Source organism: Burkholderia sp. WSM2230, assembly GCF_000472445.1.
Taxonomy (GTDB): domain Bacteria; phylum Pseudomonadota; class Gammaproteobacteria; order Burkholderiales; family Burkholderiaceae; genus Paraburkholderia.
Window position 1 is genome coordinate 346030 of record NZ_AXAJ01000003.1, and the last position, 57156, is coordinate 403185.

Annotated in this window: 51 protein-coding genes and 1 pseudogene (1 of these 52 only partly in view); 27 read left to right on the forward strand and 25 right to left on the reverse strand. The window is 64.3% G+C overall.

Going from position 1 to position 57156, the window contains the following annotated elements; translation table 11 throughout:
• Positions 1–1976 carry the 5' portion of an efflux RND transporter permease subunit gene (locus A3AC_RS0109910; protein WP_025598651.1) on the reverse strand. Its footprint begins 1153 nt before the window's first position, so the window shows 1976 of its 3129 coding nt (coding positions 1–1976); it begins with the start codon at positions 1974–1976; the stop codon falls past the left edge of the window.
• A complete protein-coding gene (locus A3AC_RS0109915) occupies positions 1973–3136 on the reverse strand; it encodes an efflux RND transporter periplasmic adaptor subunit (protein WP_025598652.1) in 1164 nt (387 codons plus the stop codon). Before A3AC_RS0109915 ends, A3AC_RS0109910 begins: the two co-directional genes overlap by 4 nt.
• A 216-nt stretch (positions 3137–3352) precedes the next feature.
• Between A3AC_RS0109915 and A3AC_RS0109920 the strand changes: the two genes are divergently transcribed.
• The gene (locus A3AC_RS0109920; protein ID WP_025598654.1) at positions 3353–3970 is read left to right on the forward strand and encodes a TetR/AcrR family transcriptional regulator; all 618 of its coding nucleotides are present in this window, start codon (positions 3353–3355) and stop codon (positions 3968–3970) included.
• Between the two features lie 112 nt (positions 3971–4082).
• Here A3AC_RS0109920 and A3AC_RS0109925 read toward each other — a convergent pair whose 3' ends face one another.
• Entirely contained in the window at positions 4083–4295 is a 213-nt protein-coding gene (locus A3AC_RS0109925; RefSeq protein WP_025598656.1) for a hypothetical protein, read from the reverse strand.
• A gap of 273 nt (positions 4296–4568) precedes the next feature.
• On the opposite strand from A3AC_RS0109925, the gene A3AC_RS0109930 reads away from it, so the two are divergent.
• Entirely contained in the window at positions 4569–5576 is a 1008-nt protein-coding gene (locus tag A3AC_RS0109930) for a LysR family transcriptional regulator (RefSeq protein ID WP_025598657.1), read from the forward strand.
• A 13-nt stretch (positions 5577–5589) separates the two neighbouring features.
• Here the strand turns inward: A3AC_RS0109930 and A3AC_RS0109935 are convergent, their stop codons facing one another.
• The 8 genes from A3AC_RS0109935 to A3AC_RS0109975 all read right to left on the reverse strand — a co-directional run bounded on the left by A3AC_RS0109935 (position 5590) and on the right by A3AC_RS0109975 (position 13413).
• Complete coding sequence (locus tag A3AC_RS0109935; RefSeq protein ID WP_025598658.1) at positions 5590–5979, reverse strand: cupin domain-containing protein; 390 nt, start codon at positions 5977–5979, stop codon at positions 5590–5592.
• Between the two features lie 178 nt (positions 5980–6157).
• Positions 6158–7063, reverse strand: coding sequence for an AraC family transcriptional regulator (locus A3AC_RS0109940; RefSeq protein WP_084515432.1), 906 nt, complete (start codon positions 7061–7063; stop codon positions 6158–6160).
• Positions 7064–7077: 14 nt separating this feature from the next.
• Positions 7078–7308: a DUF2795 domain-containing protein gene (locus tag A3AC_RS0109945; protein WP_025598660.1), complete on the reverse strand. Its 231-nt coding sequence runs from the start codon at positions 7306–7308 to the stop codon at positions 7078–7080.
• A gap of 172 nt (positions 7309–7480) precedes the next feature.
• A complete protein-coding gene (locus tag A3AC_RS0109950; RefSeq protein WP_025598661.1) occupies positions 7481–7735 on the reverse strand; it encodes a hypothetical protein in 255 nt (84 codons plus the stop codon).
• 285 nt (positions 7736–8020) lie between these two features.
• Positions 8021–9358, reverse strand: coding sequence for a C45 family autoproteolytic acyltransferase/hydolase (locus tag A3AC_RS0109960; protein WP_025598662.1), 1338 nt, complete (start codon positions 9356–9358; stop codon positions 8021–8023).
• Positions 9359–9518: 160 nt separating this feature from the next.
• Positions 9519–11252: a ClcB-like voltage-gated chloride channel protein gene (locus A3AC_RS0109965; RefSeq protein ID WP_025598663.1), complete on the reverse strand. Its 1734-nt coding sequence runs from the start codon at positions 11250–11252 to the stop codon at positions 9519–9521.
• Positions 11253–11364: 112 nt separating this feature from the next.
• A complete protein-coding gene (locus tag A3AC_RS0109970) occupies positions 11365–12102 on the reverse strand; it encodes a glutathione S-transferase (RefSeq protein WP_025598664.1) in 738 nt (245 codons plus the stop codon).
• A 204-nt stretch (positions 12103–12306) separates the two neighbouring features.
• Positions 12307–13413, reverse strand: a complete 1107-nt coding sequence (locus A3AC_RS0109975) for a YeiH family protein (protein WP_025598665.1) — start codon at positions 13411–13413, stop codon at positions 12307–12309.
• 116 nt (positions 13414–13529) lie between these two features.
• Here A3AC_RS0109975 and A3AC_RS0109980 point away from each other — a divergent pair, with 116 nt between their 5' ends.
• The 8 genes from A3AC_RS0109980 to A3AC_RS0110025 all read left to right on the forward strand — a co-directional run bounded on the left by A3AC_RS0109980 (position 13530) and on the right by A3AC_RS0110025 (position 22322).
• Positions 13530–14507, forward strand: a complete 978-nt coding sequence (locus A3AC_RS0109980; protein ID WP_025598666.1) for a LysR family transcriptional regulator — start codon at positions 13530–13532, stop codon at positions 14505–14507.
• A gap of 549 nt (positions 14508–15056) precedes the next feature.
• The gene (locus A3AC_RS0109985; RefSeq protein WP_025598667.1) at positions 15057–15830 is read left to right on the forward strand and encodes a sugar phosphate isomerase/epimerase family protein; all 774 of its coding nucleotides are present in this window, start codon (positions 15057–15059) and stop codon (positions 15828–15830) included.
• A gap of 64 nt (positions 15831–15894) precedes the next feature.
• Positions 15895–16878 (forward strand): sugar kinase, encoded by a 984-nt coding sequence (locus tag A3AC_RS0109990; RefSeq protein ID WP_025598669.1) that lies wholly within the window; start codon positions 15895–15897, stop codon positions 16876–16878.
• Between the two features lie 180 nt (positions 16879–17058).
• Positions 17059–18348, forward strand: a complete 1290-nt coding sequence (locus tag A3AC_RS0110000) for an MFS transporter (protein WP_025598670.1) — start codon at positions 17059–17061, stop codon at positions 18346–18348.
• 4 nt (positions 18349–18352) lie between these two features.
• Entirely contained in the window at positions 18353–19318 is a 966-nt protein-coding gene (locus tag A3AC_RS0110005) for a 2-hydroxyacid dehydrogenase (RefSeq protein ID WP_025598671.1), read from the forward strand.
• Between the two features lie 73 nt (positions 19319–19391).
• Entirely contained in the window at positions 19392–20525 is a 1134-nt protein-coding gene (locus A3AC_RS0110010; RefSeq protein WP_025598672.1) for a LacI family DNA-binding transcriptional regulator, read from the forward strand.
• A gap of 271 nt (positions 20526–20796) precedes the next feature.
• Positions 20797–21669, forward strand: coding sequence for a YhfC family intramembrane metalloprotease (locus A3AC_RS0110015; protein WP_025598673.1), 873 nt, complete (start codon positions 20797–20799; stop codon positions 21667–21669).
• Positions 21670–21956: 287 nt separating this feature from the next.
• Complete coding sequence (locus A3AC_RS0110025) at positions 21957–22322, forward strand: DUF3022 domain-containing protein (RefSeq protein WP_025598674.1); 366 nt, start codon at positions 21957–21959, stop codon at positions 22320–22322.
• 7 nt (positions 22323–22329) lie between these two features.
• On the opposite strand, the gene A3AC_RS0110030 is transcribed toward A3AC_RS0110025, so the two are convergent.
• Both A3AC_RS0110030 and A3AC_RS0110035 read right to left on the reverse strand, forming a co-directional pair.
• On the reverse strand, positions 22330–22767 hold the full coding sequence (locus tag A3AC_RS0110030) for a PGDYG domain-containing protein (protein ID WP_025598675.1): 438 nt from the start codon (positions 22765–22767) through the stop codon (positions 22330–22332).
• A gap of 285 nt (positions 22768–23052) precedes the next feature.
• Positions 23053–23574, reverse strand: a complete 522-nt coding sequence (locus A3AC_RS0110035) for a Spy/CpxP family protein refolding chaperone (protein WP_025598676.1) — start codon at positions 23572–23574, stop codon at positions 23053–23055.
• 333 nt (positions 23575–23907) lie between these two features.
• Here A3AC_RS0110035 and A3AC_RS0110040 point away from each other — a divergent pair, with 333 nt between their 5' ends.
• Together A3AC_RS0110040 and A3AC_RS0110045 are read left to right on the forward strand one after the other, a co-directional pair.
• Complete coding sequence (locus A3AC_RS0110040; RefSeq protein WP_025598678.1) at positions 23908–24366, forward strand: Lrp/AsnC family transcriptional regulator; 459 nt, start codon at positions 23908–23910, stop codon at positions 24364–24366.
• A gap of 243 nt (positions 24367–24609) precedes the next feature.
• Positions 24610–25716, forward strand: a complete 1107-nt coding sequence (locus A3AC_RS0110045; protein ID WP_025598679.1) for a saccharopine dehydrogenase family protein — start codon at positions 24610–24612, stop codon at positions 25714–25716.
• 100 nt (positions 25717–25816) lie between these two features.
• Here A3AC_RS0110045 and A3AC_RS0110050 read toward each other — a convergent pair whose 3' ends face one another.
• Both A3AC_RS0110050 and A3AC_RS0110055 read right to left on the reverse strand, forming a co-directional pair.
• Positions 25817–26437 (reverse strand): AAA family ATPase, encoded by a 621-nt coding sequence (locus A3AC_RS0110050; RefSeq protein WP_025598681.1) that lies wholly within the window; start codon positions 26435–26437, stop codon positions 25817–25819.
• Complete coding sequence (locus tag A3AC_RS0110055; RefSeq protein WP_156924593.1) at positions 26434–26610, reverse strand: cytochrome bd-I oxidase subunit CydX; 177 nt, start codon at positions 26608–26610, stop codon at positions 26434–26436. The genes A3AC_RS0110050 and A3AC_RS0110055 overlap by 4 nt, the downstream gene beginning before the upstream one ends.
• 189 nt (positions 26611–26799) lie before the next feature.
• On the opposite strand from A3AC_RS0110055, the gene corA reads away from it, so the two are divergent.
• The 11 genes from corA to A3AC_RS0110115 all read left to right on the forward strand — a co-directional run bounded on the left by corA (position 26800) and on the right by A3AC_RS0110115 (position 43867).
• Complete coding sequence (gene corA / locus A3AC_RS0110060; RefSeq protein ID WP_025598685.1) at positions 26800–27777, forward strand: magnesium/cobalt transporter CorA; 978 nt, start codon at positions 26800–26802, stop codon at positions 27775–27777.
• Positions 27778–28207: 430 nt separating this feature from the next.
• Entirely contained in the window at positions 28208–29170 is a 963-nt protein-coding gene (locus A3AC_RS0110065) for a sugar ABC transporter substrate-binding protein (RefSeq protein ID WP_025598686.1), read from the forward strand.
• Positions 29171–29515: 345 nt separating this feature from the next.
• Positions 29516–31108, forward strand: a complete 1593-nt coding sequence (locus A3AC_RS0110070) for a sugar ABC transporter ATP-binding protein (RefSeq protein WP_025598688.1) — start codon at positions 29516–29518, stop codon at positions 31106–31108.
• Positions 31105–32172: an ABC transporter permease gene (locus A3AC_RS0110075; protein WP_025598689.1), complete on the forward strand. Its 1068-nt coding sequence runs from the start codon at positions 31105–31107 to the stop codon at positions 32170–32172. Before A3AC_RS0110070 ends, A3AC_RS0110075 begins: the two co-directional genes overlap by 4 nt.
• Positions 32173–32319: 147 nt before the next feature.
• The gene (locus A3AC_RS0110080) at positions 32320–33360 is read left to right on the forward strand and encodes a LacI family DNA-binding transcriptional regulator (protein WP_025598690.1); all 1041 of its coding nucleotides are present in this window, start codon (positions 32320–32322) and stop codon (positions 33358–33360) included.
• A gap of 109 nt (positions 33361–33469) precedes the next feature.
• Positions 33470–34393: a ribokinase gene (rbsK, locus tag A3AC_RS0110085; protein WP_025598691.1), complete on the forward strand. Its 924-nt coding sequence runs from the start codon at positions 33470–33472 to the stop codon at positions 34391–34393.
• Positions 34394–34900: 507 nt separating this feature from the next.
• Positions 34901–36733, forward strand: a complete 1833-nt coding sequence (locus A3AC_RS0110090) for a methyl-accepting chemotaxis protein (protein ID WP_025598692.1) — start codon at positions 34901–34903, stop codon at positions 36731–36733.
• Between the two features lie 457 nt (positions 36734–37190).
• Positions 37191–37952, forward strand: a complete 762-nt coding sequence (locus A3AC_RS0110095) for a 2-keto-4-pentenoate hydratase (protein ID WP_025598693.1) — start codon at positions 37191–37193, stop codon at positions 37950–37952.
• 794 nt (positions 37953–38746) lie between these two features.
• Positions 38747–40669, forward strand: coding sequence for a PrkA family serine protein kinase (locus tag A3AC_RS0110105; RefSeq protein ID WP_013339422.1), 1923 nt, complete (start codon positions 38747–38749; stop codon positions 40667–40669).
• 223 nt (positions 40670–40892) lie between these two features.
• Entirely contained in the window at positions 40893–42164 is a 1272-nt protein-coding gene (locus A3AC_RS0110110; RefSeq protein ID WP_025598694.1) for a YeaH/YhbH family protein, read from the forward strand.
• Positions 42161–43867 carry a SpoVR family protein gene (locus A3AC_RS0110115; protein WP_025598695.1) on the forward strand — a complete coding sequence of 569 codons (1707 nt, stop codon included), beginning with the start codon at positions 42161–42163 and terminating at the stop codon, positions 43865–43867. Before A3AC_RS0110110 ends, A3AC_RS0110115 begins: the two co-directional genes overlap by 4 nt.
• Before the next feature lie 56 nt (positions 43868–43923).
• Here the strand turns inward: A3AC_RS0110115 and A3AC_RS0110120 are convergent, their stop codons facing one another.
• Positions 43924–44961, reverse strand: a complete 1038-nt coding sequence (locus A3AC_RS0110120; protein WP_025598696.1) for a GSU2403 family nucleotidyltransferase fold protein — start codon at positions 44959–44961, stop codon at positions 43924–43926.
• A gap of 337 nt (positions 44962–45298) precedes the next feature.
• Here A3AC_RS0110120 and A3AC_RS0110125 point away from each other — a divergent pair, with 337 nt between their 5' ends.
• Entirely contained in the window at positions 45299–46603 is a 1305-nt protein-coding gene (locus A3AC_RS0110125; protein ID WP_025598697.1) for an MFS family transporter, read from the forward strand.
• A gap of 191 nt (positions 46604–46794) precedes the next feature.
• On the opposite strand, the gene A3AC_RS0110130 is transcribed toward A3AC_RS0110125, so the two are convergent.
• From A3AC_RS0110130 to A3AC_RS0110155, 6 genes and pseudogenes are all read right to left on the reverse strand, one after another.
• The gene (locus A3AC_RS0110130) at positions 46795–47016 is read right to left on the reverse strand and encodes a hypothetical protein (RefSeq protein ID WP_025598698.1); all 222 of its coding nucleotides are present in this window, start codon (positions 47014–47016) and stop codon (positions 46795–46797) included.
• Between the two features lie 420 nt (positions 47017–47436).
• Positions 47437–48501 (reverse strand): annotated as a pseudogene (locus A3AC_RS0110135) (glycosyltransferase family 2 protein); the annotation flags it as partial.
• Positions 48502–48712: 211 nt separating this feature from the next.
• A complete protein-coding gene (locus tag A3AC_RS0110140) occupies positions 48713–48892 on the reverse strand; it encodes a hypothetical protein (RefSeq protein ID WP_025598701.1) in 180 nt (59 codons plus the stop codon).
• 57 nt (positions 48893–48949) lie between these two features.
• Positions 48950–49870 carry a LysR family transcriptional regulator gene (locus A3AC_RS0110145; RefSeq protein WP_025598702.1) on the reverse strand — a complete coding sequence of 307 codons (921 nt, stop codon included), beginning with the start codon at positions 49868–49870 and terminating at the stop codon, positions 48950–48952.
• A gap of 189 nt (positions 49871–50059) precedes the next feature.
• Positions 50060–51451, reverse strand: coding sequence for a DHA2 family efflux MFS transporter permease subunit (locus A3AC_RS0110150; RefSeq protein ID WP_025598703.1), 1392 nt, complete (start codon positions 51449–51451; stop codon positions 50060–50062).
• Positions 51452–51556: 105 nt separating this feature from the next.
• Positions 51557–51994, reverse strand: a complete 438-nt coding sequence (locus A3AC_RS0110155; RefSeq protein ID WP_025598704.1) for a carboxymuconolactone decarboxylase family protein — start codon at positions 51992–51994, stop codon at positions 51557–51559.
• Positions 51995–52224: 230 nt separating this feature from the next.
• Between A3AC_RS0110155 and A3AC_RS0110160 the strand changes: the two genes are divergently transcribed.
• On the forward strand, positions 52225–53310 hold the full coding sequence (locus A3AC_RS0110160; RefSeq protein ID WP_025598705.1) for an NAD(P)/FAD-dependent oxidoreductase: 1086 nt from the start codon (positions 52225–52227) through the stop codon (positions 53308–53310).
• Between the two features lie 73 nt (positions 53311–53383).
• Here the strand turns inward: A3AC_RS0110160 and A3AC_RS0110165 are convergent, their stop codons facing one another.
• Positions 53384–53599: a hypothetical protein gene (locus A3AC_RS0110165; protein WP_051361605.1), complete on the reverse strand. Its 216-nt coding sequence runs from the start codon at positions 53597–53599 to the stop codon at positions 53384–53386.
• Positions 53600–53954: 355 nt separating this feature from the next.
• Here A3AC_RS0110165 and A3AC_RS0110170 point away from each other — a divergent pair, with 355 nt between their 5' ends.
• Positions 53955–54449 carry a DUF421 domain-containing protein gene (locus A3AC_RS0110170; RefSeq protein WP_025598708.1) on the forward strand — a complete coding sequence of 165 codons (495 nt, stop codon included), beginning with the start codon at positions 53955–53957 and terminating at the stop codon, positions 54447–54449.
• A 165-nt stretch (positions 54450–54614) separates the two neighbouring features.
• On the opposite strand, the gene A3AC_RS0110175 is transcribed toward A3AC_RS0110170, so the two are convergent.
• Positions 54615–56012: an MFS transporter gene (locus A3AC_RS0110175; RefSeq protein ID WP_025598709.1), complete on the reverse strand. Its 1398-nt coding sequence runs from the start codon at positions 56010–56012 to the stop codon at positions 54615–54617.
• Positions 56013–56245: 233 nt separating this feature from the next.
• On the opposite strand from A3AC_RS0110175, the gene A3AC_RS30650 reads away from it, so the two are divergent.
• Positions 56246–56398: a hypothetical protein gene (locus A3AC_RS30650; protein ID WP_198017982.1), complete on the forward strand. Its 153-nt coding sequence runs from the start codon at positions 56246–56248 to the stop codon at positions 56396–56398.
• Between the two features lie 234 nt (positions 56399–56632).
• Here A3AC_RS30650 and A3AC_RS29140 read toward each other — a convergent pair whose 3' ends face one another.
• Positions 56633–56773 (reverse strand): hypothetical protein, encoded by a 141-nt coding sequence (locus A3AC_RS29140; protein WP_198017983.1) that lies wholly within the window; start codon positions 56771–56773, stop codon positions 56633–56635.
• Between the last annotated feature and the right edge of the window lie 383 nt (positions 56774–57156).

The window sequence follows — 57156 nt, forward strand, 5'->3', positions numbered from 1 at the left end:
ATCGCGGGGAAGTGGTTGCGCAACTCGGGCTCGAGCCATTGCGCCAGTTTCTCGCGGTCTTTCACGGACTTTGCGGTGATGACGAACTGCGCAAAGTTCGGCTGCGTCAGTTGCTGATCCAGCGGCAGATAAAAACGCGGCGCGCCGCTGCCGACGAAGTCAACGGAGTGATCGATCTCAGGGCGGCCCACCAGCGCCTTTTCAAGCCGCTTCGCCTCGCGCAGCGTGGCGTCGAACGAGGCGCCCTCGGGCAAGCGCACGTCTACCAGCAGTTCGGGCCGGTCGGAGCTCGGAAAGAACTGCTGCGGCACGAGCGAAAAGCCCGCCATGGCCAGCACGAACAGCACCACCGTGATGGCGAGCACGATGAAGCGCCGCTCGATACACCAGCCGATCCAGCCGCGCAGACGCGTGTAAAAGCGCGTGTCGTAGATATCGTGCTCGTGGTCGTGCGCCTCATGCGCCGCGCGCTTGCGCTCGGGCAGCAGGTGATAACCGAGCAGCGGAATCAGCACAACCGCCGCGAGCCACGACGCAATCAACGCGATGGCCGAGACTTCGAAAATGGAGCGGGTGTATTCGCCGGTGCTCGACTTGGCCAACGCGATGGGCAGGAAACCGGACACGGTGACGAGCGTGCCCGTCAGCATCGGAAACGCCGTGCTGGTGTACGCGAACGCCGCGGCGCGCGTGCGGTTCCAGCCTTGCTCGAGCTTCACCGCCATCATTTCCACGGCGATGATCGCGTCGTCGACCAGCAGGCCGAGCGCGAGCACCAGCGTGCCGAGCGAGACCTTATGCAGCCCGATGTCGAAGAGATACATGCACAGCGCAGTGACGGCGAGCACGACCGGAATCGAGATGACCACTACCATGCCGGTGCGCACGCCGAGCGAGATCAGGCTCACGACCAGCACGATCGCGACGGCTTCGGCCACGGCCTCCAGGAAGTCGTCGACGGAATGCGCGACTGCGTGCGGCATGCTCGACACCTCGGTCAGCTGCAAGCCGGCGGGCAGTGCTTTGCGCAGGTTCAGCATTTCCGCGTCGAGCGCCTTGCCGAGACGGATCACGTCGCCGCCTGGCTGCATCGTCACGCCGATGCCGAGCACCGGCTTGCCGCCGGCGCGCATTTGCGTGACGGCCGGATCGTCGTAGCCGCGCTTGATCGTGGCGATCTCGCCCAGGCGAAATGAGCGGCCGTTGATGCGGATCAGCATGTCGGCAAGCGCGTCGACGTTCGCGAACTGACCGGTGGGACGCACGAACACGCGGTCGTCGGTGGTGGTCAGCGTGCCTGCTTGCGACACCGCGTTCTGCGCGTTGATCGCCTGGCCGAGCTGCTGCGGCGAAATGCCGAGACGCGTGAGCTGCGTATTGGCGATCTCGACGTAGATGTGCTGGTCCGGGTCGCCGAAATAGTCGACCTTGGCGACGCCGGGCACGCGCAGCAGCACGGTGCGCAACTGGTCTGCGTAATCGTGCAGTTGCGCGGGCGAAAAGCCGTCGCCTTCGAGCGTGTAGATGTTGGTGTAGACGTCGCCGAATTCGTCGTTGAAGAACGGGCCTTGCACACCTTGTGGCAAGGTCGCCGCAATGTCGCCGACTTTCTTGCGCACCTGATACCAGGTTTCCTGTACCTGGCTGACCGGCGCCGAGTCTTTCATCGTGAAGAACATCAGCGACTCGCCAGGGCGCGAGTAACTGCGCAGGAAGTCGATGGCGGGCGTCTCCTGCAACTTGCGGCCGATGCGGTCCGTCACCTGTTCCTGCACCTGCCGCGCCGTTGCGCCGGGCCAGAAGGTGCGGATCACCATCACGCGGAACGTGAACGGCGGGTCTTCGGATTGCGCCAGACGCGTGTACGCAAGGATGCCGAATGCGGTGGCGAGCGCGATCAGAAAGACGACCAGCGCCTGATGGCGCAGCGCCCACGCGGACAGGTTGAAGCGTCCCTCTTCATGCGTCGTGCTCATGAAGCGAAGTCCTCAGGATGCAGCGGCGCGACGGCGCGCACTTTCTCGCCGGCGCTCACCGTGTGCACCCCTTGCAGCACGACGTGCTCGCCGTCCTTCAGGCCCTGACTGACGACGATCGTCCGCTCGTTATAGCGCGCGACCGTGACGCGACGCAGTTCCAGCGCGCTGTCCGCCGCCCGCACGACCCAGACGGCCGGCTGCGGGCCGTCGTGAAAGAGCGCGGTGGCCGGCAACACGAAAAAGCCGTGCTGGCCTTCGGCGCTGCTTCCCGTTGACGGCGAACGCGCGGACAGCGCGATGTCCGCGGTCATGCCGAGGCGCACGTCGGGGCCAGGGTTGTCGAGCGTGAGTTTCGCGCGGTAGGTGCGGCTTTGCGGATCCGCGGCGGGCGAAAGCTCGCGAACGCGCGCCGTGAACGTATGGCCCGGCAGCGCGCCGAGCGTGACCTTCGCTGTCTGTCCGGGTGCGAGTCCGGCGAGTGCGCTTTCGGGCACGTCGCAGACCACGTCGACTTCGCCGCTCCATGCGAGGTTGTACACGGCCTGGCCCGCCGACACGTTTTGTCCAGTGTCGGCCTGCTCGGCAGTGACTACGCCGTCGTGATCGGCCACGAGCGTGGTGTATTGCAGCTGGTCTTTTGCCAACGCCGCCTGCTGCGCCGCCTGGTCGCGTTGCGCCGCGGCCGACGCATACGCGTTGGTGGTCTGCTCGAGTTGCGCGGGTGCGATCAGGTTTTCTTTGGCTTGTGCCTGATCGCGATCGAGCTGCTGTTTTGCGTACCGATAGCTGTGCTCGGCAGCGGCGAGCTGGGCCTGCGCGCTGGCCGCGTTCTTTTGCGCGTCTGCCGGATCGAGGCGCGCGACGATCTGGCCGTTTTTCACTACGTCGCCGAGGCGCACGCGCCGCTCGATTATCTTGCCCCCGACGCGAAACGACAGCGGCGTCGAGTAGCGCGCCTGCACTTCGCCGGGCAGCGACGTGACGGGCGCGGTGTTGCCGTCCGCGTGAACCGCGATGGCCACGACCGGTCTCGGCTCGGGCGCGGCCGCCTCCTTCCTCGAACATGCATTCAACGCGAGCACAGCGGCGAAAACGAGCGCCAGCGCGGCATGCCGCGGCTGCCCGTGCCGCGCGGCGTGGCCAGACTGCTGACGCATCGCGGACGATGCGTATAAATCGGGACGCTTCACAATGACCCCACCACGAAACGGCGAATGAACAGGCAAGCCCCAGCGGCCGCCGGCGAACAGCGCAGGCCCGTTCATGCAACTGGCATACGCTTCTGATTTTCAATGATGCCTCGCATTCTAATACACACCTGTATTTGAATGTCGATATGAATTGCAATTCTTTTCAGTGCTAGACTTGCGCCCATGAAACGGCAACGACTGACACGCGAACAAAGCAAGGACCAGACACGGCAGCGTCTGCTCGATGCTGCGCAAGCGATATTTATGAAGAAGGGCTTTGTCGCGGCAAGTGTCGAAGACATAGCCGGGGCGGCGGGCTATACGCGCGGCGCGTTCTATTCGAATTTCCGCAGCAAGAACGAGTTGTTCCTTGAACTGCTGCGGCGCGATCACGAGACCATGCAGGCTGGCTTGCGGGCCATTTTCGAGGACGCGGCCACGCGCGAGCAGATGGAAGAGCGCGTGATGCACTACTACAGCAACCTGCATCGCGAGAACAAATGCTTTTTGCTGTGGGTGGAGGCGAAGTTGCTCGCGGCGCGCGACGGCCGTTTCCGGCTGCGCTTCAACGCATTCCTGCACGAGAAGCTTGAGCAGCTGGCCGCTTACGTGCGCGAGTTTTCAGAGCGGGCCGGCACGCCGCTGCCGCTGCCGGCGGAGATGCTGGCCATGGGCCTGATGGGTTTGTGCGACGGCGTGCAGTTTTTCTACACAGTCGATCCGCAGAATGTGCCGAGCGAAATGGCGCAAGCGGTGCTGGCGGGATTCTTCTCCCGCGTGGTGTTCGGGCGCAGCGCTTGAGCGGGCGCGAGCGCGTAAAGGGCGCGAGGGGCTGTAAAAGCGCGAGGAGCGCGGGGAACGTGAGCGGCGTGAGGCGAGAAGCGCCTCACGCGGTTTGGCACAAGTGCCGCAATCAGTTCGTTGTGACTTGCGTGCAGGTATCGGCAACCGGGCTCGCGCACACGAACGCATATTCGCCGCTGTAACGCAGCACTTGCTCGCCCGCATGAAGGACGACCTTGATATCCGGGCAGCGCTCATAAGCGATGAAGGCCGAGCAGGCTGCGGCGGACCAGCAGACCAGAGAAAACGCGATTTTTTCGAGAAGCTGGAAACGATGTGGCATGGCAATCAGCTAGCGGTGTAGCGGTCGATTTCGTCGAGGCGCTATCTTACCAGCATCTAAGGGTTTCTACCTAGTCAAATTCCGCAATAATGCGTGGAACAGTTGCGTGCGCGCGTCGCTCAAGCTGACGCGATTGCCATGCACGGGTCAGGGTTGGGACAGGTCGGATCGATACAATCGATTTGTTGGGCAAATCCGCGCGAGCCTTGCCGCGCGGGGCGATACAGGCGGCAGCGTCGCGCCGGCCCGGCATCTCGAGGCAGGAGTCGTCCCATGAATCAATTGCAGTCCATGCGCGTGTTCGTGAAAGTGGCGGACCTCGGCAGCTTCGTGCGCGCGGCAAGTTCGCTGGATCTTTCCACCGCTGTAGTCACCCGCCATGTGGCGGATCTCGAGGCGCGTCTCGGCACGCGTCTGCTTAATCGCACCACGCGCCGTCTTTCGCTGACGGAATCGGGCGCAACGTATCTGGAGCGCGTGCGCCCCATACTCGACGACCTCGAAGGCGTCGAGCAGATGCTGGCGGCGCGCCATCATGAGCCGGTCGGCACCTTGCGGATCGTCGCGCCAATGGTGTTCGGGCTGCAAAGCCTGGCGGCGGCAGTGCAGTCGTACGCCGCGCGCTACCCCGACGTGGTGCCCGACGTGACGCTCGCGGACCGGCAGGCGGATCTCGTCGACGAAGGCTTCGACGTCGGCATTCTGATTGGGCGCCCGGCGCGCAGCGCGAGCATCGTCACGCGGCGGCTGACTACCTGTCAGCTGACCGTCTGCGCGACGCCGGCTTACCTCGCCCGGCATGGCACGCCGGCGCGGCCCGAAGATCTGCTGGATCATCCGTGCCTGAGCCGGCCGCCGGAGCAGGGCGGCGAAGAGCGCGTGTTCAGCGGGCCGCAAGGGCTTGTCCGCGTGAGAACCGCGAACACGATTGCCGCGAACAACAGCGAAATGCTGCGGCAGTTCGCACTGCTCGGCATGGGCGTCGCGATCCTGCCGAGCTATCTGATCGGCCGCGATCTGGCGTCGGGGCGGCTCGTCGAACTGCTCGGCGATTACTCTCTGCCCGAGATCGAAATCACGATCGCTTATCCGAGCCGCCTTCACTTGCCGGCGAAGGTGCGGACTTTCGTCGATCACCTAGTCGAGCATTTCGAGTCGGACGCCATCGCGCCGGCTCGCGCCGGGCGGCACGCGAAGCATGCGCATCCGCTGCCCGGCTCCGCGGGCCGGGCCGTGCGGCCACGCGCCGCCTCGGCCGCGGCAGCGTCTTTGCCAGCCTGAAAGCGGCGGCCGGTCAGATCCAGAGATCGTTGATGGCGGTGCGTTCGCTGGTTTGCTCGCCGGTGTTGCGCACGCCGCGCGGCTCGATCAGCAGCAGCTTGACCTCGCGTTCGGCGAACGGCTTGTGTTCCGTGCCCTTCGGCACGACGAACATTTCCCCCGCCGAGAGCATCACGAAGCCGTCGCGCATGTCGATGCGCAACTGGCCGTCGAGCACGATGAAGGTTTCGTCGGTATCCGCGTGCTCGTGCCACACGAAATCGCCTTCGATTCGCACGATCTTGAACTGGTAGTCGTTCATTTCCGCGATGACGCGCGGTTGCCACTGGTCGTTGAACAGCGCGAGCTTTTCGGCGAAATTGATCGCGCGGTAGGTCTGCTGGTTTGTGTGAGTGTCGGACATGCGGTGCTCCTTCAAATGATGGTGGCTGTCTCGGGAAGGAGCGTAGCGCGTGCCGCCGGGACGGGTCTTGAACGTTTGTGGGCGCGCGATTGGGGAGAGACGGGGCATTTTTGCGCTGGTTTCGGGGGGGCGTCCTGGCGCTGTGTCTTTGCGTCGGTTTTCCCACTGGTCCATTCGCTTAGGGATTGCCCCGCGACGAAATCCCGAGCATTCCGAGCCACTGCGCGGGCGCTACGCCCCACGCGCGCTTGAAGTGCCGCGTCATGTGGCTCTGGTCGGCAAAGCCGCTGGCGGCGGAGGCATCGGCGAGCGGCATGCCGGCGAGCGCGAGTTGACGCACGCGATCGAGCCGCCGCATCGTCAGATAGCGGTGCGGGCTCGTGCCGAAGAGCGCGCGAAAGTCGTGCGACAGACTCCATCGGTCGCGCCCGGCGGCGGTCGCGAGTTCGTCGAGCGTCACCGCGCGCTCGAGCGACGCCAGCAGATATTCACGGGCCCGCCGCGCGGCGGCGTAATCCACCGGACGGCGCGTCGGGCGCGCGCCGGCCGCCGCGTGCAGCGCCATCGCCAGTTCGTAGAGGCCGTCGTCCAGTTCCAGCGGATTCATCGCGCGATCCATGCTGCGCAGCACGTTGTGCGTGGCGGCGAAGAGACGCGGGTCGTTCGACAAACCGCCTTTCACGAACGGCAGCGGCTGGCCTCCGAGCGCCTGCTGGAACAGCGCCGGGTCGACATAGATCATGCGATAGCGGAAACCTTCGCCGGTGCCGGCCTGGCCGTCGTGCGGCTCGTCGGGATGGAGGACCATCGTGCCGCCGGGCAGGCTGTGGCGCATGCTGCCGCGATAGCGAAAGCTCTGCACGCCGGCGAGCGTGCGCCCGATCGCGTAGGTGTCGTGGCGGTGCATCGCGTAGCCGGCGCCGTGGAAAAACGCTTCGATCCGCTCGATGCCGCCCGTGGCGGCCATGGCCGCCGACTGCGGCGAGCGGTAGATCCAGTCCACCCCGTGTTTTTCCATCGGCGCCGACGCCAGGACTGCCGCTGACGCCGCGCGGTGCGGCGCCGCGTCCGCTGGCCCGCTCACGCGCTCGGACCCGCTCACGCGCTCAGGCCCGGCCCGAAATTGCCGCCGATCAAACGCGTGACGGAATCGACGTCCGCATAGTCCTGTTCTGGCAGGCCGTCGAGCATCGACAACACCTCGTTGCTCGCGCCCGCCTCGCGCGCCGCGTCGACGAGCGTGTCCTTGTTGGCGGGGAAGCGGACTTCGCTGAGCACGTCGGAGATCTGCAAGTCGATAGATTCCCCGGGGATGGACGATGTCGTCATGCAAGCGCTCCTGCGGATACGGTTGAAATGAATTGTGGCGGCCAATTGTGGCGGCCGCGCGCGGTCTTTGATCCCATAGTTCAGGACCGGGTCCTGCAAGCTAAGCGAGCTCGCCGCACTCGGCCCCTCGATCGCGGCCGATCGAGACAAGCCCACGCCGCAAGCGTCGCTCTCAGGTCTGCAGGCGCTCATTGCGCGCCGCGAACCCGCGCTCGGGATGTCGCGACTTCGGCAAGACGATATGCTGCCATTGCTGTGGACGATTCTCGTCCGTGACCGCCACGTCAGGCGCCGCGGGGGCGACGGGCGCGGCGTTCGCGCGGGCGGCAAGGGCGTTCGCCGGTGTGCTTTCCTGCGCTGTGTGAACCGGCGCGGCAAAGCACGAAGCGGACAGCGTCACCATGGTCAACAGCGTCGAGGTTTTCATGCCCGACCTCCTAAGCTCATGCGGCGCTATGCATTCAGCAAGGGCTGTGCCGTCCCCGCGTCGAAAGGAAAGCGCAAGCCGCGCGAAGCCGGGCTGCGGGGCCGCGCGCTTTCGTCGCGGGCGGCGCGCAATTCCTGGAACGCACGTCGTCAAGACTACTCATTGTAGATCGCCAATGATGGCGCGGGAATGGCAGCAAAAGGGCAGCAAAAGGGCAGCAAAAGGGCAGCAAAAGGGCAGCAATGTTCAGGCGTTTGCCTGTGCGTTTCCTTGATGCCGTGACGGCTAGCGCAGCGCTTCGAAGCGCGTCCACGGCCATGAAGGCCGGTCCCGCATATAGCCGTTCAGCCAGTTCCACTGCGGATGCCGTTTCATGAACGCCTGCGCGTCGAACGGCCGGCCGCACGGATGACCCCAGCGCGCGCTGAACGCCAGATCGCGCGCCATCTCGCTGTCGGCCACCTTGCCGTCGTTCGCACCCCACGGATTGAACGGCCCATGATCTGAACCGCCGAAGCGCGCGTCGTCCAGTTCCAGATGCCCACAGATCGTGCGCGAGCACGGGTTGTCGTTGCGGTCGAGATAGACGTCGTGGTGATCGGCGATCATCGCCTTCGCTAGCTCGACGTCGATCTTGCCGCGGTGCATCTCTTCGAGCTGCATGAAGCGCAGCCGCCGCGCGCCGTTCTTGCGCACGTCGGTATAGTCCTCGCCTTCGCCGATGCATTCCTGATTGCGGATCTTCAGATCGGTCGCCGTGTTGTAGCCGCTGTAAAAGCCGTCCTTGGTGCTTTCGAAGCCGGAATAGTGCAGACCCAATTCATAGCGCGCGATTTCCCCGGTCTTGGTGTCGCCGAGCAGCCAGCTGTTCGCATAGCCGCCGTTGTTCGCGATCGCGAACATTTCGCACCATTCGCCGATGCTGTTCGCGTATTGCGACGCCCGCCGCGAGCGGTAGAACTCGGGCGCGCCGGCCGCGTTGTAGCCGACGAAGTTCGAGATGGTGGTCTCCGTCACCATCAAGCCGGCGGCCGTGATCCAGAAATCGGTGAGACTGGAAATGCAGCCCGGCAGGCCTTGCATCAGGATCCGGTTGCCTTGATCCGGGACGATGTCGAACACGACGTTGAAGGCGTCGCCGGCGGCATAGCGGTCCCACGAGTTGTGCGCCATCACGATGCGGCCGTCGTGCGTCGCATGGCCGGTCGCGATGAACGCGCTGCAATGATGGCCGCGCCTGCCGCGCCAGGGTTTGAGCCCGAGGCCGGGCTTCATCTGCGCCACGTGCGCCGGCCACCAGCTTTGCAGCAGATCCATGTAGCCGTTCCACGCCAGCACTTCGGCGAAAGGCAGCTTCGCGCCGTCGGCGATGCCCTGGATTTCGTCGGCGAATTCGGTGTCGAGCTTGCTGCCGAACTGGGCGACGGCGGCCTCGACGAACGTGTCGAAGTCTTCGCCGGTGTCCCACCTGGCGAGGTAGCGGGCGGTGCGGATCGCGTTGCGGATTTCCGCCGCGAGCAACTGGCCGTGCTGTTCGCCGCGGTCGTACGGCTCGCCTTCGATATGCAGGAAAATCCAGCCGGCCTGGTCGCGGCGCACGGCGTCAAGGGACGGTTCGCTCATCTTCGCTCCGGTCGAATGGCGGACGCCGCCGCACCCCGGCGCGCCCGTCAGGGCGTAACCCGCGCGGCCCGCGTGCGGCCGCAGCGTCACTTCATTGTAGAGAATTTGCAATGCTTTGCACGGGCGCGCCAGGCTCGCCGCGAGCCGCGCCACGCAGCCGTCAGCGCGTCGGATTCATGCGGAAATACGCATCGAGCAGCGACGTTTTATAGACCACGCCCGCGAGCCGCGGATGCGCGGCGCTTTCGACAACCGGCAGGCGCTCGCCCTGAAACGCCATGAAGCGCTGCAACGCGACGCCAAGAGGCATGTCGGGCGTGAGCACGTCGAAATGCGGCTGCAGATAGTCCGCGGCGGTTCGTGTCGAGGTATCGCGTTTTTCGAGCAGATCGGACGTGATGTCCTTGAGCGCGACCACGCCGAGAAACGCGCCCGATTCGTTCGCGACATACAGATACTTCACCGGATATTCGAGGAACACGCGCGTCATGTCGTGTACGGTCGCATTGGGCGGCACGACCGTTTGCGCCGGGCGGATCAGCTCGCGCATCTGCGTCGCGCGCAGGCGCGTGCGCTCGAGCTCCTCCTGATTACGGCGCAGCGTGATCTCGTACATCGACGTCTTGCCGATCGCGCGCGCCACGAAGTACGCGACCACGCACGACAGCATCAGCGGCAGCACGACCTGGTAGCTGAGCGTCATCTCGAAGATCATCAGAATCGCCATCAGCGGCGCCTGCGTCGCGCCTGCCAGAAACGCGCCCATGCCGACCATCGCATACGCGAACGGCGCCGAGGTTCCGTGCGGCCACAGCGCCTGCATGCCCTGGCCAAACAGTGAGCCCACCACCGCGCCGACAAACAGCGTCGGTGTGAACACACCGCCCACGGCGCCGGAACCCGCGGTCGCCGCCGTGGCCACCAGCTTGAACACCAACACGAAGACGAGCGCGGTCCACGTCCACGGCGAATGAAGGACGGAATTGACGACGCTGTAGCCGTTGCCCCACACCTCGGGCGTCCAGACCGACAGCACGCCGACCACCAGTCCGCCGAGCGCGAGCCGCGCCGGCAGCGGCAAGGGCAGCTTGCGAAACAGGGCCTTCGAGCCGTCGAGCAGCCGCAGGAATTGCGGCGCAGCCGCGCCGCACAGCAGGCCGAGCGCGACGAAGAGCAGCACCTCGATGCCCGCCACCGGCGGAAACACCGGCATCTCGTACGGCGGCTTGTAGCCGGCGAACTCGCGCATCGTGATGTTGGCGACCACCGCCGCGACCAGCACTGGCCCGAAGCTTTCCATCGCGATGGAGCCCAGTACGATCTCCGTGACGAAGAACGCGCCGGCAATCGGCGCGTTATACGCGGACGTGATACCGGCCGCCGCGCCGCAGGCGACCAGCAGGCGCAGGCGCGGCGGATCGAAATGCACCCATCGTCCGACCAGCGAGGCCGCCAGCGCGGCGAGCTGCACCATTGGACCTTCGCGGCCGATCGAGCCGCCGCTTGCAATCGTGAACAGCGACGAGACGCTGCGCCACAGGCTCAGCTTGACCGGCACCACGCCGTCGCCGATCGCCACCGCTTCCATGTAGTCGACGTGATTGCATTTGTCCGCGTGACGCCGGGCGACCAGCAGCAGAAAGCCGGCTATCAGCCCGCCGGCCGCCGGCAGCCAGATGCGCACGGTCCACGGCAGGCTGCGCGCCATCTGCACGAAGCTGCCCGAGTGGCCGGACACGGCCACTTGCAACATCTCGATGCCCATGCGAAAGGCGATGGTCGCAAAGGCGCCCGCGACGCCGACCACCACCGACCACACCAGCATCGTATGGGCGTCGGAGAGACGGAAAAGATCTTGGGCGCGGGTGCGCAGCTTCAGCAGGAATGAAAGCACGTCGGCGGTACGGGGCGGGAAGAGGGGTTGAAAAAAGCGCACGGCAACAGCCGCGCGCCCGCTGGACCAAGCGGGCGCGCGACCGGACGTGAGCGGGAAATGACGGTGCCGGTCAAGCCGCCGCCTTGTCGAGTTCGGGGTAGTGCCTGAAGATGCACGCCTCGTTATGTTCGATGCGGCGCTCCGACTGCAGATAGGCGGCGATGTTCGGCCGCTCCTTCACCGCGGCGTGCAGGGCGGCGAGCCGCGGATAGTGCTCGGCAAAGCGCTTGAGGGCGCGCGGAAAGGCGTAAAGCAGTCCGTCGATCAGCTGGAACATGGAAAGGTCGACGTAGGTGAGCGAGTCGCCCACCATGAAGCTGTCGCCGGCGGGATTCTGTTTCAGCACGCGCTCGAAATACCTCATGAACTTCGGAATGCGGTTGTCGATGAAGTCGTGCGCGCGCGCCTTTGCGGCGTCTTTCTGGTCTTCGTAGTAGAGGCTCGTGGCGAGCGGGTGATGCGTGTCGTGCGCCTCGGTCACCACGTCGGCGATGGTGAGTTGCAGGCCGTTGGCTACGTAGCGCAGGCTTTCCACGGAGGGCGCGAGGTTCAGCCGCGGCCCAAGATAAAACAGAATGTTCGCGGTCTGCGAGATCACCAGATCGCCGTCTTTCAGAAATGGCGGAGCGAAGGGCGGATACGGTTCGTCGCGGCTTTTCATCACCGCCATCATCGCGTCGGTGCCGAGCCCTTCGGAAGGCTCGCCGCGCGCCACTTCGATATAGTCCGCGCCGGCTTCTTCAAGCGCCAGCCTGACGAATTCGCCACGGCCTTGCAGACCGTCCCAATAATAAAGTTGCAGGCTCATCGATCTGTCCTCATTCGGGTTGCAGGAACGCTGTGCCGAACGCGTTGCGCTTCGGATGCGCTGGGTGCTGCTCGGGCCCCTCGTGCTCGCTGGCGCCGGTCGCATTGTTCGCACGCCAGCCAGTATGCCGCGCGGCGGCGCCGGATGCTGTCCCAAACGCACGAAACCCCGCACGCGGCGGGGTGTGTTCGAGCGAAAAGCGGTCTAGCCAAACAGGCGCTGGACAGCCCATGTGATACCCAGTCCGCCCGCGATCAGCCATACATACAGAATCAGGCCGGTGGTCAACGCGCGCGGACCCGCCTGGCGAATCTGCGAAATGCGTGTCTCTATGCCGAGCGCGGTCATGGCCATGGTCAGCGCGAAGGTGTCGAGCGTGTTGAGCGTTGCGGTGGCGGAATGCGGCAGCACGTGCAGCGAGTTGATCGCCACGCAAGCAAGAAAGCCGAGCGCGAACCAGGGAACCGCGAGCTTGCCGGAATGATGCTGATGACCGGAAGCGCCTGCTTGCGAGTTCGCCAAAGACGCGTCGCGGCGCGCGGCACGGTTGACCCACAGGCCGACTGCGAGCAGCACCGGCACGAGCAGCATGACGCGAGTCATCTTGACGATGGTGGCGATATGCGTTGCCTCCGGGCTCACGTTGCTCGCCGCGCCGACCACCTGCGCCACCTCGTGAATCGTGCCGCCGAAGAAGAGCCCCGCGCCCACCGTGTCGAGATGCAGCCAGCCCGCGTTGAACAGAACCGGATAAAGGAACATGGAGAGCGTGCCGAACAGCACGACGCTGCCTACCGCCATCGCGCTTTTGTGCGGCTTCGATTGCAGCGTCGACTCGAAGGCGAGCACGGCCGCGGCGCCGCAGATGGCGCTTCCCGCCGCCGTGAGAAGTGCCGTGTCGCGGTCGAGTTTCATGATTTTCATGCCGGCCCACGTGCCGATCACAAGCGTGCTCAGGACGACCAGCACCGATTCCGCGAGGCCCGGCAAACCCACTTGGGCGATTTCCTGAAGACTCACGCGCAGTCCGAAGAACGCGACCGCGATGCGCAGCAGCTTGCGCGCGGAAAAGTTGACGCCGGCGGCCCAGCTTGCCGGCATGCCGTCGCGCAGCGCGTTGCCATAAACAGCGCCCGCCACGATGCCGACGATCAGCGGGCTCAGGCCGAGCCCGGCGATTGCCGGAATGTCGGCGATGCGGGTGACAGCGGCGGCGAAAAGGCCGACGAACAGAATGCCGTTGAGCTGGCCGCGGGCGGATGAGACTTCGGCGGTGGTGGCGGTGGTGGCGGTGAGGCGGGCAGTGGTCATGGTGGCAGCCTTGGCGACTGACTGGATTCAATGGGTCTAATCCTAAATGAGATATATGAATATGAAAAATCGTGATTTAGAATGGAAAGTATCCGCACTTCCGATAGTTTCGTTAGATGACCCCGGATCAACTTATAACGTTCGCCGCCGTTGCCGAGCATCTGAACATCAGCCGGGCCGCTGTGGCATTGCATTTGTCGCAGCCGGCGGTGTCGGGGCAACTGCGCCAGCTTCAGGATGAATTCGGCGAGCCGCTTTATCAGCGCGACGGGCGCGGCGTGCGCCTGACGGCGGCGGGCGAGCAGTTAGCGCAATATGCTGCGCGGCTGCGCGACACCTGGCGCCAGGCGCATGCATACCGCGATGCGCTGCGCGGGCTCGAGCACGGCACGCTGCGGATCGGTGCGACAACCACGCCTGCCAGTTACCTGCTGCCTTATCTGCTTGCGGACTTTCATCGGCGCTACCCGGAGGTGACGCTGCATACCGTCGACGGTAATACGACCGACATCGTCGGCGCTCTTGGTTCGGTCGACATCGCGCTGATCGAGGGGCCAGTGGGCACGGATCTGCCGCCTGACACGGCCGTCCACGCCTGGCGCGAGGATGAGATCGTGGCCATCATGCCGCGTATGCATCGGCTCGCCAGGGGTAGGGGCGCTGGAGGGGCTGGGGGCTCGCGAGGGCGGGAAGGCTCGGAAAGCCCGGAAGACTCGGAAGGCGCAGAAAGCCCGCAAGGCTTGCACGGCTCGCGGCTAGACCTGGCGATGCTCGGCGCCGAGCCACTGATCGTGCGCGAGGCGGGCTCGGGCGTGCGGCAGATCGTCGAGCGCGCGTTCGCCCGCGCGGGCGTGCCGATGCGCGTCGCGCTGGAAATTGCTGGTGTGGAGGGCGTCAAGGAGGCGGTGCGGGCGGGCATGGGCATCGGCTTTGTGTCGGCGATGTCGATGCGGCACGAGAACGGCGCACTGCGTGTGTTTTCGCTGAGTCCGGAGCCGCTGACGCGGCGGCTGTCGATCGTCGTGCCGCACGCCAGCGCGCCGTCACGTGCGGTCAAGCAGTTCCTCGCGCTGTGTCTGGCCGACGGTGAATAAGCTTTGCGGGGCTGAGTCGAGCTAGACCGGGCGGACCCGCCCGCGCACAAGCAGACGCGGCGGAACCTAGCCGTTACGGCACGATACGACGAGAGGAGACAAGCGTGGCCAAGGCGGGCCCGGACGTAAGCTGAAATGAATTGGACTGGGCCGACAAGCCCAGCAAGCCAGCAAGCCAGCAAGCCAGCAAGCCAGCAAGCCAGCAAGCCAGCAAGCCAGCAAGCCGAACAAGCCGAACAAGCCGAACAAGCCCCGACAAGGCCCGACAAGGCCCGACAAGGCCCGACAAGCCCCGACAAGCCCCGACAAGCCCCGACAAGCCCCGACAAGCCCCGACAAGCCCCGACAAGCCCCAACAAGCCCCAACAAGCCGCCCCCCATTCAACCCTCCACCAGCGCGAGACATCTCCCCCGCCCCCCGCCTGGGGATTTCCACTATGGCGCCCAGCCCATACGCAAGCGCACTATTCGGTCAACAAGGCGCTTCGGCGCTTTTTTGAAAACCGCTTATGGAACCGGTTCCAAAAGCCTGATTCCGGTAGAAACGGCATGACAGAAGCAGTGGAAGTAGCGATTGTCGCCAGCGCTTTCGGCGCCGACGCGGTGCGCACGGCGGGTCATCGAAAGTGGGCCGAAGCGAGCCGGCGCGCCGGGGCTGCCGGTTTCGAAGTGCGCCGCGAGCTCTTCGGCTATGAGGCCGACGCCGCGCCGACGCGCCTTGCGACCTTGGGCAAGCAGATTGCGGAACTAGGCCTGTGGTCCGTGCATTCGAGCCCGGCGTCGCTCTACGGCGAACACGGCCAGCTCGACACCGCCGCGCTGCGTCGCGCGGTGGACGAAGCCGCCGCGCTGGGCGCACGCTTCCTCAAGCTGCAGCTCGGCGGTTTTGCGCGCGAAGCGCATGGCGAGGCGATCGCCGCCCAATTGCGCGGCGCGAATGTGCGGCTCGTCGTCGAAAACGGGCAACTGACGCAGGGCGGTTCGCTCCACCAGTTCGTCGACCTCTTTGATGCTTTGAAGCGCGAAGGTCATGCGCAACTGCTCGGCATGACTTTCGACGTCGGCAATTGGGCATGGTGTGGCGTGCCGGCGCTCGACGCGGCCGTAGCGCTCGCGCCCTACGTCGAGTACGTGCATTGCAAGATCGCGGCGGGCGAGGGCGCGCGGCGTTTCGCGGCCGCGCCGGCCGCCGACGACGCGCACTTCGCCGCAGTGCTCGCGCGCTTACCGCGCGATGTGCCGCGCGGCATCGAGTTTCCGTTCGATGCCGCCTGCATCCACGGCGACGCCACGCGACGCGTCGCCTGGCTGGCTGCGGCGTGAGCGGTGGGCCGCACGCGACTTTGGACCTGAGAGAGAAAGCCCGACGCAAAAGAAGGAGCAACGCATGACCGACACACCCGCAGCACTGGACATCATCACCTACGGCGAGGCCATGGCCATGTTCGTGGCCGCCGAAACGGGCCCGCTCGCGGGCGTCGGCCAGTTCACGAAACGCATCGCGGGCGCCGACCTGAACGTCGCGATCGGCCTCGCCAGGCTCGGCTTCAGGGTCGGCTGGATAAGCCGCGTCGGCGACGATTCGTTCGGCCAGTACGTGCGCGACACGTTGACCAAAGAAGGCATCGACCAACGCTGCGTGAGCACCGACGAGCGCTATCCGACCGGCTTCCAGCTGAAGTCGAAGAACGACGACGGCAGCGATCCGGCCGTCGAATATTTTCGCCGCGGCTCGGCGGCGAGCCATCTGTCGGTCGCGGATTACGTGGCGGACTATGTGCTGCCAGCCCGTCATCTGCATCTGACCGGCGTGGCGCCGGCGATTTCCCCGAGCTCACGCGAACTCGCGTTTCATCTGGCACACGAGATGCGCGCAGCCGGCAAGACGATCTCGTTCGATCCGAACCTGCGCCCGACGCTGTGGCCCTCGCGAGCCGCAATGGTCGAAGGTTTGAACGCGCTTGCCGCGCTGGCCGACTGGGTGCTGCCGGGCATCGGCGAGGGCGAGGTTTTGACCGGCTACACGCGGCCCGAGGACATCGCCGGCTTCTATCTGGAGCGGGGCGCGCGCGGCGTGATTGTCAAGCTCGGCGCCGCGGGCGCGTACTTCCGCACCGCCCACGATGCCGGCGTGATCGTCGGCCAGCCGGTCGCGAAGGTCGTCGATACAGTAGGCGCCGGCGATGGCTTCGCCGTCGGTGTGATCAGCGCGCTGCTGGAGGGCAGGACGCTGCCGCAGGCCGTCGCGCGCGGCAACCGCATCGGCGCATTGGCCATTCAGGTGATCGGCGATTCCGAAGGATTGCCGAGCCGCGCGCAGCTCGACGCGCTCGAACGCAGCCAGGTGCCGAGCATCGCGCACGCAGCGTGACGCGTGTCGCCGGAATCATCGGCGTGCATCCGTTCAGGCGGCCCGGCGAAGCGCGACAGCTCCAGCCCGAGCGCGGCGCCAAGCCCGTATTCATAACAGCACATAACAGCAAGAGCGCCGGGAAGCGCCGCACAAGCTCCGTTCATCATAGTTTCGGGAAGCCGTAAAAGGAGACACCCCATGACATCATCTCTCGCGATCCGCCGCTGGTGGACGATCATGCCGATCGTATTCATCACCTACAGCCTCGCTTATCTCGACCGCGCGAACTACGGTTTCGCGGCGGCCGCCGGCATCAACCAGGACCTTGGCATCAGCAAGGGACTCTCTTCGCTGATCGGCGCGCTGTTTTTCCTCGGTTACTTCTTCTTCCAGATTCCGGGCGCGATTTACGCGGAGCGCCGCAGCGTGAAGAAGCTCGTGTTCTGGAGCCTCGTGCTATGGGGTGGCTGCGCGGCGCTGACCGGCATGGTCAGCAACATCCCGTCGTTGATGGTGATCCGCTTCGTGCTCGGCGTAGTCGAGGCCGCGGTGATGCCGGCCATGCTCATCTTCATCGCCAACTGGTTCACGAAGAGCGAGCGCTCGCGCGCCAACACCTTCCTGATTCTCGGCAATCCGGTAACGGTACTGTGGATGTCGGTCGTGTCCGGCTATCTGGTCCATTCGTTCGGCTGGCGCAACATGTTTATCGCCGAAGGTGTGCCGGCGATTCTGTGGGCCGTGTGCTGGTGGTTCATCGTGAAGGACAAGCCGCAGCAGGTGTCGTGGCTTACGCAGCAGCAGAAAGACCACCTCGCGGAAACGCTGCGCGCCGAGCAGGCCGCGATCAAGCCGGTGCGCAATTACGGCGAGGCGTTCCGCTCGTCCGCGGTGATCAAGCTGTGCGCGCAGTACTTCTGCTGGAGCATCGGCGTGTACGGTTTCGTGCTGTGGCTGCCGTCGATCCTGAAGAACGGCTCGACGCTCGGCATGGTCGAAACCGGCTGGCTCTCCGCGCTGCCGTATCTCGCGGCGACGGTCGCGATGCTTGCGGCGTCGTGGGCATCGGATAAACTCAACCGCCGTAAAGCGTTCGTCTGGCCGTTCCTGCTGATCGGCGCGATTGCGTTCGCGACCTCGTACGCGCTCGGTTCGACGCATTTCTGGCTCTCGTATGCATCGCTCGTGATCGCGGGCGCCGCGATGTACGCGCCGTACGGCCCGTTCTTTGCGATCGTGCCGGAGCTGCTGCCGAAAAACGTCGCGGGTGGTGCGATGGCCCTGATCAACAGCATGGGCGCGCTCGGTTCGTTCGTCGGCTCGTATGTGGTCGGCTATCTGAACGGCGCGACGGGAACACCGGCGGCGTCGTATGCGTTCATGAGCGTGGCGCTGATCGCCGCGGTCATCCTCACGCTGATCGTCAAGCCGCAACAGCAGGCCGTCCAGCCGAAACACACGCTCGCTACACCGTTGCAAGGAAAATAAGCTGATGAAGAAGATTGTCGCGTGGAAGCCGCTGCCTGAAGATGTGCTTGCGTATCTGCAACGGCACGTCGAAGTCGTGCAGGTCGATCCGGCCCGCCACGATGCTTTCGTCGCGGCCTTGCGCGACTCCGACGGCGGCATCGGCGCGAGTGTCAGGATCACGCCGGCCATGCTCGAAGGCGCGACGCGGCTCAAAGCGCTTTCGACCATCTCAGTCGGCTTCGATCAGTTCGACGTTGCGGATCTCACGCGGCGCGGCATCGTGCTCGCGCATACGCCGGACGTGTTGACGGAATCCACCGCGGACACCGTGTTCTCGCTGATCCTCGCATCAGCGCGCCGGGTGGTCGAGCTCGCCGCGTGGGTAAAGGCGGGGCAGTGGCAGCACAGCATCGGCCCCGCGCAGTTCGGCGTGGACGTGCAGGGCAAAACGCTCGGCATCGTCGGTCTTGGGCGCATTGGCGGCGCGGTGGCGCGGCGCGCGGCGCTCGGTTTCAACATGAAGGTGCTCTATACGAACCGCAGCGCGAATCCCGAGGCGGAAGCGGCTTACGGCGCGCGCCGCGTCGAGCTGGCGGAGTTGCTTGCCATCGCCGACTTCGTCTGTCTGCAAGTGCCGCTCACGCCGGAAACAAGGCACATGATCGGCGCCCAGGAACTCGCGTCGATGAAGAAAAGCGCGATCCTGATCAATGCGTCGCGCGGCGCGATCGTCGACGAAGAGGCGCTCGTCGAGGCGCTCCGGAACGGCACGATTCACGGCGCGGGTCTCGACGTGTTCGAAAAGGAACCGCTCCCCGCCGACTCGCCGCTCCTGCAGATGGCCAACGTGGTCGCGCTGCCGCATATCGGCTCGGCGACGCACGAGACGCGTCATGCAATGGCGCGCAACGCGGCGGAAAATCTCGTTGCCGCGCTCGCCGGCACGCTCGCGACCAACATCGTCAATCGCGACGTGCTGCAACGGTGAGGAGCGTTGCGATGAAGCGTTTGCCGTCCAGTCTGTTCGAGAGGCGTTGCGTGGCCTACTGCGAGTGCGCCCGATGAGCGCCACGCCGACCTCGCAAAACACGCCGCGCCGCGCCACGATTACCGACGTCGCGCGCGAGGCCGGTACCGGCAAGACCAGCATCTCGCGCTACCTGAACGGCGAGATGAGCGTGTTGTCGCCGGAACTGCGTGCGCGTATCGAGGCCGCGATCGAGCGGCTCGACTATCAGCCGAATCAGATGGCCCGTGGTTTGAAGCGTGGCCGCAACCGGCTGATCGGCATGCTCCTTGCCGACCTGACGAATCCCTATACCGTGGAGGTGCTGCAAGGGGTGGAGGCCGCGTGCCACGCGCTCGGCCTGATGCCGCTCATCTGCCACGCGGCGAACGAAGTCGAAATGGAGCGGCGCTATCTGCAACTGCTCACCACGTATCGCGTGGAAGGCGTGATTGTGAATGCGCTCGGCGTGCGCGAGGAAACGCTGCGGCCGGTGGGCGGCGGCGGCATTCCGGCCGTGCTCGTCGACCGTTCCGTCGAAGGGCTGGTCGCCGATATCGTCGGGCTCGATAATCGCGCGGCGGCGGAGCTGGGCACGCGGCATCTGCTGGATGGCGGGTTTCGCGACATCTGGTTCGTCGTGCAGCCGTTCGAGCAGGTCAGCTCGCGGCGGCTGCGCGAGGCGGCGTTTCGCGACACGATGCGCGCATACACGAATGCGCGCGCAGGTGCCGTGCAAGGCCATACGCTCGTGCTCAATCTCGCCGATGCCGCACAGACAGAGCAGAGTCTTGCGGAGTTGGATCGCGCAATCGATGCGCTTGGCGCGCATGACGCGATCGGCGCCAACGACGTGCTTGACGCGGCGAACCAGCGCGCAGGCTCCGGCGGCAACGCTGCGCGCGTCGCGGTGTTCGCAGCGAACGCGCCAGTCGCGCTGCGGCTTGCATTGCATCTGAAGGCGCGTTACGGCGCTGCCTGGCAGACGCGCGTCGCACTCCTTTCCATCGACGATCCCGAGTGGGCCGAACTGACCGGCATCACGACGATCCGTCAGCCTACTTACGACATCGGCTATCGCGCGGTCGAGTTTCTGCACGAGCGCATCGAGGGTGTGCAGACCACCGCACGCGATTGTCTGCTGCCGGGGGAGTTGATCGTCCGGGCGTCGACGGGCGGGGGCGGTTGACCGGCTGAGGGGCTGAAGAGCTGAGTGGCTGAGAAACCAGGCGGCGAGTGGCCGAGACACTGAACGGGCAAAAGTCTGAGCGGCTGAAGCGCGGCTAGACGATCCACCTCTGCGCCATGCGCCCGATGGCGTGTTCCGCCCCGTCCTGACGGGCTCCGGCCCGCGGCCCAACCTCCTGCATCCGCGAGCTTTGGCGCTCGTTTCACGCCGATCTGCGATCATGCGGGCTGCGGCGCGCAGCGGTTGCGCGCCGGTCATCGCAAGGAAACTCATGGTCGTTGCACCGCTTACCCTGTCGAGCCTCGTACTCGCGACGCTCGTCGTTGCCGCTTTGCCTTTTCTCATTTTCCGCCGCCTGCGCCGGCCGCTCGCGCTCAAGCCGCGCGCGGCGATTGCCGGCATCGCCGTGTTCGCGCTGTTCGCGATGGTCATCGAGCGCGCGCTGAACGACTATGTGCTGCATCGGAACGAGGCGACGGCGAGCGTGCTGTCGCATCCGCTCGCTTTCGTCGTGTATGGCGCGCTGGCCGCGGGAATCTGCGAGGAAGTGGGCCGCTTCATCGGCATGCGCCTGCTGATCAGACGTGCCGCAGCAAACGCAGCGGTAGGCGCTCACGCGGGCTCAACGGCAAAACCCACTTCCGTCGACCAGACCCCGCGCACGGACGACGGCACCGCGCTCGCCTACGGCCTCGGTCATGGCGGCGCGGAGGCGTGGCTCGTCGGCGTACTGGTGCAGATTCAATGGATTCTGTTCGCGGTGTTCGAAAACCGCGGCGAGCTCGATAGCTATCTGGGCAATCTGCCCAGCGAATCCTTGATGCGCATCCATCTGATACTCGCCAGCCTGACACCGCAGACGGCAGGCATTTTCGCGCTGGAACGGGTGGCCGCGCTTGTCTTTCAGATCGGTTTGTCTGTGTTGATGTGGCGCGGCTTGCGGGCCGGCTGGCGCGCGATCCTGCCGCTCGCGATTGCTCTTCATGCGCTCGTGGACGTGCCGGCCGCGCTGTTCCAGGCGCAGTTGGTGCCGCTCGCTGCCGTCGACGCTGTCTATGCGCTTGGAGCAGTCGTCGTAGCGGGGCTGCTTTTTAAATCGTTCCGACGTGGTGGCCCCGGAAGCATGACACAACTGCCCAGGTAGGCGATCGCCGCTGCTGCGGCGGTTGGGGCGTTGCGGCTATTGCGGCAGGTTATGGCGCTTACGGCTATTGTGGCTATTACGACGCTTGCGGCAACTGCGGCAACTGCGGCAACTGCGGCAACTGCGGCAACTGCGGCAACTGCGGCAACTGCGGCAACCGCGGCAACCGCGGCAACCGCGGCAACCGCTTCAGTCGCGGCCTCGCGGCCGTTTACCGCTGCCACCCCATCGCCACTGTTCTACAATCGGCGGCCTGCCACCGCATGCCTATAACTTTCGGCACATCCATGGAAGCTTACCAATACGACTGCGCGAGTCCCGAGTTCGAGGAACTGGCGCGCGTCATCAGCGATCTCTTTCCCGAGCAGACGCAGTTCATCCAGCGTGCGGCCGAAGACGGCACGCCAACGCTCGCCATTCATTGGGTGGCGATGCGCTTCGGCGCGACCGCGCGACGCATCGTCATGACGGTGGAAATCGCGCCGGCGGCGCTCGCGCGCTACCGCGCGTTGCCCGCGCGGCTGCGCGGCCGCAGCTTCGCGGTGCTGCGCGCGTATGTCGAAGCGAGCATCGGCTCGCTCGAAGAACAGTATGCGAATGGCGAAGCGGTGCCGCGCGAAGTCACCGTGGATCTCGGCGACGAATTCGCATGACGGCGCTTCAGTCGGTGAAACGGTAGACCTTGGCGAAGCGGGCGGCCTGCACGACGCCGTAATCGCCCGGCGCGTACTGCATGATCCAGTCGCCGGCCGCGCCGCGCAGCACGTCGCCGCCGTTCGCCGAACGGGCCAGCGAGAAGGCTTCGTGCATCTGTTTCGCGAGCACGACTGCGGGGCGGTTGCGATAGCCACCCGGCTCGCCGTGCGCGAGCGCGGCATCGGCAGGGACGTATTTGGCGTCGAAGCGTTCGCGCGACACGACCCAGCGGTCGCCGGTCGAACCGGTGATCAGCGCGTCGCCCGGCACATACCGGTTCGGGCCTTCCAGGCTCATCAATTCGCCTTGTGTGGCGGCAAATTCGACGGTGACCGTTTCGTCTTTGACGACGCGCCGGGCGGCGGCGTCGTGGCTCAGGTCGAGGTTTGTGAGGTCGTTCATGATGCGGCAGATGGTGTGTTGACGGCGGCGTCCTGACGTGGCGTCATCGATCGCGGACCAGCATCATGCCAGACGCATCTTACGGCGCGCTTCTTTGCAAACGCGATGCCAGGCGATGCACCGCGCGGCGAGGCAACGAGAACCGTGCAAGACGGCACCGCACGGCACCGCACCGCACCGCACCGCACCGCACCGCACCGCACCGCACCGCACCGCATCCATCGCACGATTGTTCGCGCAACGGATCGCGCGAACAATCGCACAACGGATCCCACAAGCGATCTCTTACGGCTTCACTGGCGCATCGCTTGCCGGAGCCGGCGCCGTCTTGCCGCTTTTGCCCTTGCCATGAGGACGATGCCGGCCCTCAGGACCGCCCTCATGGCGGAACGTCGTATCGGCGAGCTTCTTCTGCTCCGGCGAGAAGCTGTTGTAGAGCGGATCGAATGCGTCCACCAGCTTCTTCATGCCGTCCGCATGCGCCTGGGCGATGGTCGCGTACTGCTTCATGTCGTCCAGTGCCGACACGTTGGTCGCTGCGCGGCGTTCCTTGAACAGCTCGCCCATCGTCTGGCCGTTGCCGCGCATCACGTCGGCGAAGGCTTTCCACTGCGGCTCCTGGGCCGGCGTGATTTTCAGTTGCGAATGCAGATAGGCGATGCGGTCTTCGACATTGCGCTCATGTCCGTCCTTCGCGGCGGGCGCGGAGGCGGCCGCAACCGAAGGCGCTGCGGCCGGCGTGGAAGCTTGTGCGAATGCGCCGCTCATCGCGACTGCGGAGGCCAGCAAGACCAGTGCTTTTTTCATCGAGACTCCTGATGTCTGTTCGAATTGGGACGGATCGGAAGAGGGCGTGTGGCGAGCCGCCCGCCTGCGCCTGGCCGTGTCATGCGCGGCGGCGCCATGATGGCGGATCGCTCGATCCTTGCCGTCGGCGCTATTAGTATCACGATATCCCTACAATGCGGCTCTTGTGCGACAAACGCTTACAACCGAAACGAACAGGAAATAGCGGGTGGATAAATTCGTCAGCATGGAGATTTTCCACGCTTCGGGGAACGCTGCGGCGCCTGAAGACGCGCCGCCGGGCGCGAGGACGCGCGATAATCCGCACCACTGCGATCACTTCTTTCTCCTCCGATGAGACCTCCGCGCCTCGACCAACTCGACGACCTCGACCGCAATCTTGTGGCACTGCTCCAGGCCAATGCGCGCGAAAGCGTCGCCAATCTCGCCCGTCAGCTCGACGTGGCGCGCACTACTGTCATCGCCCGAATCGCGCGGCTCGAGCGCAGCAACGTGATCGCGGGCTACAGCGTGCGGCTCGGCCAGGACGTGCTCGATTCGAGCATCTATGCGTACGTGGGCATCATCATCGCGCCGAAACACGGACCCTCAGTGCAGAAGCGCCTCGGCAAGATGCCCGAGGTGCAGCTCTTGTGCGCGGTGAGCGGCGAGTTCGACTACGTCGCCTGGCTGCGCGCGGACTCGCCTGATCGTCTGAACGATCTGCTCGATCAGATCGGCGGCATGGAGGGCGTCGAGCGCACCACGACCTCGATCATTCTCGCGCGCAAGATCGACCGCGGCATGGTGTGATTCACGCCTTGTGTCTTTTTCGTCGTTTTGTCTGCGAGACTCGTCAAAACGTCGAAGCTCATGGTCATTGCGCAGCATTTTGCGCGTATCAACTGATTCTGCTTCTCCCTAGACTGTCGCTCAAGGGTTCAGCCCGCCGCGCGCCGCGCTTCATGGCGGCGCACTTCATGCTGGAGACAGCGCACGGAATGAAACCGGTCGGGGCGCTCAGGCGCTCACTCCGGTGGACAAAAGGAGAAGAACATGAAAGTTGCCATTGTTGGTGCAGGTCTGATCGGTCACACCATTGCGCATATGCTGCGCGAGACCGGCGACTATGACGTGGTCGCATTCGACCGCGATCAGCACGCGCTCGACAAGCTCGCCGCGCAGGGCATTCCGACCCGCCGCGTGGATTCCGCCGACGCTGCCGCGCTGCGCGCCGCCATCCAGGGTTTCGACGCGCTCGTCAACGCGCTGCCGTACTACCTCGCGGTGAACGTGGCGGCAGCCGCCAAGGGCGCGGGCGTGCATTACTTCGACCTGACCGAGGACGTGCGCGCGACTCACGCGATCCGCGCCATTGCCGACGACGCCGAGCACGCGTTCATGCCGCAGTGCGGTCTCGCGCCGGGCTTCATCGGCATTGCCGCGCACGAGCTTGCGAACCGCTTCACGGAAATTCGCGACGTCAAGATGCGGGTCGGCGCGCTCCCGCAATTTCCGACCAATGCGCTGAAGTACAACCTGACGTGGAGCGTGGACGGTCTCATCAACGAATACTGCCAGCCTTGCGAAGCGATCCGCGACAGCCGCACGCAATGGGTGCAGCCGCTCGAAGGACTCGAACATTTTTCGCTCGACGGCACCGAGTACGAAGCCTTCAACACGTCCGGCGGTTTGGGCACGCTGTGCGAGACGCTGTCGGGCCGCGTCGAATCGCTCGATTACAAGTCGGTCCGCTATCCGGGCCATCGCAACCTGATGCAATTCCTGCTCGAAGACCTGCGTCTTGCGAGCGACCGCGATACGCTCAAGGGCATCATGCGCCGTTCGGTGCCGTCCACCGCGCAGGACGTGGTGCTGGTGTTCATCACCGTGAGCGGCATGCGTGACGGGCAACTGGTGCAGGAAGTGTTCACCCGCAAGATCTTCGCGAAGACGGTCTGCGGCGTGCCGATGAGCGCGATCCAGATCACCACGGCGGGCGCCATGTGCGCGGTGCTGGATCTGTTCCGCGAAAAGAAGCTGCCGCAGCGCGGCTTCGTGCGCCAGGAGCAGGTGTCGTTGCGCGAGTTCCTCGGCAACCGCTTTGGCCAGCTTTATGAAGGGCAGACGCTGGAGTCGCTGCAAACGGTGGCGACGGTTTGACGAAGCACCGCTGATAGAAGCACGAACGCCCCGCATGCGGGGCGTTTTTTCGTGCGCCTCGCGCGCTGCGTTCGCTCGACGTGTCGCCGCAGCGGCTGCCTCAAACAGGCAACGGCGGCATCAGTCCCAGAGCCGCCCGCGGTTCGCCTACGATACGCGCGAGCAGCGCGTCGAAATCAACGGCGTCCGGTGCGGTGTTGTCGAACAACAGCAGATCGTTGCACATGTCGCCGCTCGGCAGAAAGCGCCGCTGACGGTACTCGTCCCAATGCGCCAGCTTGTAGGCGTCGTTCGGATTGCCGCGCGCCACGATCCGCCGGTGCGCGGTCTCTTCCGACACATGCACCCACACAACACGCACGCTGACGTCGTCGCCGACGCCGAGCCACGCGCGATCGAAAAGCCGCCGCTCGCGGATTTCGCGCGACAGCGGCCCCACCACCAGGGCGCTCACGCCGAGTTCGAGATTGTCGCGCGCCGTGTCGATGAGGCCGCGATATTCCGGCTCGCGCAGATGTTCGAGAAAAAGCGGGCTGTCGCGATCGTTCGGATCGCCTGTGAGCATGCCCATGGCGGCGGCGCTATAGCCGCCGTACAAAGTGTCCTTGTCGAGCAGGCAGAAGGGCGAACCGGCCGCTTTCGTGAGCGGCCCGATCAGCTTTTTTGCCAGCGTGGTCTTGCCGGTGCCCGCGTGACCGCAAATGAAAACGAGGCGGCTCACGACGACCAGTCCTTTGCCAGGAGAGCCGCGCGGTGCCGGTCACGCGCCAGGTTGCCGTCGACCGCGAGCCGCATCGTTCTTACCATGCCGAAGCACAATGCCGCGGCAATCGCGGGCATCCAGGTGAAACACCACATCGCGGTCTCCTTACTGTTGTCCTTTGCAACGATCATGAAGAAGAACCCATGGCCGCGCAAGAGCGTGATGCGAACTCCCGGCGCAACGCGGCCTTTAACAATTCGATACATGAGACCGGGCCGCAGCCCTTAACATGACGGTTGCATAGTCCATTCACGCAGAGGGTTCTCGCGCGCATCCGCCCGGCGTGTGGCCCACTCTGTTGCGCTTTCAGGGTAACCAACATGCTGATCAATTGCGCCGCCTACCAGGACGGCCGGAAACTCGCAGACATCGACATCGACAGCATCAGCGACTACGTGGCCCGGCCCGAGTGTTTCGTTTGGGTCGCGCTGAAAGACCCGGGCCCGGGCGAACTCGCGGTGATGAAACACGAGTTCGGGCTGCACGACCTCGCTATCGAGGACGCGCAAAACGGTCACCAGCGCCCGAAGATCGAGGAGTATGGCGAGTCGCTGTTTGCGGTGATGCACACCGTCGAGATGGACGAAGACTGCGAACTGCTGATCGGCGAGGTGGATGTATTCGTCGGAGCGAACTATGTGCTGTCGGTGCGGCGCGGCACGCGCGCGGGCTTCCAGAACGTGCGGGCGCGCTGCGAGCGCGAACCGCAGTTGCTCAAGGCCGGCTCGGCATTCGTGCTGTATGCGCTGGCCGACGACATCGTCGATCGTTACTTTCCGATTGTCGAGGCGATGAACACCGAGATCGAGGCGATCGAAGACCGCATTTTCGAGCGCAACAATTCGGCGGCATCGCGCGCGATCATTCAGGATCTGTATTCGCTGAAGCGGCGCCTCGTGATTCTGCAGCATCACATCGCGCCGCTGCAGGAAGCGATCAGCAAGCTGACGGGCGGCCGCATTCCGAGCGTCTGCGAAGGCATGCAGGCTTACTTTCGCGATGTTTACGACCACCTCGAGCGGATCGTGCGGATCATCGACGGCCGGCGCGAAATGGTGGTCACCGCCGTGCAGGTGAACCTCGGCATGATTTCCCTCGCGGAGAACGAAGTGACCAAGCGGCTCGGTTCGTTCGCGGCGCTGTTCGCGGTGCCGACCATGATCGCCGGCATCTACGGGATGAATTTCCAGAACATCCCCGAGCTGCATTTGCAGTACGGCTATCCGCTGTGTCTCGCCATCATGCTCACGGTCGACGTCATTCTGTATTGGCGCTTCCGCAAGGCCGGCTGGCTTTGAGCGGCTGAGCCAGCCCTGCGTGGCGGCGCGCCCGCACGGCCCCGAGCCGATAAGCCCATAAGCCCATAAGCCCATAAGCCCGCAAGCCCGCTCGGCTGCATCCGCGCTTGCACCCAACGCAATAAAAGTCCAGCATAAGCGGCCCGCCGGCCGCTTACCTTGCAGCCGGCGGCAATACCGTCACGCCCGGACCACGCGAGGACCCATTGCCGCACGCATCCATCCGATTCGCCCGCCGGGCGTTTCGCCGCTCAACTGTCGACCGCATTCGCGGGGCGCACCGCGCGCCCGGGTTTCTGCGGGCGGGTGCACTGCAACACTGCGAATCGTTGACAGTCTGGCTCGCCTGCGCCGAGAATGAGCCCCGCAAACGTTTGCGCGTAACTAAAAATACGGCTCGATCCGAGCCCGACAAACCAAGGAGATATGCATGAGCAATCGCATTCGCCGCCGCATCCTCGCGGCCGCAGTCCTCGCCACCGCTAGCGCCGCCTTGCCGTTTTCCGCCGCCTATGCCCAGACGGCGCCCGCCCACAAGCCGAAAGTCGCGCTGGTGATGAAGTCGCTCGCCAACGAGTTCTTCCTCACGATGGAGAACGGTGCAAAGGACTACCAGAAGCACAACTCGTCGCAGTTCGACCTGATCACGAACGGCATCAAGGACGAAACGGACACGGCGAACCAGATCCGCATCGTCGAACAGATGATCGTTTCGAAGGTCGACGCGATCGTGCTGGCTCCGGCCGACTCGAAGGCGCTCGTGCCGGTGGTCAAGAAGGCGGTGGACGCGGGCATCGTCGTCGTGAACATCGACAACCGGCTCGACCCGGAAGTGCTCAAATCCAAGGACCTGAACGTGCCGTTCGTCGGACCGGATAACCGCAAAGGCGCGCAAAAGGTCGGCGACTACCTGGCGAAGAAGCTCAAGGCGGGCGACGAGGTCGGCATTATCGAAGGCGTCTCGACCACGACCAATGCGCAGCAGCGCACGGCCGGCTTCAAGGATGCGATGCAGACTGTCGGCGCCAAAGTGGTGTCCGTGCAGTCGGGCGAATGGGAAATCGACAAGGGCAATGCGGTGGCTTCGGCCATGCTCAACGAGTACCCGAACCTGAAGGCGCTGCTCGCGGGCAACGACAACATGGCGATCGGCGCGGTTTCCGCCGTCCGCGCGGCGGGCAAGCAGGGCAAGGTGTATGTGGTCGGCTACGACAACATCAACGCGATCAAGCCGATGCTGAAGGACGGCCGTGTGATCGCCACCGCCGACCAGTACGCCGCGAAGCAGGCTGTCTTCGGTATCGACACCGCGCTCAAAGCCTTGAACGAGCACAAGAAGCAGTCGCAGCTGTCGGGCGTGGTGGAAACGCCGTGCGATCTGGTGACGAAGTGAACGGTGGCTGAGGCGGTGCATGAGGCGGTGCATGAGGCGTCGCTGTGTCACCGCTTCAGGCGTCGCCGGCCAGCAAGACACGCGGATTCGCGCCGCGCCACGACCGCGAATCCGTGCCTACTATTCAATGAACACTCAATAGCCGCCCAATAGCGGCTCAAGAAAGCCGGCGCGCCGCCGTTAATTCCAGAGGTAAGCGTCATGACGGCGGCTGCGCGGTGAGAGAAGCGCAGCCATAGCGCCTGCGCATTCCGCGCATTGGGCCGGCATTGACCGCGGCGCCGGGCGCCGCCTCGTTCGAGCGAATCGTACGGGGCGCGCCTCGCGCCGTGAAACAGGATCGCGATGGATTCAACCGACCACGACGCCTTGCCTGCCGTTCTGTCCGTCAGCGGCATCGGCAAGACCTATGCCGAACCGGTGCTCGCCGACGTGTCTTTGTCGTTGCGTGCCGGCGAGGTATTGGCGCTCACCGGCGAGAACGGCGCCGGCAAGAGCACGCTGTCCAAGATTATCGGCGGACTCGTCGAGCCGACCGCCGGCACCATGCGGCTTGGCGGCGCGCCCTATACACCGGCGAGCCGCACCGAAGCCGAAGCGCTCGGGGTGCGCATGGTCATGCAGGAGCTGAACCTGCTGCCCACGCTGTCGGTGGCCGAAAACCTGTTTCTGAACCGCTTACCACGCGCGGGGCGATTCATTGGCTGGATCGACCGCCGCAAGCTGCGCGAGAACGCGCGCCACGCCATGGCGCAAGTTGGGCTCGACGCGATCGACCCCGATACGCTCGTGGGCGAACTCGGCATCGGCCATCAGCAGATGGTGGAGATCGCGCGCAATCTGATCGACGACTGCCGCGTGCTGATCCTCGACGAGCCGACCGCGATGCTGACCGCGCGCGAAGTCGACCTGCTGTTCGAGCAGATCGGCCGCCTGAAGGCGCGCGGCGTCGCGCTAATCTACATCTCGCACCGGCTCGAGGAACTCGCGCGGGTCGCCGGGCGGATTGCGGTGCTGCGCGATGGCCGGCTCGTGCACGTCGACGCCATGGCCAACCTGACCAGCGACGAAATCGTCACATGGATGGTCGGCCGCGAACTCGGCGAGCAGATCGATCTGGGCGTGCGCAGTATCGGCGCGCCGCTTCTGAAAGTGGAGCGGCTCTCGCGCGGCAAGGTGGTGCGCGACGTGTCGTTCGAAGTGCGCGCAGGTGAGATTTTCGGCGTCAGCGGCCTGATCGGCGCCGGCCGCACGGAACTGATGCGGCTCATCTACGGCGCGGACCAGAAAGACGGCGGCACGGTGGCGCTTGCCCCGACGCCGGGCGCGCCGCCAGCTCCGGTGCGGATCGATTCGCCCACGGACGCGGTGCGCGCGGGCATTGCGCTCATCACCGAGGACCGCAAAGGCGAGGGCCTGCTGCTGCCGCAGCCGATCGCGGCCAACGTGTCGCTCGGCAACATCGGCAGCGTCGCGCGCCACGGCGTGGTCGACGCGAAACGCGAGCACGCGCTCGCGCAGAAGCAGATCGACGCGATGCGGATTCGCAGCTCGGGACCCGGGCAGATTGTCGGCGAGCTGTCGGGCGGCAACCAGCAGAAGGTCGTCATTGGCCGCTGGCTCGCGCGCGATTGCCGCGTGCTGTTATTCGACGAACCCACGCGCGGCATCGACGTCGGCGCGAAGTTCGATATTTATGGCTTGATGGGCGCGCTGGCTCGGCAAGGGCGCGCGCTCGTCGTGGTGTCGAGCGACCTGCGCGAGCTCATGCTGATCTGCGACCGGATTGGGGTGATGTCGGCGGGCAGCCTGACAGGTGTGTTCGAACGCGACACGTGGACGCAGGACGCGCTGCTGGCTGCCGCCTTCGCCGGCTACCGCAGCCGCGAAGCGCTGTTGCACGACCTCGACACCAATGAAGCAGGGAGCTTGTCATGACCGATCAATCGTTGCGCGACACGCCGGGCGCGAAACACGGCGGGAAAGAGGGCACACCTGGCGTCAACGCGAACGCCGCGCCGCCGGCCGATCCGTCGGCGCCGCTCGCGAGCGGCAAACCGGCCGGCACGCGGCTCGGCTTTTCGAACTATCTGGGACTCGCCGGAGCGCTGCTCGGCATGATCGTGCTGTTCTCGCTGCTGAGTTCGCACTTTCTGACCTACGACACGTTCAGCACGATCGCCAATCAGATTCCGGATCTGGTGGTGATGTCGGTCGGCATGACGTTCGTGCTGATCATCGCCGGTATCGACCTGTCGGTCGGCTCGGTGCTCGCGCTCGGCGCGTCGGTCGTCAGCGTGGCCGCGCTCAAGTGGGGCTGGGGCCCGCTGCCCTCGGCGCTGCTCGGCGTCGCGGCGGCGGCCCTGACTGGCACGATCACCGGCGCGGTCACGGTCGGCTGGCGGATTCCGTCGTTCATCGTGTCGCTCGGCGTGCTCGAGGCGGCGCGCGGCCTCGCGTATCAGATGACGAATTCCCGCACCGCCTATATCGGCGACGCTTTCGATTTTCTGTCGAACCCGATTGCGCTCGGCATCTCGCCGGCCTTCCTGATCGCCGTGGCCGTTATGGTGATCGCGCAACTGGTGCTGACGCGCACGGTGTTCGGCCGCTATCTGGTTGGCATCGGCACCAACGAGGAAGCGGTGCGGCTCGCGGGCGTCAATCCGCGGCCCTACAAGGTGATCGTGTTCGCGCTGATGGGCGCGCTCGCGGGCCTCGCGTCGCTGTTCCAGATTTCGCGTCTGGAGGCCGCCGACCCGAACGCGGGCGTGGGCCTTGAACTGCAGGTGATCGCCGCCGTGGTGATCGGCGGTACCAGTCTGATGGGCGGGCGCGGCTCCGTCATCAGCACGTTCTTCGGCGTGTTGATCATTTCGGTGCTGGCGGCCGGCCTCGCGCAGATCGGCGCGAACGAGCCGACCAAGCGGATGATCACCGGCGCTGTGATCGTGGTGGCCGTGGTGCTGGATACGTACCGCAGCCGCCGCAAGCGCGCCTGACATGGTCAGAGTAGCGCGTGTCGGGCACCTGAAGTGCGGTTTGCGGTAAAGCGTAAGAATTCATGAGTGTGGCGGGTTCGATGAGGACGTCCCAAGGTCGGCAGTGAGCCTGACGGCGGGGAAAAACAGGCGGGAGAGCAACAGGTTATGGCGACGATCAAGGATGTAGCAGCCGTGGCGGGCGTGTCCTTCACGACGGTATCGCACGTCGTGAACAATTCGCGGCCCGTGTCGGCCGACGTGCGCGCGAAGGTCGAGCACGCGATTCGCCAGCTTCACTATGTGCCCTCGGCAGTGGCCCGTTCGCTGAAGGCGCGCGCCACGGCGACCATCGGGCTCGTGGTGCCGAACAGCACCAACCCGTACTTCGCGGAGCTCGCGCGCGGCATCGAGGACGGTTGCGCCCGCAACGGCTACTGCGTGTTCTTCTGCAATTCCGACGACGACCCGGCGAAGCAGCGCAGCTATCTGCGCGTGCTGCAGGAAAAGCGCATCGACGGACTGATCGTCGCGTCCGCCGGCGACGACGCGGTGCTCGCGCAAACCCTCGCGGACGCGCGCGAGCCGCTCGTGATCGTCGACCGCAATATTGAAGGCGTGAATGCGGACCTCGTGCAGATAGACCACGAGAAGGGCGCGTACCTCGCCACCCGTCATCTGCTGGAACTGGGGCACGTGCGGATCGGCTGCATTACGGGGCCGGTCGACACGGCAGTCAGCGCGATGCGCGTGCACGGCTTCATCCGCGCGATGACCGAGCGCGGCATAGAGATTCCGCCGGACGCGATCGTCGAAAGCGACTTCTCGGGCACCGGCGGCCATCGCGCGGCCGGTCAACTGTTCGATACGGTCAAGCCGTCGGCGATTTTTGCCTGTAACGACATGATGGGCATCGGCGCATTGCGCGCCGCGGCGGAGCGAAACATCAGCGTGCCGCGCGACTGCTCGATCATCGGTTTCGACGATATCGAACTGGGACGCTTTACCTATCCGGCACTCTCGACGGTCGGGCAGTCGGTGCGCGCGCTCGGCGACATGGCCGCGCAGACGCTGATCGAGCGCATTGCCGGCAAGTCGACGGCGAGCACGCGTCCCGGCAGCCGCCGGCGCGTGGTGTCGCCACGGCTGATCGTGCGCGAATCGACATCGACCTGGGCGGGCGCCGGAAAACGCAATCTGGCGGCGTGAGCGCGCGGCTGTGGCCGGGGCTGGCCGGGGCTGGTCTCCGCGCCGACTGCATCAGCGCTTGGGCATGTGTTGAAAGCACGTTTGGACAGCAGAGCAACGGGAGAATTGAGTGGCAAGTAAGGAAACGCGCTCGCGCGTGGCGGTGGTCGGCAGTCTGAACATGGACCTGGTGGCGCGCGCGCCGCGTCTGCCGCATCCCGGCGAAACGCTGGCCGGCCGCAGGTTCGCCCAGGTTCCGGGCGGCAAGGGCGGTAACCAGGCCGTGGCGGCCGCGCGGCTCGGCGCGCGGGTTTCGATGCTCGGCTGCGTCGGCGCTGACGCGAACGGCGCGCAGTTGCGCGCGGGGCTCGAGGCCGAGGGCATCGACTGCACGGCGCTGGAAACCGGCCGCGAGGCGACGGGCGTGGCGCTAATTATTGTCGACGATGCGAGCCAGAACGCGATCGTGATCGTCGCGGGCAGCAATGGCGAGGTGACGCCTGAAACCATCGCGCGCCACGAAGCCGTGCTTGCCGCCGCCGACGTGGTGATCTGCCAGCTCGAAACGCCGCCCGACACGGTGCACGCTGCACTCGCCGCGGCGCGGCGCCTCGGCAAGACCGTAATTCTGAACCCGGCGCCCGCCACCGGCCCATTGCCTGCCGAGTGGCTGCCGCTCATCGACTATCTGATTCCGAACGAACTGGAAGCCGCGACGCTGACCGGCTTGCCGGTGGGCTCGCCGGAAGAAGCGGCGACGGCCGCCGCCGTGCTGCGCGCGGCCGGCGCGCGCAATGTCCTCGTGACGCTTGGGCCGCGCGGCGTGCAGGCGGCGCTCCAAGGCGCGGCGCCGGTGCTGTACGACGCGCCAAAAGTCGAAGCCGTGGATACGACCGCGGCCGGCGACACGTTCATCGGCGGTTTCGCGGCGCAGCTAGGAGAGGGAGCGGGCGTGGATGCGGCGATCCGCTTCGCCCAGCGCGCCGCGGCGTTGTCGGTGACGCGAGAGGGCGCTCAGCCTTCCATTCCCACACGCGACGAACTCGACGGCTGACGTTACGGTTTCGCCTCGTTTAATGGGCAGCGCGGCGCGAAGCGTCGCGCGTGCCGATGTTTCCGCTTAGCTCGAGGCTTGGGTGTGCCGCCCGCGAGTCCGCGTTCCCCCGCCGTTCGATGTTTCCGCATGCTGGTAGTACGCGCATGCGCCCTGGTTGCTTGTGCCGGGGGCGTCCCACCCGCGCGCGCGCGTGTTCTTTCACCGCTCGATCTTCTGGCGTGTCACTTACGCGCGCACACCCCGCACACCCTTTACCCCTTGGTGCCCCCCCGTACCGCTTCCCGCGCGGCAACGCCTGGGCCCCCCATCGGCAGCCGGCCGAGTTTTGTAATTTTTACGTGTCTGCGCCGCGCCTTTCCTCCGATCATATAAAAGCTTTAAGTCCGCGAGTGGACTGCCGTTAACGCAGCTATCAGAGCGCCGATCCAACGGAATGACCAACGGTGCCGCACGCTGCATCAGACCTTTACTTGCTGCTCCGCAGCCTTCACGCACAGGACATGTATGTTGAACAAGGGCATTTCGATCAAGGCCCGCATCGGCCTCACCATGGCATTTCTCGCGGCGCTGCTTGTCGGCATCGGTACATTTGGTTTGTTCGGCATGAGCCGTTCCAATGACGCTTACCAGGAAACATTCACGAACGCGATGCCGAGCGCCGTCGACATAGGCAATGCCGAGCTGTACGCGGCGCGCGAGCGTCTCGCGCTCGATCGCGCGGCCTTCATGATCGGCACGCCGGAATCGGTACCGACGCTGGAGCGCGCGCGTACCATGCGCGCCACTTCCGACATGTGGTGGAAAAAGTACATGGACCTGCCGCGCGAGGCGGAGGAAGACCGCCTTGCGCGCGAGGTGGTCGGCAAGCGCGAAGCGCTGCATCAGCAGGCCGACGCGTTCGCGGCAGTGATAGCGGCGAGCGACCAGAGCAAGCTGATCGACGGCGCGAAGCGCCTGCAGGTGGCCTACAACGAACTCGCGAACTCCGACGACGCGCTGCGCAAGTACCAGTTTGATCTCGCGAAGGCCGGTTACGACGCCGCGCAATCGCACTTCCAGCAGTTCCGCATGGTCAGCATCGGCGCGCTGTTGGCCGGCGTACTCGCGGCGCTGCTGTCGTACATGGCGCTCAGCCGTGCCATTGCACGGCCCCTCGCCGAGGCGCTCGTCCATTTCGACGCGATCGCCGCCGGCGATCTGCGCCGTCAGGTTGCCGTGACCTCGCGCGATGAAATGGGCCAGATCCTGGAAGGCATCGCGAAGATGCAGCGCAGTCTGATCGAAACGGTGCGCGCGGTACGCGGCGGCAGCGAGTCGATTGCGACCGCGACGCGCCAGATCGCGGCGGGCAACATCGACCTGTCCTCGCGCACCGAGGAACAGGCGTCGGCCTTGCAGGAAACGGCGTCGAGCATGGAAGAATTGACCGGCACCGTGAAGCAGAACGCGGATAACGCCCGTCAGGCAAGCGCGCTTGCCGCGAATGCGTCGGAAATCGCCAACAAGGGCAGCGCGGTGGTCGGCCAGGTGGTCGGCACCATGGGCGAAATCAACCAGAGCTCGGCGAAGATTGCCGACATCATTTCGATTATCGAAGGCATCGCCTTCCAGACCAACATCCTGGCGCTCAACGCGGCCGTGGAAGCGGCGCGGGCCGGCGAAGAGGGACGCGGCTTCGCAGTCGTCGCGGGCGAAGTACGCAGTCTCGCGCAGCGCTCGTCGGCGGCGGCCAAGGAGATCAAGGAATTGATCGATACCTCGGTGGACCGCGTGCAGTCGGGCTCCGCACTCGTCGACCAGGCGGGCCGCACGATGGGCGAAATCATCAGCGCCGTGCAGCGGGTGACTGACATCATGGGCGAAATTGCCGCGGCGTCGGAAGAACAGAGCAGCGGCATCGATCAGGTGGCGCGCGCCGTCACGCAGATGGACGAAGTCACGCAGCAGAACGCCGCACTCGTCGAGGAAGCGGCGGCGGCTGCGTCTTCGCTGGAGGAACAGGCGGACAAGCTGCGTCAGGCAGTCGCCGTGTTCCAGCTCGGCGACGACGGCGGCAAGGCTTCGGCCCGCGCGGTGGCCAAGCAGGCGCCGGTGCGGGTTGCCTCTGCTGCGCCGCGGTCGGCTTCGCGGGCGGATTCCCGCGCTGGTCCGGGTGCTGCGCCGCGTGCGGTGGCGGCAGCCACGGCGCAGCCAGTGACGGCTGGTCATGCACCGGCTGCTGCGGCTTCGGCCGCACCGGCGCCTGCCGTAGCGAAAAGCATCCCGGCGCCGCGCGCGCCGGCAAAGCCTGCGGCGGTGGCCAGCGTCGGCGGCGATCAGGACTGGGAAACCTTCTGATCGCTAAAGCCTGCCTCGTGCCCATGGCGTGCCCCCTTGGATTGGACCCTTCTTAAACCCCCGATTCAAACGCCCGACTTCAAAACCGCGCCTGTTTACGCAGCGCGGTTTTTTTATGGCGTGCGCATTAAGTCGCATTTGCGAAGCGGCGGGCGCCCTGGCGAGCCTCGCGATCCGGTACATTGACGGGCGCGGCAACGGTAATTCGTAGCCGCATCGCGGACAGCACCACAGCAAGGCGAGGCGGCAGTACATGAGTTCCGGGCGCCGCGCTGGGGCAGCGCAGTCCGACACGCATGGCGTCGGGGGGCGGCTGTCGTCGGTGAGCCGTCAGGGCCGACAGCCGCCCAACGACTCAGCCGCCGGAGTGGCCAGCGACTCAGCGGCCCGTCCGGCCCCTATCCACCCACTGCCGCGCTGCAATAAACATTCAATGCGCCAGCCACTAAGGATCGACATGACGCCACATGACCTCGCGCACCGCCTCGTCGAAGCACGCCGGCAGCATCGGCCAATAGACGGGCTCCCCGCCGAACAGATGCCGCCGGACGCCGCTACCGCCTACGCGATCCAGCAGGCGGTGATTGCGGGCCTCGGGGACTCCACCGGGGCGTGGAAGATCGGCGCGAAGGCGCCCGGCGGGCCGACCTCGGGCGCGCCGATCCCCGCTTCGCTCGTGCTGCCTTCGCCGGCGCGCGTCGCGCACGCGGGCTTTTTCCGGGTGCTGGTGGAACTGGAGATCGCGTTCCGGTTCACCGAGGCAATCGAGCCGCGCAGCCGCGCCTATACGCGCGACGAGGTGCTCGCGCTGGTCGGCGTGGTGCTGCCGGCCATTGAAATTGTCGACAGCCGCTTCGCCGAGTGGCCGAACGTCGCGCAGCTCGCCCAGCTTGCCGACGCGCAAAACAACGGTGCGCTCGTCACCGGCCATCCTGTCCCTTATGCGGGCCTGGCGCGGGGCTTCGACTTCGTGTCGCCGGAGCTGGAACTGAGCTTCGACGGCGAGTCACTCGTGCCCGACGCCGCCGGCAATCCGGCAGGCGATCCGCGCGAACTGCTGGTGTGGTTCGTCAACCATTGCGCCGCCATGGGCATCACGATCGAACCTGACTGGACACTCACCACCGGCTCTTACGTCGGTGCGCACAATGTGGGCAAACCGGGGATCGTGCGCGGCCATATCGACGGATTGGGTGAGGTCGAGATCGAACTGACCTGAACGCGTGACACTGTGTCATGTGACATGATGTAGGGCTTCACTGTGCGCCGTGCTTGTAACGGCGCATTACAAAAGACCAAGCGAGCGGCTGCCCACGGGCGGCCGTTTTACATTCGGCGCATCGGCGAGGAGTCCTTAGCCGTATACCCTATTGAACCGATTGCGCGCCGAGCCGTTATCCAGTTAACCGAAGCAGAATCGACGCGCTTATGCGAAGCATGTGAAGCATCGCATCGATAGCAAAGCACGCCCAGCGAGGTATGGAACAAATGCTCGCATGCATGGACGAACTGCATGGAAGTGCCGGCGAACGATGTGTGCAACTTTGGTCGATCGCCGTGTAACAGATGCGGGGACATGTAGACCGGACAACTGTCAAAGCCACGTGTCAAAGCGCGAGGAACGAAAGAGGCGAAAGCACAAAAGAGCGGGGACGTAGCGTGAAATTGCGCGATGTGGCGGCCTATGTCGCGGCGATATCTGGCGTCAAGGTACGCCACGTGCGTGTGCGCACAACACGTGAACGCAAGTGAACGAAACTGCGGAACGAGTGGTGGCAAGAGAGAGTAAAGCTGGGCAGTAAAGCAGGCTGGCGACATCGTTCGACGCGCAAGATTGTAGGTGGTCGAAACGTGGTTTCCAAGTGATGATTGTCGGGAGGCGAACACGGGCGCGATTTTCGCAACGTAGTTCGTGAAAAAAAATTTAAAAGGGTTTAGGATGAATTCGAGCGATGTCGTTTCCGAATAGCGCGCCGCGCACGACATCGGTCTAGACTTCGGCGAGGAGGTAGCATGGATATCTACAGCAGTTTCGCGACCCGCTTCGAGAAAACGCGAGAAGATGAACTCTCGCTCGAGGAGTACCTCGCGCTCTGCAAAGACAATCCCGCCGCGTACGCCACGGCTGGCGAACGCATGTTGACGGCAATCGGAGAACCCGAACAGATCGACACTCGCAACGATCCGCGTCTGTCGCGTATCTTCGCGAACAAGGTCATCAAGGTATACCCCGCGTTCCGTGAGTTCTACGGAATGGAAGAGGTGATCGAGCAAGTGGTTGCCTACTTCCGGCACTCGGCGCAGGGGCTCGAAGAAAAGAAGCAGATTCTGTATTTGTTGGGCCCGGTCGGCGGCGGTAAATCGTCGATCGCGGAACGTCTGAAGCAGCTCATGGAGCGCGTGCCTTTCTACGCGATCAAGGGATCGCCGGTGAACGAATCGCCGCTCGGTCTGTTCGACTACGACGAAGACGGCCCGATCCTCGAAGAGCAATACGGCATACCACGCCGCTACCTCAAAAGCATTCTGAGCCCGTGGGCGGTGAAGCGCCTGCACGAGTACAACGGCGACATCCGCAAATTCCGCGTGGTGCGGCGCTATCCGTCCATCTTGCGGCAGATCGGCATCGCCAAGACCGAGCCGGGCGACGAGAACAATCAGGACATCTCCTCGCTCGTCGGCAAGGTCGACATCCGCAAGCTCGAACAGTATGCGCAAGACGACGCGGACGCCTACAGCTACTCCGGCGGCCTGTGTCTTGCGAATCAGGGCCTGCTCGAATTCGTCGAAATGTTCAAGGCGCCAATCAAGGTGCTGCACCCGCTGCTCACCGCGACCCAGGAAGGCAACTTCAAGGGCACGGAAGGCTTCGGTGCGATTCCTTTCGACGGCGTGATTCTCGCGCACTCCAACGAATCGGAGTGGAAGGCCTTCCGCAACAACCGCAATAACGAGGCTTTGCTCGACCGGATCTTCGTCGTGAAGGTGCCGTACTGCCTGCGCTATTCGGAAGAGATCAAGATCTACGAGAAGCTGTTGCGCAATTCGTCGCTGGCCAATGCGGTATGCGCGCCCGGCACGCTGAAAATGATGGCGCAGATGTCGGTGCTCACACGGCTGCAGGAACCGGAAAACTCAAGCCTCTTCTCGAAGATGCAGGTGTACGACGGCGAGAATCTGAAAGACACCGATCCGAAGGCCAAGTCGTATCAGGAGTATCGCGACTTTGCGGGTGTGGACGAAGGGATGACCGGCGTGTCGACCCGCTTCGCGTTCAAGATTCTGTCGCGCGTGTTCAACTTCGATTCCACCGAAGTGGCGGCCAACCCGGTGCATCTGATGTACGTGCTCGAACAGCAGATAGAGCGCGAGCAGTTCCCACCGGAAACCGAGCAGAAGTACCTGTCGTTCATCAAGGACGTGCTGGCGTCGCGTTACGCGGAATTCATCGGCAAGGAGATTCAGACCGCTTATCTGGAGTCGTACTCCGAATACGGGCAGAACATTTTCGATCGCTACGTGACGTACGCGGACTTCTGGATTCAGGATCAGGAGTTCCGCGATCACGACACCGGCGAGAGCTTCGACCGCGCGGCACTGAATGCCGAACTGGAGAAGATCGAGAAGCCCGCGGGCATCAGCAACCCGAAGGACTTCCGCAACGAGATCGTGAACTTCGTGTTGCGCGCGCGTGCTGCGAATGCGGGGAAGAATCCCGCGTGGATCAGCTACGAAAAGCTGCGCGTGGTTATCGAAAAGAAGATGTTCTCCAATACGGAGGAACTGTTGCCGGTTATTTCGTTCAACGCCAAGGGTTCGGCGGAAGAACAGCGCAAGCACGAAGACTTCGTCAATCGCATGGTGGCGAAGGGCTATACACCGAAGCAGGTGCGCTTGCTGTGTGACTGGTATCTGCGCGTGCGCAAGTCGTCATGATCCGCACTGCGTGCCGCCCGCGCGGTCCGACCACGCGGGCACCCTGCGAGCCGCAAGCTGCATGGACATAGCATCGGACCAGACAGCGTGCGTCTCGCGACCCGAAATGCGCGCGGTTGCCTCGGGTGGAAGTAAGCGCTAAAGCGCTCACTGCTGCCGGATGCGCCGCGTGGGACCGGAGTAGGCGCCAAAGCGCTCACTCCGTCCACATTGGAGACCGGGCGTGCTTCATCAAATTATCGACCGCAGGTTGGCAGGCAAGAACAAAAGCATTGCGAATCGCGAGCGTTTTTTGCGTCGCGTGAAGAACTACATTCGTCGCGCCGTTTCTGAGGCGGTGCGCGACCGCAGCATCAAAGACATTCAGAACACGCAGAGCATCACCATTCCGCGTAAGGACATTGCCGAGCCGTCGTTCCGCCACGGTCCGGGCGGCAGGCGTGAAATGGTGCATCCGGGCAATTCCGACTACATTCGCGGCGACAAGATCCAGCGCCCGCAAGGCGGTGGCGGTGGAGGCGGCGGCAGTCAGGCCAGCAACGAAGGCGAGGGTCAGGACGACTTCGTGTTCGAGCTGAGCCGCGAAGAGTTCATGCAATATTTCTTCGACGACCTCGAACTCCCGCGCCTCGTCAAAACGCACCTGCTCGCTGTGCCCACGTGGAAGAGCATCCGCGCGGGCTGGGCCGCAGAGGGTACCCCGAACAACATCGATGTGGTCCGTTCGCTGCGCAGCGCGCTTGGCCGCCGCATTGCACTCGGCGCGCCGCTTGTGAACCAGCTGCACGAAATGGAGCGGCAACTGGAAGCACTCAAAGCCGATCCGGACGATCGCCGCGAAGAGATCAAGCTGCTCGAAGAGGAAATCCACCACCTGCGCGGGCGCATCTGGCGCATTCCGTTTATCGATCCGTTCGATCTGCGTTACGTGAATCGCGTGAAGCAGCCCACGCCGTCGAGCCAGGCCGTGATGTTCTGTCTGATGGATGTGTCCGGGTCCATGGACGAGCAGCGCAAGGATCTCGCCAAGCGCTTCTTCATCCTGCTGTATCTGTTCCTCAAGCGCAATTACGAAAAGATCGAGGTGGTGTTCATCCGCCACCACACCCGCGCCGAAGAAGTGGACGAAGACACGTTCTTCCATTCGACGGAAAGCGGCGGCACGGTCGTCTCCAGCGCGCTCGAATTGATGCAGAAGGTGATGGACGAGCGCTATTCGCCGACTGAATGGAACATTTACGGCGCCCAGGCGTCCGACGGCGACAACTGGACCGACGACTCGCCGAAGTGCCGCAAAATACTCGCGGATGACATCCTCGATAAGGTGCGCTATTTTGCGTATATCCAGGTGACGCCCGAAGAGCAGAACCTGTGGCTCGAATATGCGCAACTGGCGCTGAGCCAGCCGCATATGGCGATGAAGAAGGTCGAAACCGCGGCTGACATCTATCCGGTGTTTCGCGAGTTGTTCGAAAAGCAGGTGGCGTCGTCATGACGACAAAGCATTTGCACAACGAAGCGCGCGGCTATCAGCCGGAGCGTGACACAGGCGTGCCGCAGCGTGAGTCGGGGCATGCCGAGGCAGCGGCGGACGAAGCCGCAGCCGGAGCAGTCGACAACGCAGAAGCACGGGGACACACCGGAACGCCCACTGAGGGGCAAAGGGAAGTCCGTATGAACGTAGCCGATAGACGGCCTCTGCCGTGCCCGTCCGACTGGACCTTCGAGTTGATCGAGGAGTACGACTCGCATATTGCCCGTGTTGCGGAGCAATATGAACTCGACGTCTATCCGATCCAGCTCGAACTCATCAGCGCTGAACAGATGATGGACGCGTATGCGTCCGTCGGCATGCCGGTGAATTACCGGCACTGGTCGTTCGGCAAGCACTTTCTTGCTACCGAAAAAAGCTACCGTCGCGGGCAGATGGGGCTCGCGTACGAGATCGTGATCAATTCAAACCCCTGCATCGCGTATCTGATGGAAGAGAACACGATGACGATGCAGGCGCTCGTCATCGCGCACGCGGCGTATGGGCACAACTCGTTTTTCAAGGGCAACTATCTGTTCCGGCTGTGGACGGACGCGCACGCGATCATCGACTACCTCGTGTACGCGAAGAACTACATTGCCGAATGCGAGGAGCGCTATGGGCTCGATCGCGTGGAAGAACTGCTCGATTCATGCCATGCGCTGATGAATTACGGCGTGGACCGCTACAAGCGTCCGCAGAAGCTCTCGCTGGAAAAGGAATTTGCCGCGCGCCGCGAGCGCGAGGCGTATCTGCAATCGCAGGTGAACGAATTGTGGCGGACGTTGCCGACGCGGCATACGCCGTTGCCGGAAGAAATCGAGGAACGCTATCCGCCCGAACCACAGGAAAACCTGCTGTACTTCGCGGAGAAAAATGCGCCTCTGCTCGAGCCGTGGGAGCGCGAGGTGATCCGCATCGTGCGAAAAGTGGGGCAGTACTTCTACCCGCAGCGGCAGACTCAGGTCATGAACGAAGGCTGGGCCACGTTCTGGCATTACACGCTGCTCAACACGATGTACAACCAGGGCAAGCTGGAAGACGGCTTCATGATGGAGTTCCTCCATTCGCATAGCAACGTGGTGTACCAGCCGCCCGTCACCAAGCCGTACTACAGCGGCATTAATCCGTATGCACTCGGTTTTTCGATGATGAGCGACATTCGCCGCATCTGCGAAAACCCGACGGACGAAGACCGCAAGTGGTTCCCGGAACTGGCCGGTAGCCCGTGGCTTCCCGCCATGCACTACGCAATGCGCAATTTCAAGGACGAGAGTTTCGTCGCGCAGTATCTGTCGCCGCATCTGATCCGCGAAATGCGTCTGTTCTCAGTGCTCGACGACGACATGCGCGACGCGCTCGAAGTCTCCGCCATTCACGACGACAGCGGCTATCAGTACGTGCGCCAGGCGTTGTCACGGCAGTACGACATGCACCATCGCGAGCCGAATATTCAGGTGTGGGCGGTGAATACGCGCGGCGACCGCAGTCTGACGCTGCGGCATTTCATGAGCGATAACCGCCATCTTTCGTCCGACAGCGACGAGGTGCTCAAACACATGGCGCGCTTGTGGCAGTTCGACGTGTACCTTGAAAGCGTCGATGAAAACGGCACGGTCAGGAAGCGTTACGAGTGTCGCTACGTGCCGCCGGCCGTGAGGGCGTGACGGGCCTGCGAATGAAGTGGGGCCGGCAAAGGCTTTGAAACCCTGATGAAGACCAACTACGCGTGGGCCCCTAAATCAGCCATAAAGTCCCGGGCGCGTTCCGACAAACCTGGGGCCAGGTTCAGCGCCCGAGCGGCCGCCAGCGCAACCCGGGCACGGGCGCTCGTTTCCAGGTCGTTCGCGGCGGTCGTCAACCAGTCTGGAAACTTCTCTGTGAGCGCGTCGATCAACACGGCGGCCTGCCGTCGGTCCTTGTCTGCCTTCAGCGCGCGCGAAGGATCGCGAAGCGTGCTGACAATAAGCTTGTGAAGAGCGAATCTCGCGGGATCGGGCAGCATCACCGGCACCACATGTTCCTTGCCGAGAATGAAGCCGGGCGCCGGGTTGGATACCAGATACCGGAAGTACGGAAGCCCCGTCGCGTGTGCGCGCAACTGGGGCAATGCCTTCGTCTCGTATGCCTCGGTACCCGGCACGAGTAAATCGACCTTGAGCGGTTGTCCGCGAGCCTTGAACGAGGTCGACGGCTTTCGCGAGTCCAGTTCCGGTACTTCAAGAAAGGGGATACCGCTGTCACGGAGAATATCCAGAAAGCTCCTGTCTTCCGGGATAGCCACCGAAATACTCCCGGTGCTGCCGATGTCGATATCTTCCGTCCGATAGTTCGCAGGCAGGCGAACGCCCAGGCTGTTCAGAAGCGCACCAAATGCGTGCGAGCCGACGAGCACGCCACCGTTGCTGAAGATGCCGGCGTTAAAGAGCGTGGCAAGCGTCAGCGCGGAAGAATTGTCGGCAGCGGCAAAGCCCGCCTTGCGCAGCACCTGGACGTCGGCGCCAAGCGCGCGCATCTCCGCGCTCTCGAGTAGCCGGGCTTCGAGCGCAGCCTCTGTGGCGGGCTCTCCCGTCCGGCCTAGTGAGATTTCCTTGTGCTTTCCTGAAGCCAGATACACGCGCCAGTAGGTGTACGTTTTGCCGTCAACGGTCTTCTGCGCGGCAGAGCCAGGCGAATGCAGCGCGATGTGGTCCTGCCCACTGGCGCGCTCCGTGACAGAGGAGTACAGCGTTTGCAGCGCGTCGTTGTGAAAGCTGACCATAGGTCTTGACTCCTTATACCCTATGATTTCATATTAAGGTATAAGGGCAAGGAGGTCAAATTTATACCTTAACGTCAGATTCCAAGGGATAATCCGCGCGGGGCCAGGCAGCGCCTGCAGCGGCACGAACAGAAGCCAGCGCGGCCTCCGCACCGGTCGCCCACCACCCCACCCAACCGCCACGCTAATAACCGCGCCAACCATCGCGCCAACTCGCGTTGCCAACAAGCCCCCAACTTTTACTTGCGATTCTGTAAAATTCGCCCACGCCGAAAACCGCGTGCCGAAGGCGGCGCCCCGACCGCCGACTCCATCCAAGAGACAAGGAAGACACAACATGACCGACCTCACAGACCAAAGCGTGGCCTCCGCCCACGACACACGGCGCCGCATTTTTGCGATCGTCGGTGCGTCATCGGGCAATCTCGTCGAGTGGTTCGACTTCTATGTCTACTCGTTCTGCGCGCTGTATTTCGCGCCCGCGTTCTTTCCCAGCGGCAACGCCACCACGCAGTTGCTGAACACGGCCGGCGTGTTCGCGGCGGGTTTTCTGATGCGGCCGATCGGCGGCTGGTTCTTCGGCCGTCTCGCCGACAAGCATGGCCGACGCACCGCGATGATGGTGTCGGTGTTCATGATGTGCGGCGGCTCGCTGGTCATCGCCGTATTGCCCACGTACGCGCAGATCGGCGCGCTCGCACCCGCGCTGCTGCTGGTCGCACGGCTGTTCCAGGGCCTTTCGGTCGGCGGCGAATACGGCACCAGCGCGACCTATATGAGTGAAGTCGCGCTAAAAGGGCGGCGCGGCTTTTTCGCGTCGTTCCAATACGTGACGCTGATCGGCGGCCAGTTGTGCGCGCTGCTCGTGCTGGTGGTCCTGCAACAGACGCTCTCTAACGCCGAACTCAAGGCATGGGGCTGGCGCGTGCCGTTCGTGATCGGTGCGATTGCGGCGCTGGTCGCGCTGTATCTGCGTAAATCGCTCGATGAAACCACGACCGCGGCGACGCGTCAGCGCAAGGAAGCAGGCACGCTGCGCGGCTTGTGGCAGCATCGCGTCGCGTTTCTGACGGTGCTCGGCTTCACCGCCGGCGGCTCGCTGATTTTCTACACCTTCACCACGTATATGCAGAAATATCTGGTGAACACGGCGGGCATGAACGCGAAGACCGCGAGCAACGTGATGACTGCGGCGCTCTTCGTCTACATGATGATTCAACCGCTGTTCGGCGCGTTGTCGGACCGCATCGGTCGCCGCAATTCGATGCTGTGCTTCGGCCTGTTCGCGACCATCGGCACGGTGCCGCTCCTGCATGCGCTCAAAGACGTGACGAGCCCGTACGCGGCGTTCGCCCTCGTCGTGCTGGCGCTTGCCATTGTCAGCTTCTATACGTCGATCAGCGGCCTGATCAAGGCCGAAATGTTCCCGCCGGAAGTGCGTGCGCTCGGCGTGGGCCTCTCGTATGCGGTAGCCAACGCGATTTTCGGCGGCTCGGCGGAATATGTGGCGCTGTGGCTGAAGTCGGTCGGCAATGAATCGATGTTCTACTGGTACGTGACCTTCCTGTGTGCGGTCGCCGGCCTTGTCGCGCTGCGCATGCGCGATCCGTCGAAAGAAGGGTATCTGCGTCACGAACCGTGAGCGTGGGCGCGCTGTTTATCGCGCGCCTTGCCTGGCTCGCGTAGGGCGCCGCTCATGCGTTACAGTCGGCGTCGGGTGCAACGTCAGGACTGCTCGGTTTGGCTTCACGCGCGGCGTCAGACGGGTTTCATGCGGGGCGTCAGGTGCGCCTGACGCCCCGCAGCGTCCTACATCGCATCGCCCGCCCGGATTCACGCCACCACGATTCCGGTGCCTAGCACATGCAGCAGGTCGCGCAGCGCTTCGGCCTGTGCCATCTTCGCATCGCTGCGCAGGTGAATCTGCACGGCTCGCCCGGCAATGCCGTCGATGGGTTGGGCGAGCCACAACTCCACCGCAAGTCCCAATCCCTCGGGCTGATTATCGGCGACCGGCTCGATCACGCGTGGTTTGAAACAGGCACTGTCGGACATGGCGAATCACCTCGGCGCTGATGACGTGTCGGGATCATCGTAATCAGCGGCGCGCGCCCGTCCAAGCAACAAAAACGGCTTTGCTAAGCAGAGGATGCTTAGCAGAAAACGCGCTGACCCTGCATGCCGGCCGCGCGCTGTCGATCAACCAGGTTCGGTTGTATCGGCGGCCAGTTCCGCAACGAGATCCTTTACCGTCGCGCCGGCTTCACCGCTCAAAGCTGCCGCTGCAGTTGCTGTCGCGGCTGCTGCGCCCGCAACAGTCGCAGTCGCTGCCGTAGCCGCTGTGCTTGCCGTCGTTGCTGCGCTTGCCGCCGTTGCAGTCGCTGCCGCAGCAGCAGCGCCCGCCGCCGCTGCTGCACCTGCCGCAGTCGCCGTGGCCGCAGTCACCGCCGACACCGCCGACACCGCCGACACCGCCGACACCGCCGTCACCGCAGGAGCCGCAGGAGCCGCCGTCACCGCAGGAGCCGCCGACACCGCAGGAGCCGCCGCCGCGGCAAGTGTCGCCGCGCGCTCGCTCGCGCTCACCGCAGCCCGCGAAAGCATCAGCAGATGGTAGTAAAGCCGCGCGCTCAGCCCATAGTGATACGCGAACAGATGAGCGAGCGCGATCTTCAGACCCAGCCGTGCCTGACGGTTTCTCGCATGCACCGACACGACGATCGGCGCGAGCCGCCGCAGCGCGAGCTTGCGCGATGGCTCGAGCTGCGGCGGCAACTTCAGCTTCTTGACGAATGCGTAGGCGCTAAGCGTGGCGGCCGCCGCCGTCCCGCGCGTGCTATGGGAAATGGAACTTGCGGTCTTGCGATACACCGACACGTAGTCATGCAGATAAAAGACCTCGCGCGCCGCGAGGCAGAGTTCGGTGCCGAACACGAAATCGCAGCACGCGCCGTACTGCTCCTTATAGCCAATGCGCTTGACGAGCCGCGCGTCGGCCATCCAGCCGTTGTTGGGGAACATCTGGATCAGTCCCGTCCGGCCCGGCAGCGGTTGCAAGCCTTCGGCGTCTTTCGTGCGCCTGAAGGCCGCGTTCAGCCGCGTGCTTGCTTCGAGGTCGATCGCGCCGTCGGGGCCCGCTTCGTACTGCGCGCCGAACGCCGCATCGAGCCGTGGATACTGCTTCCAGAGCGAAACGAGTTTTTCGACGCCGTCGGTGGTGAGCACGTCGTCGTCATGAATCAGCAGAATCCTGTCGCCGCCGGCGCGCTCGAACAGCCTCGCGACGTTGCGCGCCTGGCCGAGAGGCGGCTCGTTCCTCACGTAACGGATGCGCCGCGCGTTCAGCTCGTCAGAATAGCGCGACGCGAGCAGCTGCTCGGTGCGCGCATCGCTGGAATCGTCGCCGATCACGATTTCCAGGTTGCCGTAAGTTTGCGCCAGACACGAGTCGATACACTCGACGATCAATTCCGGCCGGTTGCAGGTCGGCACGCAGATCGACACCTTGGCGGACTCGGCGGCGGGCTCGGGAATGGACATGGGCGTCGCCTTTGTTATCTGTGGAAGGGGCGGCAGCCGGCTGCTTGTTCGCATACATTGCTGCAAGCAGAAAAGTAGTGCATCGCGCCGAAAAAATATTTCGGAAAAAAACGGAAAAAATGTCTGCTATATGAAAGCGGCCGAAAGGGAAAAATTTATGCGGCTTTGCTGGTCAAACGCAGCAAAGCCGCTTGCAGACCCGCGCTTAATTTCAACCGACTGACGGCTCGCCTTCGCCCGGCTTCTGGCCGGGACGGTCCGCCGGCGACTGATCGCGCCCTTCGTCGCCGCGTTCGGGCAGTTTGCTCTTTTCATTGTCACTATGTACGGCGGGCTGCGGATGGGCGATGTCGTCCGGCTTGTCGTTGCTCTCCTGCTTGGGCTCGGCCATGGCGTTCTCCTCGATTGAATACGTAGCTCATGGAGCAAAGCCCGGGCCTGGGCGCGTTCAGTCCGCCTGCGCAGCGCCCATCAGCGAAACAATGAAATCGAGGAACGCGCGCACCTTGGCCGGCGGATGATGCCGCGATGGATAAAGCGCGTAGAGCGGATAAACCTCATCGCCCCAGTCGGGAAAAAGCTCGACCATCTTGCCGCTCGTGAGCAGCGACTCGGCGCCGAGCGCGAGAATCTGCGCGACGCCCTGGCCCGCGGCGCAAACGCTGTGCAGGGTACCCACGTCGTTGACGGTCAAACGGCCTTGCGGAGTGATGACCATTTTCCTGCGACCGCGGTGGAATTCCCAACTGAATGGATAACCGGTGAGCGGATCGCGGAACTTGATGCACGCATGGTTGCCGCTCTCCAGTTCCGTCGGATTCGTCGGGTGCCCATGCTTCTTCAGATACGACGGCGCGGCCACCGTCAGGATGCGCGTGTCGAGCAGCTTGCGCGCGATCAGCGACGACACCGGCGGCTCGCCAAAACGGATCGCGATGTCGAAACCGTCGCTGACCATATCGCCCAACTGGTCGCGGGTGATCAGTTCGACGTGCAGATCCGGATGTTTGTCGACGAAACCGCCAACCCTCGGCCCCAGCACGAGGCGCGAGAAGAACGGGTCCATGTTCACGCGCAGGCGTCCGCGCACGGCTGTCGCGCCTTGCGCGGCGGAGGCGGCGGCTTCCTCAAGTCCGCTCAGGAGCGGCACGATCTGCTCGTAGAAGCGCCGGCCTTCGTCGGTGAGCGTGACCGAGCGCGTCGTGCGGTCGAATAGCCGGATGCCGAGCCGCGCCTCGAGCCGCGCGACAGAACGGCTCACGCCCGATTGAGACATGTCGAGCGCAACGCCTGCCGCCGCGAAACTCCCGCAATCGACAATGGCTGTCAGCACGCCTATGCCGTTCAGCATGCGCTCGTCAAATGGCATGAGTTCGTCCTTTTTATTGGAAAACGCCGTACATGCTAACGCGAAACGCCCGCTGGCAAGGCCGGCCACGAAAGACCGTGGGCCGGTGATGCGTGTTGCATGACGAAGGTAGTGGCGGGCGGCGCAGCGGAGGCAGGTGACAGCGGCGCGGCACGGATAAACACGACCCCAGCTCGCACGATCCGCTCTTCAGCGCCCCGCGCCCTGGCTGGCCGGCGCCCGCACAGCGGGCGCGGTGTCGAGATGGCGAAACACCCACGCCGACAGCAGCGTGATCGCGCCGACGCAGACAAAGCTCAGCCGAAAGCCGAGCGCAGCAGAACCCCATTGCGCGGCGAACAGCTTCACAAGACCGCCGCCGATCGACACGCCAAGCCCGATCGCGAGCATCTGCACCATCGAAAAGAGGCTGTTGCCGCTGCCGGCGTCTTCATGGGAAAGACCCTTGAGCGTGACGCTGTTCATCGCCGCGAATTGCATGGAGTTGGCCGCGCCGAACACCGCCAGAATCGCGATTTCGACAATGAGCGGCGTGCTGCGCGAAATCAACGCAAACGCCACGATCGACGAACCGACGACCAGCGTATTCACGAGCAGAAAGAGCTCGTAGCCGAAGCGCCGCACGAGCGGCGTGATCCAGCGCTTCGCGACCGTGCCGGCGAGCGCCGCGGGCAACATCATCAGACCCGAATGCAGCGGCGTGTAGCCGAGCTGAAGCTGCAACAGCAGCGGCACGAGAAACGGCACGGCGCTCGAGCCGATGCGACACACCAGGTTGCCGATCAGGCCGACGCTGAAATTCGGCTCGCTGAACAGCGACAATTTGAAGAGCGGGTTGCGCCGCCGCTTTGCGTGCGGAACGTAGGCGAGCGCGCTTACGGCCGCAAGCGCGAAGAGCGCCGCCGACCACGCCGCCTGATGCGTCGGCGCGGGCGCGTCGACGGCCAGCGAAAATGCGATCATGGAGAGCGACAACAATCCGCAGCCGACGAAGTCGAATGGCGGCGCCTGCGTCTCGCCGTGCGGGGGCAGAAAGCGCTGCACCGCGTACAGACCGATCGCGCCGATCGGCACGTTGATCAGAAAAATCCAGTGCCACGTGATCGCCTGAACGAACCAGCCGCCGAGTGTCGGTCCGGCAATCGGACCGAGCTGACCCGCGACCGAAATGAACGCGAGCGCCGCAACGTACTGTTCGCCGGACACGCTGCGCAATACGGCGAGGCGTCCGATCGGCAGCAGCATCGAACCGCCCACGCCTTGCAGCACGCGCGCGAGCACGAGTTGACCCAGCGTATGCGCGCTCGCGCAGCAGATCGAGCCGATCACGAAGATCAGGATCGCCGCAAAATAGACCCGCCGCGTGCCGAAGCGGTCCGCGAGCCAGCCGGAGGCGGGGGTGAGCATCGCCATCGTCAGCGTGTAGGCGACTACGATCGGCTGCATCGCGAGCGGCGCGACGTGCAGGCTGTGCGCAATGGAAGGCAGCGCGGTGTTGACGATCGTCGTGTCGAGCGACTGCATGAAAAAGCCGGCTGCGACGATCCACAGCAGCGCGGTATGCGACGAATCCCTGGTCATGTGATGGCAAGCGGTCGGCGCGCGGCGCCGCGGAGCGAAGTGTTGTCAGCAAACGCTTCAATGATACGGCATTGGGCGGCGCAGGGAGTTCGCTCGCCAACGAGCTTATTCAGGCATCTTGCGAAAGGAAATCGCAAAGCGATTCCAGGCGTTGATGGCCGAAACCAGCAGCGTCAGGTCGACCAGTTCTTCGTCGCTGAAGTGGGGGCGCACGGCTTCCCACACGGCGTCGGGCACGTGGTCGTGCGAGATGAGGGTCAAGGCTTCGGTCCATTCGAGCGCGGCGCGTTCCCGATCCGTGAAGAACGGCGTTTCGCGCCATGTGACCACCGTCGCGAGACGCCGCTCGGTTTCGCCGCCTTTGCGGGCGTCGGTGGTGTGCATGTCGACGCAGAACGCACAGCCGTTGATTTGCGACGCGCGCAGCCGCACGAGTTCCGCGAGCGACTTTTCAATCGATGATCTGCCGATGCGTTCCTCGAGGCCCAGCATCGCCTTGATCGCGGCGGGACTGGCTTTATAGAAGTCGAGACGTTGTTGCATGATTCACTCCTTGCGTTGGTTGGGCGCATCCGCTGATGCGATGAGTGAATACTAGCGGTCGCACTGGCTTGGCAAAATGACCATTTTGGACGTTTATTGGGTAGCCACTTTGTTCTCAGAGTGAAGCGGCGCAGACGGCCTGGAGCGCCCTTGTTCGCTGTAATGGCATCGTTGCCGCACTGGCGTCGATTGGGTATGGTGGGTCATCGACCTTATCGAAGAGTTCACCTATGACGTCCGCCACCGAGCCTGTCCCGCCGCCCGGTTCACAAACCATTCGCACCGACGTGCTGATCGTCGGTGCGGGTCCCGTGGGCCTGTTTGCCGCTTTCGAGGCCGGCGTGATTGGCTTGTCATGCCAGATCGTCGATGCGCTCGGCAAGATCGGCGGCCAATGCACGGAGCTGTATCCCGACAAGCCGATCTACGACATTCCCGCGATTGCGTCATGCACCGCGCGTGAGCTGGTGGACCGCCTGCTTGCGCAGTGCAAACCATTCGACGTGCCCATTCATCTCGAGCAACGGGTCGAATCGGTCGAGCAGCGCAGCGATGGGCGGTGGACCGTGCGCACCAATCGCGGCCTCGTGTTCGACGTTGCCGCCGTCATGCTGGCTGCGGGCAATGGGGCGTTCGTGCCGCAAAAGCTGCCGCTCCCCGAAGCGCAGGCGCTCGAGTCGCGCTACGTTCACTACAGTGTGCAACGTCTCGCGGATTTCGCCGACAAGACCGTGGTTGTGGCCGGCGGCGGCGATTCCGCGCTCGACTGGGCGCTCGCGTTGCGCAAAGTGGCGCGGCGCGTGACGCTCGTGCATCGGCGCAACGGCTTCAGCGCGGCCGATTCGAGTGTCGAGTTGATGCGGCGCGCGGTGCAAGCCGGCGAGATGGACTTCGTGGTCGGTGCGATTTCAGGGTTGACGGTAGAAGGCAATGCGCAAACCAACCCGGAAAGCAGTGCGCTCAAATCCATCACATTGCGACATATCGAGGGCGAAACCGAACTGCAGGCCGACCAGCTCGTCGTGCTTTACGGCCTCGTCGCCGATCTCGGCCCGATAGGGCAGTGGGGCTTGAGCATTCACGGCGGCCGTGTCGATGTGGATACGTCCAACTACGAGAGTTCGCGGCCAGGCATCTTCGCGGTGGGCGACATCGCCAACTATCCGAACAAGCAGAAACTGATTCTGTCCGGCTTTCACGAGGCGTCGCTCGCGCTGCGCAAAGCGTATTCATATGCGTACCCGGAGCGCAAACGCGTGCACGTGCATTCCAGCTACGACGCGAAACTCGCCGAGAAGGTCGCCGCGGCAGGGTGAGCTTGCGGGATGATCCGGGCGGACCCGGTGACGATCGCGTGATCGCACCGGGTCTTTTTTGCATCACAAATTGCTATTTTCCTGCGGGTTGGCTCGCGGCAGCCGCCGCGCTCGCCGCCTTCTGTTTTTTCTTCGCTTCATGATGGCCGATTGCACAGCCTGCTGCGGCGCCGGCCACGCCGTGGCCACCGGCAACATGTCCGCCGACCCCGCCGACTACCGCGCCTTTGGTACAACCCTCGGCATGCGCTGCTGTGGGAATGAACGCGAACGAGGCCATGAGAGCCATGGCGAGAGTGGCATGTTTCAAGGGAAGCTCCTTATGTCGAGGTAGGTAGGTGCCTCGCAAGAGAGCAATCGCGGGACCTGACGTGTCGACGGTGCGCGGGGCCCCGGGCGAGCAGAATGCATGTTTGGCGACGGTCTGCGGCAACGGCACATGGTTTGCTTCTTCAGGGCATCTTCGGGTGGCGTCGCAGAAGTCGTTTGTCCTTCGTCGGATAGATGCGAGAAGGGCGCCCCGATTGCCTCAATTGCCCATGCCGCGTGAGCCGTTGGCTCACAAAACCGCGGCAGTGCGCCCTGCAACAAGAAAGGCGCCACACGACCATCACGGCAACGCGCCGCAAAGGAGGAAAAAAACAATGATGGACGCGATTTATCTGCTGTTCGGTCAAGGGCGAGATCTCGACCCGCTGCAGATGAGCGTACGGGCGCTGCTCGTGTTTGTGATCGCGCTCGTCCTGATCAGGGTTTCCGGCCGGCGCTCGCTCGGGCAACGCTCGCCGTTCGATTCAGTCGTGGTGATTCTGTTGGGCGCGACCTTGAGCCGCGCGATCGTGGGCGCGTCGCCGTTCGTCGCGACCGTGCTGGCGTCGCTCGTGATTGTGGTGTGCCACCGTATGCTCGCGTGGATATGCATGCGCTCGCATGCGATCGAGCGGCTGGTGGGCGGCGTCGAGCGCGAGGTGTACAGCAACGGCGCGTTCAACGAGAACGAACTGCGGGCCGCGCTGATGACCCGGGACGACGTACGCGAAAGCGTGCGGCAGAAGATCGGCACACGTTCGTTCGACAAGGTGGCCGCGGCGATTCTCGAACGCAACGGCGAAGTGAGCGTGATTCGCAAGGAGCAGTGAGCGGACGGCCGTCAGCATCGAGGCATGGACATGGGCATGGGCCACAGCCACAGCCACAGCCACAGCCACAGCCACAGCATTGCTCCGTGAACCGCGAGCGCTGCGCAGCAGCGCAACACCACTGGGCCGCGCAACGCAGCAGGCGAGGGCACGCACGCCCAGCCGTCAGCCGCGGCCCCCGCGCGAGATTTCCTCGCCGGCGCGATGCGGCAGCCGCAGTGTGACCGGGATCGAGGCGAACGAGCACAGCCCCACGACGAGGAACGCGGGCCAGAAATCCGACCACATGATGGTTTCATGGCCGTTCAGCAAGCGCGAGATCTGTAGCACGATGCCGCCGACGGTCACGCCCAGACCGAGCGACATCTGCTGCACGACACTGCCGAGGCTCGTCGCGCGTCCAACATCGCGGCTCGCAATTTCCGCATAGGTCAGCGAGTTCAAACTCGTGAATTGCAGCGCGGGAAAGAAGCCGCCGAGCAGCACCACCACCCAGATGATCCACGTCGGCGTGCCGGGGAAGAAGAGTCCGCAGGCCGCAATCGAAATTCCCGACAAAGCCGCGTTGACCACCAGCACCGAGCGAAAGCCATAGCGATGCAGCACGCGCGACGCCACCGTGCGCATGAACATGCCGCCGAATGCCGACGCGCAGGTGATCAGCCCCGATTGAAACGCGCTCATGCCGTGTCCTTCCTGCAGCATCAGCGGCAACAGGAACGGCAGCGCACCAAGGCCGATGCGGAACAGCGACCCGCCGAGCACGCTCGCCTGAAACGTCGGCACCTTGAAAAACCGCAGATCGAGCAACGGCAGCCGCGCGCGCTGCGCATACGCAATGTAGAGAATGAGCAGGACCGCGCCGATTCCACACATGGCGAACGCGTCGCTATTGGAAATCAGCTCGCCGCCGACGAGCGACAACCCGAGCAGAAGCAGCACGGCACCCGCCGCCGACAGCAGAAAGCCGATCCAGTCGAGCGGGCCAGGATGCGGCTCGCGTGTATTGGCAATGTGCCTGTTCGTCAGATAGATGCCGAGTATGCCGATCGGCACATTGATGAAGAAAATCAGCCGCCAGTGCAGATAAGTCGTGATGAAGCCGCCGAGCAGCGGCCCGGCCGCCGGGCCGAGCATGGCGGGCACGCTCAGATAATTCATCGCGCGGATGAAATCGGCTTTCTGCACGACGCGGAAAATAATGATCCGGCCGACCGGCACCATCATTGCGCCGCCCACGCCTTGCACGAAACGCGCGAGCGTGAAGGTGGCGAGCGAATTGGACGCCGCGCACAGCAGCGAGCCGGCCACGAAGATGCCGATGGCCGTGCGAAATACGCTGCGCGCGCCAAAGCGGTCGGCAAGCCAGCCGCATACCGGGATAAAGACGCCCAGCCCCAGCACATAACTCGTCACGGCGATTTTCAGCGTGACCGGATCGCGCCCGAAGTCGCGCGCCATGGCCGGCAAGGCCGTGACGATCACGTTCGCGTCGACGCTTTCCATGAACATCGCGCACGCGACGATCAGAGGCGCAATCAGGGCTTTCTGGACGACGGTCATGGAAGGGGCCACGGCGGGCGGCCGCAGTTAAAGGGGCCATTATTGCACCTGTACGGTGCGGTTTGTTAATACCGGCCCCGCAGATGCGGCCCTTTTCCGGCGCACCGCAACGCGCCGCACTACCGCACGGCTGTGATTTCGGCGCCACATCTTTCGTTTTTTGTTGCGCTGCGCAATGAGAGGTCTATAATCGGGTTATTCCCTAGGTATAAACCCTATACAGGAGCCCAACCATGAACACCGCAACGAACACTGCAGCCACCCGCAATACCGTCGCCGCCAAGGGTAATTGGCTGGCGCGGCTGCGCGCGCTGGCGCTGCACGCGCTGAACCTGCATCTGCAGAACTGCGCTGTGATGGCTGAAGCGCATCGCCGTCCGCAGTAAGCGCGGAGCGCGGCCGGGCGCGCCGAAAGGTGCTGCGAGCGGTCGCGTTTGCTGACTTCGGTGGTCGCTGAGCAGGCAGATGAAAGTCACTGCGAGCGAGGCGGATCTGAAAAAACTGGCGGCGCATTTCGCGCCGCTAGTGCTTTGTAAATCTCGAGCAACGAGCGGGGCCTCCATGTATTGTTCGCGGCTCACGTCCGGCGGCTGACATCGTCGCGGCTCATCGTCCGCGGCTCATTCACCCGAGCGGCGCGTCGCCTTTGCAAGCGTCTGACGCATTTTCGCCGCTCGCGCGGACAATGCGCTCGTCACCAGCAGCGTCGACACGAGGCCGACCAGATACACACCCGCCATCATCCAATCCTGTTCCGCCATCACCGTTCTCCCGTCAAGTGCCTCCTTCGTGCGACCAACGTATCGCATCTCGCGAGGCTGTTGCTTGCGATTACGGCAGCCGCGGCAAAAAGCTTAATCTGCATGCGTACGTACTTCGCGAATCTCGCATGCGCACGCCTGGGCTAACGCCGAAATCTTCGTTCGCCGCGCGCGATTAACGTTTAAACTTCAGCCCCCTGAGTTTCAAGGTCAGCCGACGCAGCGCCGGGGTGCGCCGCGAGCGCGACCATTGCCGACAACCGGCCCAGGTTAAACCCCGGCGCCAAACCCCGTACTGTCAACCTTTTGGTCCGCTTGCCGTTATCCAGTTGTAATCACCGGAAGGCGATCTGGCGGCAGTCGGCCGTCGCCGCGACAGCTGA

Excerpts from the sequence above, each read along its gene's own strand:
- A3AC_RS0110125 (WP_025598697.1), top strand. The coding sequence starts at position 45,299 with ATGACCGACCTCACAGACCAAAGCGTGGCCTCCGCCCACGACACACGG.
- A3AC_RS0110040 (WP_025598678.1), top strand. The coding sequence starts at position 23,908 with ATGAGACCTCCGCGCCTCGACCAACTCGACGACCTCGACCGCAATCTT.
- A3AC_RS0110080 (WP_025598690.1), top strand. The coding sequence starts at position 32,320 with ATGGCGACGATCAAGGATGTAGCAGCCGTGGCGGGCGTGTCCTTCACG.
- A3AC_RS0110075 (WP_025598689.1), top strand. The coding sequence starts at position 31,105 with ATGACCGATCAATCGTTGCGCGACACGCCGGGCGCGAAACACGGCGGG.
- A3AC_RS0110150 (WP_025598703.1), bottom strand. The coding sequence starts at position 51,451 with ATGACCAGGGATTCGTCGCATACCGCGCTGCTGTGGATCGTCGCAGCC.
- A3AC_RS0110105 (WP_013339422.1), top strand. The coding sequence starts at position 38,747 with ATGGATATCTACAGCAGTTTCGCGACCCGCTTCGAGAAAACGCGAGAA.
- A3AC_RS0109975 (WP_025598665.1), bottom strand. The coding sequence starts at position 13,413 with ATGACCACTGCCCGCCTCACCGCCACCACCGCCACCACCGCCGAAGTC.
- A3AC_RS0109920 (WP_025598654.1), top strand. The coding sequence starts at position 3,353 with ATGAAACGGCAACGACTGACACGCGAACAAAGCAAGGACCAGACACGG.
- A3AC_RS0110035 (WP_025598676.1), bottom strand. The coding sequence starts at position 23,574 with ATGAAAAAAGCACTGGTCTTGCTGGCCTCCGCAGTCGCGATGAGCGGC.
- corA (WP_025598685.1), top strand. The coding sequence starts at position 26,800 with ATGCTGATCAATTGCGCCGCCTACCAGGACGGCCGGAAACTCGCAGAC.
- A3AC_RS0110015 (WP_025598673.1), top strand. The coding sequence starts at position 20,797 with ATGGTCGTTGCACCGCTTACCCTGTCGAGCCTCGTACTCGCGACGCTC.
- A3AC_RS0110145 (WP_025598702.1), bottom strand. The coding sequence starts at position 49,870 with ATGCCATTTGACGAGCGCATGCTGAACGGCATAGGCGTGCTGACAGCC.
- A3AC_RS0109945 (WP_025598660.1), bottom strand. The coding sequence starts at position 7,308 with ATGACGACATCGTCCATCCCCGGGGAATCTATCGACTTGCAGATCTCC.
- A3AC_RS0110115 (WP_025598695.1), top strand. The coding sequence starts at position 42,161 with ATGACGACAAAGCATTTGCACAACGAAGCGCGCGGCTATCAGCCGGAG.
- A3AC_RS0110065 (WP_025598686.1), top strand. The coding sequence starts at position 28,208 with ATGAGCAATCGCATTCGCCGCCGCATCCTCGCGGCCGCAGTCCTCGCC.
- A3AC_RS0109985 (WP_025598667.1), top strand. The coding sequence starts at position 15,057 with ATGACAGAAGCAGTGGAAGTAGCGATTGTCGCCAGCGCTTTCGGCGCC.
- A3AC_RS0109990 (WP_025598669.1), top strand. The coding sequence starts at position 15,895 with ATGACCGACACACCCGCAGCACTGGACATCATCACCTACGGCGAGGCC.
- A3AC_RS0109935 (WP_025598658.1), bottom strand. The coding sequence starts at position 5,979 with ATGTCCGACACTCACACAAACCAGCAGACCTACCGCGCGATCAATTTC.
- A3AC_RS29140 (WP_198017983.1), bottom strand. The coding sequence starts at position 56,773 with ATGGCGGAACAGGATTGGATGATGGCGGGTGTGTATCTGGTCGGCCTC.
- A3AC_RS0109915 (WP_025598652.1), bottom strand. The coding sequence starts at position 3,136 with ATGCGTCAGCAGTCTGGCCACGCCGCGCGGCACGGGCAGCCGCGGCAT.
- A3AC_RS0110160 (WP_025598705.1), top strand. The coding sequence starts at position 52,225 with ATGACGTCCGCCACCGAGCCTGTCCCGCCGCCCGGTTCACAAACCATT.
- A3AC_RS0109980 (WP_025598666.1), top strand. The coding sequence starts at position 13,530 with ATGACCCCGGATCAACTTATAACGTTCGCCGCCGTTGCCGAGCATCTG.
- A3AC_RS0110070 (WP_025598688.1), top strand. The coding sequence starts at position 29,516 with ATGGATTCAACCGACCACGACGCCTTGCCTGCCGTTCTGTCCGTCAGC.
- A3AC_RS0109925 (WP_025598656.1), bottom strand. The coding sequence starts at position 4,295 with ATGCCACATCGTTTCCAGCTTCTCGAAAAAATCGCGTTTTCTCTGGTC.
- A3AC_RS0110030 (WP_025598675.1), bottom strand. The coding sequence starts at position 22,767 with ATGAACGACCTCACAAACCTCGACCTGAGCCACGACGCCGCCGCCCGG.
- A3AC_RS0110025 (WP_025598674.1), top strand. The coding sequence starts at position 21,957 with ATGGAAGCTTACCAATACGACTGCGCGAGTCCCGAGTTCGAGGAACTG.
- A3AC_RS0110170 (WP_025598708.1), top strand. The coding sequence starts at position 53,955 with ATGATGGACGCGATTTATCTGCTGTTCGGTCAAGGGCGAGATCTCGAC.
- A3AC_RS0110175 (WP_025598709.1), bottom strand. The coding sequence starts at position 56,012 with ATGACCGTCGTCCAGAAAGCCCTGATTGCGCCTCTGATCGTCGCGTGC.
- A3AC_RS0110055 (WP_156924593.1), bottom strand. The coding sequence starts at position 26,610 with ATGATCGTTGCAAAGGACAACAGTAAGGAGACCGCGATGTGGTGTTTC.
- A3AC_RS0109970 (WP_025598664.1), bottom strand. The coding sequence starts at position 12,102 with ATGAGCCTGCAACTTTATTATTGGGACGGTCTGCAAGGCCGTGGCGAA.
- A3AC_RS0110000 (WP_025598670.1), top strand. The coding sequence starts at position 17,059 with ATGACATCATCTCTCGCGATCCGCCGCTGGTGGACGATCATGCCGATC.
- A3AC_RS0110045 (WP_025598679.1), top strand. The coding sequence starts at position 24,610 with ATGAAAGTTGCCATTGTTGGTGCAGGTCTGATCGGTCACACCATTGCG.
- A3AC_RS0110155 (WP_025598704.1), bottom strand. The coding sequence starts at position 51,994 with ATGCAACAACGTCTCGACTTCTATAAAGCCAGTCCCGCCGCGATCAAG.
- A3AC_RS0110130 (WP_025598698.1), bottom strand. The coding sequence starts at position 47,016 with ATGTCCGACAGTGCCTGTTTCAAACCACGCGTGATCGAGCCGGTCGCC.
- A3AC_RS0109960 (WP_025598662.1), bottom strand. The coding sequence starts at position 9,358 with ATGAGCGAACCGTCCCTTGACGCCGTGCGCCGCGACCAGGCCGGCTGG.
- A3AC_RS0110120 (WP_025598696.1), bottom strand. The coding sequence starts at position 44,961 with ATGGTCAGCTTTCACAACGACGCGCTGCAAACGCTGTACTCCTCTGTC.
- A3AC_RS0110005 (WP_025598671.1), top strand. The coding sequence starts at position 18,353 with ATGAAGAAGATTGTCGCGTGGAAGCCGCTGCCTGAAGATGTGCTTGCG.
- A3AC_RS0109930 (WP_025598657.1), top strand. The coding sequence starts at position 4,569 with ATGAATCAATTGCAGTCCATGCGCGTGTTCGTGAAAGTGGCGGACCTC.
- A3AC_RS0110140 (WP_025598701.1), bottom strand. The coding sequence starts at position 48,892 with ATGGCCGAGCCCAAGCAGGAGAGCAACGACAAGCCGGACGACATCGCC.
- A3AC_RS0110090 (WP_025598692.1), top strand. The coding sequence starts at position 34,901 with ATGTTGAACAAGGGCATTTCGATCAAGGCCCGCATCGGCCTCACCATG.
- A3AC_RS0110165 (WP_051361605.1), bottom strand. The coding sequence starts at position 53,599 with ATGGCTCTCATGGCCTCGTTCGCGTTCATTCCCACAGCAGCGCATGCC.
- A3AC_RS0109950 (WP_025598661.1), bottom strand. The coding sequence starts at position 7,735 with ATGAAAACCTCGACGCTGTTGACCATGGTGACGCTGTCCGCTTCGTGC.
- A3AC_RS0110095 (WP_025598693.1), top strand. The coding sequence starts at position 37,191 with ATGACGCCACATGACCTCGCGCACCGCCTCGTCGAAGCACGCCGGCAG.
- A3AC_RS0110010 (WP_025598672.1), top strand. The coding sequence starts at position 19,392 with ATGAGCGCCACGCCGACCTCGCAAAACACGCCGCGCCGCGCCACGATT.
- A3AC_RS30650 (WP_198017982.1), top strand. The coding sequence starts at position 56,246 with ATGAACACCGCAACGAACACTGCAGCCACCCGCAATACCGTCGCCGCC.